Genomic DNA, 56,289 nt, shown 5'->3' on the forward strand with positions numbered 1-56,289 from the left:
CTTGGCTGTGCCGTCGGTGACCACGAAGCGGAACAGCCGGCGCATCATGGCGCTGGTCTGCGGCGAGATGACCTGTTCGCCCGGAACCTCGGCGCCCGGCTCGCGCTTCAGGATGGTCGGGTGGCGCAGGACGCCGCCGTTGATGGCCGAGGCGGCGGCCGTCACCGTGTGCATCGGGCTGACCGACATGCCGTGGCCGAAGGCGATGGTCATGGTGTTGACCTCGCGCCACGGGTTGGGCACCAGCGGCCAGCCGTTCTCCGGCAGCTCCAGCGTGGTCGGGCGGGTGAGCCCCAGCTTGGTCAAAAAGGCCTTCTGCGCCTGCACGCCCACGGTCAGCGCCATGCGCACCGACCCGAGGTTAGAGGATTCCTGGAACACCTCCGCCACCGTCAGGTTGTGGTGGAACGGGTGATATTCGCGGATCGTGAAGCGGCCGACCTGGATGTTGTGGATAGTGTCGAAGGTGTCGGTGACCCGGATCTTGCCCGAGTCGAGCGACATCGCCGTGTTGAAGATCTTGAAGGTGGAGCCCATCTCGTACACGCCGAGCGTCGCGCGGTTGAACAGCGCGTCCTGGCCGGCCTTGTCGCTCAGCGCGGGCGGATCATGCGGGTCGAAATCGGGCAGCGACACCATCGACAGCACCTCGCCCGAGCGCACGTCGAAGATGATGCCGGCAGCACCAATGGCGCTGAACTCCTGGATGGTCGCCGTCAGCTCCTTCTTCATGATGTGCTGAAGGCGCAGGTCGATGGACAGCTGCAGCGGCTTGTTCGGGTCGTTGACCAGACGCTTGTTGTGCGCCTGCTCGATGCCGCTGAGGCCGTTGTTGTCGACGCCGGTGAAGCCGACGATGTGCGAGGTGAGGTTGGACGCCGGGTAGAAGCGGCGCTCCTCCCGCTCGAAATAGACGCCGGGCAGGCCCAGCTTGAACACGGCGGCCTGCTGCTTGGGCGTCAGGTTGCGCTTGATCCAGATGAAGCGCTTGTCGCCGCTCAGCTTCGCCAGCAGCTCCTTGTAGTCCAGCTCCGGCAGGGCGGACGACAGCTTGCGCGCCACCTCCTCCGGCCGGCTGATCAGCTTGGGGTCGGCGTAGAGCGACTGCGTGGCGAGCGAGGTCGCCAGCAGGTTGCCGTTGCGGTCCACGATGTCGGCGCGGTTGACCGGCGGCGCGTCGATCTCCGCCGCCATGCGCTGGCGCGGTTCGGCGGCGTGGCTCAGCAGCGTCGCGTCCACCAGCTTGATGCCGATGGCCGAAAAGACCAGGGCCACCATGGCGGCGGTGACCATCAACCGGTTCCGGCTCTGCTCCAACGCGACGGACAGCGACGTCCGCGGCTTGGAAGCCGGGGGCGGCACGGCATAGGCGCCGGTGGGATCAAGGCCGGTCGGCGGAACGCTCATCGATTCGCTCCCAGGCGGGCGACCAGGACGCCGATGCTGTCGGTGCCCCTGGGCGGCGACGGCGGCGGCGGGGGAGCGGCGTGGGCGGAACCGGACACGGCGGCGGACTGCGGCTGCCGGGCGGGCGGCACGGACAGGGTCTTCGGCGCGGCGGCCGGGACGGCGGCCACGGTGGTCGGTGCCGGCAGCGGACGGGCGGCGACGTCCGTCGGCTTGATGCTGATCGGCGCCGGCTTGGCGACCGCAGCCGGCTGCGCGCCGGGCAGGGCAGGGGCCTTGGCAGCGGCCGGGATGATCGCCGACGGCTTGATCGGGGCGGGCTTGGCCGGGGCGGAGGCCGGAATGATGCCGGCCTTGAGGGTGGTCCCGGTGTTGCTGGCCCCGGTGTTGCTGGCGACAGCGGGCGCGGCCGGCTGGCCGGCCGGGGGCGACAGGCGCACCATCGGCGGCAGCGGCGCTGCGGGATCCATCTTCGGCCCGGCCGGCGGAACGACCTCGGCCCCCGCCGGGCGCATCGGCACCACGTCCAGCGCCACGAACTGGCGCGCATCCGTGGGTTGCAGCGCCAGATGCTGGGACGCCAGGGATTCCAGACGCGTCGGGTCGTTCAGGTAGCTCCATTCCGCCTTCAGGATCTGGATGGCTTCCTGTTCTTCCATGATCTTGCGGTTGAGGGAGCCGAGCTGTTCCTCCAGCTCCTGCACCTCATAGCTCGTCTGGAACAGCACGCCGCCGGCGGCGGCGGCCAGGCCGAGCCAGAACAGCGCGGATTTACCCTTCATGCCGCCTCCTTGCCGGGGGCCGGGAATGCCGGCGCCGACGTGCGTTCGGCCGCGCGCAGCCGGGCGGAGCGCGCGCGGGGGTTGTGTCGGGATTCCGTCTCAGTCGGCACGATGGGCTTGCGCGACAGCAGGCGGAAGGATGGGGCACGCGCGTCCACCGCAATGGATGGCGTGTGTCGGGAGGGGGAGGGCGGGGGCGACGAACGCTCCTTCAGGAACGTCTTTACTTCCCGATCCTCCAGCGAATGGAAAGAGACAACGGCGAGGCGCCCGCCGGGCTTCAGGAGCGACTCGGCGGCGGCGAGGCCGCGGCGCAGTTCCCCCAGCTCGTCGTTCACATGGATGCGCAGCGCCTGGAAGGTGCGGGTGGCCGGGTCGATGGCGTCGCCCTTCCCCTTCGGCACCACGGATCGCACGATCTCGGCCAGCTGGCGGGTGCGCTCGATGGGGGCGGTCTTGCGCGCGGCGACGATGGCGCGGGCCACGCGGCGGGCCATGCGCTCTTCGCCGTAATGGAAAATGATGTCGGCCAGCTCGCCCTCGTCCGCCGTGTTCACCACGTCGGCGGCGGTCGGCCCATCCCGTCCCATGCGCATGTCGAGCGGGCCATCGAATCGGAAGGAGAAGCCGCGCTCCGGCTCGTCGATCTGGGGGGAGGAGACGCCGACGTCCAGCGCCACGCCGTCCACCGACTCGACGCCGCGCGCGGCCAGCAGCGACTCCATGTCGCCGAATCGGCCTTCCACGATCTCCAGCCGGCCGGGGTAGGCGGCGGACAGCTTGCGGCCGCGCTCGATCGCCTCGGGGTCGCGGTCGATGCCCCAGACGCGGCAGTCCGCCGACTCCAGGATTGCGCGGCTGTAGCCGCCGGCGCCGAAGGTGCCGTCCACATAGACGCCGCCGTCGCGCGGGGAGAGCGCGTCGACGACCTCGGCCAGCAGCACGGGGATGTGGGGGGAGGCGGGGGTGGGGCCGGGGGCGGGTGTGGTCATGCTCAGCCCTCCCCTGCCCGGCTGGCGGCGCCGCGCGACGCCTTGGCGACGATCTGGCTCAGCGAGATGTCCTTGCGCACGACCTGGTCGCGCAGCGTCTGCTCGTGGGCCTTCAACGCGTTCGGTTCCCAAATCTGGAAGGTCTTGCGGCGGCCGATGAAGGCGGCTTCCTCGCCGATGCCGGCGAATTCCGCCAGCTCCTTGGGCAGGACGATGCGGCCCTCGTTGTCGAGGGAGACGGGGATCAGCTTGCCGAAGATGAAGGTTTCGATCATGTCGCGCTCGTCCGCGTCCAGGTCGGGGGATTCCAGGCTTTCGGACAGCACGTCGAGGTAGTTCTGGTCGGCGCCTTCCAGCGCCTGATGGTTCAGCGAGGGCCAGAGATAGACGGTCGTCGGCTCCGAGCTTTTGGCAAGACTCTGCCGAAACTGCGCCGGGATGGAGCAGCGACCTTTCCTGTCAACTTTGTTGACGTATGTGGACAGGAAAATGGCCATCGGCCCGACGATCTCCCCCCGCTCCCGTTGTGCGGAACCCGCCGTCGCGAGCCCCGTATCCACCCTTTCCGCGAAACCCGCCCGGTCAGGTTACCTTGACTGGGTAGATCCCCCCTCGCGGTGGGCATTCTTGGGATAACATGGGACGGCATGGGCGTCAACGCCCCCGCCAGTATTCAGACAGAGCTGTCAAGACTTATCGCCCGATGTGTTGCAAGGGCGCAAATAGGTGAGCGGAATCGGCGAGGTCCAGCAACATTTCAGCGCCCTATCCGGCGTATCGGCGCGGTGCTAGGGCAAAGTTCCCAGGATGTTCCTAAAATCCCGTGAATGGTTATAGTCATGTAACGCGCCGGACGAGCGAATCGCATACCCCCAACGGTCTAACTTCAGGGGGTAGTCGGGTGGGGGCAGTCATGGGACAGCATGGGATTTCGCCCCACAGTTATCCACCGCCTGTGGATGAAACTGGGGAAAGATGGGCACGATGAGGCGTCACCCCGCGATAAAGGGGTGGCTCCCTACCTCAGACGTGTTGTGGATAAGCGCCAGATGGCCTGTAAGCCGGGTTTTGTCCTCAGGTTTCCCTGATGGATGGCCATTCATCTGGGACGCCGGTTGCCCGGCGCCTCTCGCGACCAACCCGGGCGGCGGCGCGGAAACGCGCTTGGCCCCATACCGTCCCAGAAGGACAGCGGGCCGTGCCGCCCCTATTCGGTCTTGCTCCCGGTGGGGTTTACCGTGCCGCCCCTGTTGCCAGGGGCGCGGTGCGCTCTTACCGCACCCTTTCACCCTTACCGCGGCCCCCGACAAAAGCCGAGGACCGACGGCGGTTTGCTTTCTGTGGCACTTTCCCTAGGGTCGCCCCCGCCGGCCGTTAGCCGGCACCGTGTTCCCGTGGAGCCCGGACTTTCCTCCCCCGACGACGTGTCGAAGGCGGCCATCCGGCCATCTGGCGGGGGTCTATGTATAGGGTCGCGGCGGCTTGCGCAATGCCGGTGGGGGCCGATCCCAAAGCGGCGCCCGAAATAGCGCCCGAATCAGGACGCCTGCTTACAAAGAGGCTTCCGCCGGCGGCTCGCCCTCGGGCAGATCGACGTTGGCGTAAAGCGCCGCCACCGGCGCTTCGAACCCCACGCTGTCGAGTCGCAAGGCGTCCTCCGCCTCCACCAGCAGGTCCACCTGCCAGCGGGTCGCGTCCAGCCGGCGGTGCACCTCCACGAACAGCATGTCCGCGTGGACCAGCACGACCTCCATCACGCTGGGTATGGCCCGGTAGACCGGCAGCTTGACCTTGCGGTCGTGGTCCTCGGTGGAGCGGGACAGGATTTCGACGATCACCACCGGATCCGGCACCGCATACTGCCCTTGCCGGTGCGGCGTGCAGGTCACGGCAAGGTCGGCCTGGAAGTAGTTCCGGAAGCTGTTGGGCTTCAGGATGCCGGCCTCCGACCGGACATGGCAGGGCGGGCGCTTGCGCAAGGTCTCGGTCAGCGCAACGGCGACGTTGACTGCGATGATCTGATGCGCGGCGTAGGTCGGCGCCATGGCGAACGGCACGCCGTCGATCAGCTCATAGCGCGTGTCCGTCCCATCCTCCCAGACGAGGAAGTCGTCCACGGTCATGCGCTTGTAGGCCAGTTCCGACATGCTGCACCCCCGCCGGTGATGGGTTGTGGTCACCACTATATAAGATGTGGCGCGGGGAAGCGAATCGCCGCCTACCGCCCGGTCACCCGTACCAGCGCGCGCAGCCGCCGCACCGTCTCCGAGTCGGCGATGCCCGTCAGCGACTCCGGCCGGAAATGGCGCTGGAAGGACAGCAGTGCGCGCGGGCAGGCCGCGTCGTAGCCATAGCGTCCCAGAAGGTCCGCCACGTCATCCCCGCCGAACGGCCCGTCGTCCTCCGGCCGGACCTCCGGCCAAATCCCGATGCCCTGTGCCGCCAGCCCCGGCCAGTCGAACAGCTCGCCGGGGTCTTCCTTGCGCGCGGGCGCGATGTCGCTGTGGCCGATCACGTTTTCCGGCGCGATCCCATGCCGTCCCATGATGCCCCGGCAGAGATCCACCACCGCCGCCATCTGCTCGGGCGGAAAGGGCCGGTAGCCGAACTCGTGGCCCGGATTGACGATCTCCACGCCGATGGACCGGCTGTTCACGTCGCCGACGCCGCGCCACATCGACACGCCCGCGTGCCAGGCGCGCCGGTCCTCCGGCACATGGGCGTAGACGGTCCCGTCCTCGTCCACCGTGTAGTGCGCGCTGACCTGGGCCACCGGGTCGCACAGCCGCTCCAGCGCGTCCGCCGCCGTCGGCATCCCCGTGTAATGAAGGATGAGCAACTCCGCCCGCGCGCCCTCCGGCCGAGGTCCATGGTTGGGGGAGGGGAGGTCGATAAACGTCGTCACGTCGGATTCGTCACCTTGTCGCCCACCGCCGCCGGGCGTTTCTGCACGATGAAGGCGACGCCGCCCACCGTCAGCAGCCCGCCCAGCACCAGCCGCAGCGTGAAGGGATCGCCCATCAGCAGCACCCCCGCGGCCACGCCGAAGACCGGCACGGTCAGCAGATAGGGCATGGTCTGGTTCACCTGGTACCGGCGCAGCAGAGGGTACCACATCCCATAGGCGCCGATGGTCACCCCCACCGCCATGTAGACGATGGCGCCCCAGCCCCACAGCGTCGCGTTGGCGAGCGCCGCGCCATGTCCGCTCTCCAGCAGCAGCGACAGCACCATCAGCTGCGGGGCTGCGAACAGCGCCATCCAGCCGTTCAGCGCGAAGCCGTCCACGCCAGCGATTGACTTCATCTGCATGCTGGCGGCGGCGAAGGCGACGCTGGCGCCCAGGATCATGAACAGCGGGGTCAGCGACCCGGCCAGCCGAGGCTCGCCCGCGATGACCACCACGCCCGCGAAGGCCGCCGCCATGCCGAAGGCGCGGCGCCAGCCCAGCTTGTCCTTGAACAGCACCGCCGCCAGCAGGGAGGAGAAGGGCACCTGCGCCTGCGCGGCGATGGAGGCCGTGGCCGCGTCGATGCCGTTCAGTCCGCTGAACATCAGCGGGAAATGGACGCTCCCCAGCGTCACCGACAGGGCGGCGATGGGCAGCATCTTGCCGCGCGGCACCCGCGCGAATGGCACCAGCAGCGCCGCGACCAGCAGGAATCGCAGGGCCATGATGAACAGCGGCGGAAACTCCGCGAGGCCCCATTTGGCGACCACGAAGTTCAGCCCCCAGATCGCCATGACCAGCAGGGCGAGCCCCGAGTCGCGTGGCTCATGCCCGGCCGCCTTCCAACTCCTCGCGCAGGGCTTCCAGCTCCAGCCAGCGTTCCTCGGCGGTGGCCAGTTCGGCCTGCTTGGCCTGAAGCTGGTCGGACGTCTTCTGGAACTTGGCGGCGTCGCGGGCGAACAGGTCGGGGTCGGCCAGCGCCGCTTCCAGCTTCGCCACTTCGGTGGTCAACTTGTCCATGCGCGCCGGCAGGTCGTCCAGCTCCCGCTGGTCCTTGTAGCTCAGCTTGCCCTTCGGCTTCGGCGCGGACGCCTGCGCCGCCGGCTTCGCCTTGGCCGGAGCCGCGACCTTTTCCTTCGGCGCCGGGCGCTGCACCAAGTAATCAGAATAGCCGCCCGCGTATTCGGTGATCGTCCCGTCGCCCTCCAAAGCAATCGTGGAGGTCACCAGCCGGTCGAGGAAGTCGCGGTCGTGGCTGACCAGCAGCAGCGTGCCCTGATAGTCGCCCAGCACGTCCTCCAGAAGGTCCAGCGTGTCCATGTCGAGGTCGTTGGTCGGCTCGTCGAGGATCATCATGTTGCTGGGCCGCGCGAACAGCCGGGCGAGCAGCAGCCGGTTGCGCTCCCCGCCCGACAGGGCCTTCACCGGGCTGTCCAGCTGCCGCGTGTCGAACAGGAAATCGCGCATGTAGCCGGCGACGTGGCGCGGTTGGCCGTTCACCATCACGCTGTCGCCGCCGTAGGGGCACAGCACCTGCCGGATCGTCTCCTCCGGATCCAGCCCGACCCGCCGCTGGTCGAAATAGGCGGTTTCCATGTTGGTGCCCAGCCGCACGGTGCCGCTGTCCGGCTCCATCTGGCCGGTCAGGATCTTCAGCAGCGTGGACTTGCCGGCGCCGTTCGGCCCTATCAGCCCCACGCGGTCGCCGCGCAGGATGCGGGTGGAGAAGTCCTTGACGACCGTCTTCCGCCCCTCCGCCGAGTCGAACCCTTTGGAGATGGTCGTGGCCTCGATGACCAGCCGTCCGCCGCGTTCGGCCTCGGCGATGGCCAGCTTGGCCTGCTGGCCACCCTTGATGCGCTCCGCCCGGTCGGTGCGGAGTTGCAGCAGCGCGCGCACGCGGCCCATGTTGCGGGTGCGCCGGGCGGAGATGCCCTCGCGCAGCCACTTCATCTCGCCTTCGATCTTGCGGTCGAGCTTCTGGGCGGCGATTTCCTCCGATTCGAACACCTCGGCCTGCCAGGTCTCGAACTCGGCGAAGCCGCGATCGGTCGCGCGCACCGTGCCGCGGTCCAGCCACAGCGTGCGCCGCGCCAAGCGGTTCAGGAAGGCGCGGTCGTGCGAGATCAGCAGCAGCCCGCCGCGATAGGCCAGCAATTCCTCTTCCAGCCACTCGATGGTCGGCAGGTCCAGGTGGTTGGTCGGCTCGTCCAGCAGCATCACGTCCGGCTCACCGACCAGCGTCCGGGCCAGCGCCGCGCGCCGCGCCTCGCCGCCCGACAGCGTGTTCGGGTCCAGATGGCCGGGCACCTGCAACCGGTCCAGCACCGCGTCGACCCGGTGCGCCTCGTCCCGCTCGTCGGCGGGCAGGCCGGCGGCGACATAGTCGTGCACGGTGGCGCAGCCGGTGAAGTCCGGCTCCTGCGGCAGATAGGCGATGCGAGCGCCGGGCTGGACGAAGACATTCCCGCCGTCCGGCTGGATGATGCCGGCCAGCACCTTCATCAGCGTGGACTTGCCGGAGCCGTTCCGGCCGACCAGGCAGGCCTTGTCGCCCCGCCCGAGGGACAGGTCGATGGATTCGAACAGCGGGCGCCCGCCGAACGTGACGGACACGCCCTGGAGCGCGGTGATCGGAGCGGGAGGAGCCATGACCCAACAACACGGTATGCGGAAGGCTGCTTATATAGCGCGCACTCCCGCTCCCCGCGACACCCGATTGCGCCGGGGCCGCGATGCGCGGGAACGTTGCCCCCTCCCCAACCCTCCCCCTCTTCGAGGTGGAGGGGGCTTTGGCAGAACGGCGGCAGTCCCCTCTCCCGCGCAGCGGGGGAGGGTTAGGGAGGGGGCACCGGGCTCAAGACCGCCCGCGCTCCTTCTCGATCCGATCATACGCCGCGTTGATGGCGGCGACCTTCTGGGTGGCGAGGTCCACGAACTCCTGCGGCAGCCCCTGCGCGATCAGCGTGTCGGGGTGGTGTTCGCGCACCAGCCGGCGGTGGGCGGCCTTGATCTCTGCGTCGGTGGCGGTGCGCGCCACACCCAGCACGCCATAGGGGTCCGCACCGTCGCCGGCACCCGCCACATGGTGCCCGGCCAGGATGCGCTCAAAATCGGCGTCGGCGAAGCCGAAGATGTGGGCCACGCTGCGCAGATACTCGACTTCGGTCTCGTGCAGCTCGTCGTCGGCCTCGGCGATCAGCAGAAGGCTGTCCAGCAGTTCTTCCAGCACCGCGTGCCGGTCCTCGAACAGGGCGGCGATCTGCCGGGCGTAGTCCTCGAACCCGGCGGTGTCGCGGCGGGCGAGGTCGAAGACGCGGCCGACGTTCGGCAGTTCCTCCGGCGGCACGCGGAACAGGCGGTTGAAGGTGTCCACCTCCACCCGCTTCACCACCCCGTCGGCGCGGGCCATCTTGGCGGACAGCGCGATCACGCCGATGGTGAAGGCGATGGACTTGGTGGCGTCCGCCGGGCCGCAAAGGCCCGCAATCCCCTTTTGGATTCCCTTGTCCACGGCGAAGCCGGCGGCCAGCCCGACCAGCCCGCCGATGGGTCCGCCGATGGCGAAGCCCGCCGCCCCGCCCAGGATCTTGCCCCAGATGCTCATGGAATCCGCCTTTTGCCGAGGGCGGGCAGCATAGCCCGCGCCCCCGGCGCCGCCAACTGTTGCCGCGCCGCCACAAGCTTGACGGTATCGTGTCGGCGCCCCAGGTAACCTCTGGCGCGCCGCCATGTTGCAGTGCAGTATGACTTATGGCCGAGCCAACGGCCGAAAAGGCCTAAGCGCTTCCGCAATGCGGGATGCGCAAAAACAAGAGCCGATCCGGGGGCGAACGCTCTGGGCAGTGCGATGCGACCATCGACGACCGTGAGCCCGAGCCATGACTGTTTTCCGCAAGCTCCTTCCCGCCGAACTCGGCCAGTACAGGGCGCACCTGCTGCGGCTGAACGCGGCCGACCGCTACGCGCGCTTCACGGGCACGGTCACCACCGACACCATCAACAAGCATTGCGACGGGCTGGACTGGGGCCGCACGATCCTGCTGGGTGCCTTCATCCAGGGTGAGCTGCGCGCCGCCGTGGAGCTGTGCACCGACCGGCTGATCTGGCCGGACCGCGCCGAGCTCGCGGTCAGCGTGGAAAAGGGCCTTCAGGGAAAGCGCGTCGGCACCACGCTGCTGCGCCGCGCCCTGACGGTGGCCCGCAACCGCTCGATCCGGCAGGTGCACATGATCTGCCTGTCCGACAACGTCCGCATGCGCGCGCTGTCACGCCGCTTCGGCGGCCGGATGGAGCTGGAAGGCGGGGAATTCACCGTCACCTTCGCCCTGCCGCTGCCCGACCAGTTCTCTCTGGCCCAGGAAGCCCTGGAAGACGGCGCCGGCGCCCTGACCGCCGTCCTCGACCACTTCCCCACGATGCTGAAGGCGGCGTAGGGCCGGCCCCATTTCACTGCGCGGAAGACGCGCGGAAGCAGACGCTGGCCGTCATCCCCGCGAAGGCGGGGATCCAGAAAACTTCCCATAAAGTCGCTTCAGTGCCCTGGATCCCCGCCTTCGCGGGGATGACGGAAAAGTAAAAGGCAAGTAATGGGTGAAAAGCCCTCTCCCCAGGGGGGGGAGGGCTTTTCACATTACCAATTCCCAGCCGGGCTCGGTTCACCCTCGTGGTGGGCCAGCCAGCGTTCGGCTTCCAGGGCGGCCATGCAGCCCATGCCGGCGGCGGTGACCGCCTGGCGGTAGACCTTGTCCTTCACGTCGCCGGCGGCGAAGACGCCGGGGATGTCCGTCGCGGTCGAATCCGGCGCGGTGACGATGTAGCCGGACTCGTCCATCCGCACCTTGCCCTTGAAGACGCTGGTCGCCGGCTCGTGCCCGATGGCGACGAAGACGCCGGCCACGGGGATGTCGCGCGTCTCGCCGGTCTTCACGTTCTTGACGCGCACGCCGGTCACGCCGCGCGGGTTGCCCAAGGACCCGTCACCCTCGCCCAGGATCTCGTCCACGGCGCTGTCCCAGACCACCTCGATCTTCGGGTTGCGGAACAGGCGGTCCTGCATGATCCGCTCGGCGCGGAAGCTGTCGCGGCGGTGGATCACCGTCACCTTGGTGGCGTGATTGGTCAGGTACAGCGCCTCTTCAACGGCGGAGTTGCCGCCGCCGATGACCGCGACCTCCTTGCCCCGGAAGAAGAATCCGTCGCAGGTCGCGCAGGCCGACACGCCGAAGCCGCGGTAGGTCTCCTCGCTGGGGATGCCCAGCCAGCGGGCCTGGGCGCCGGTGGCGATGATGACGCTGTCGGCGGTGTAGGTGTCGCCCGAGTCGCCCTTGCACACGAAGGGACGCTTGGTGAAGTCCACGTCCACGATCAGGTCGAAGACCATCTTCGTGCCGACATGCTCCGCCTGCTTCTGCATCTGCTCCATCAGCCAGGGGCCCTGGATGGGATCGGCGAAGCCGGGGAAGTTCTCCACGTCGGTGGTGATCATCAGCTGGCCGCCCGGCTGCATCCCCTGCACCATGAGCGGCTGGAGGTTCGCGCGCGCCGCGTAGATGGCCGCCGTGTAGCCGGCCGGGCCGGCGCCGATGATGAGGACCTTGGTGTGGTGGGTGCTGGGCATCGCTCTGTCCGTCACGATCTCTAGAAGCCGAACATATGGTCGAGGCTGAAGGCGCCGGCTTCATCATCGCCAGCAAGGCAGCCATGATAGCCGAACAGCCGGCAGGTGGTGTCGCGGATCAGCACATAGGCCTGCTCGCCGGCGGCCATGCGCTCGGCCTCGGTGAAGGTCTCGTGCGACCGGAAGAAGCGCGACCCGCCGCAGGGAATGGCGATCCGCCGCCGCGCCACCTCGATCCCGTCGCGCCGCGTCAGGATCAGATGCGTGTCCGACGTGGCGTGCCAGGGGGTGGAGGCCGGGTAGATCAGGTGGCACAGCGTGTCCCACGGCTCCGTCCCCAGCCGCAGGAACAGGCGCGTGGACAGGCCCGGCGGCCGGCCCTGGTAGCTCTGCGGTTCGTCGCGGTAGGTCAGGGCGGTGTTGAAGATGTGGCTGCCGAAGCTGGTCTCCGCGGCGTGGCCGCTGCGCAGATCCTCATAGCGGACCAGCGCGTGCAGCCAGCCGTCGGCGTCCTGGCCCGCCTCGAAGTCGTAGAGCAGTTCCACATGGCCCCAGCCGTCCGGCAGGTCGGCCTTGGACACCAGCCCGGTCACGTCCAGCGCCACGCTGTCCGACCGCTTCAGAGTGCCGAAGTGGTGCCGCGCGACCTCGCGCCCCGACGCGTCGAAGACCACCGCCTGCACGGGCAGGGTCTGCTGGCCGGTGCTCATCGGCGTGGGCAGCAGGACGGTGCGCCAGCGCTCCGCCGGCAGGATCGGCGCCGGCAGGATGTGGCCTTTTCCGAGCAGGCCGCCGGTCAGGACCGGCAGCTTTGGGTCGGGCTTCAGGTCGGTGCGCTCGACGTTCGCGTGGGCGATGCGGCGGCGGCCGTTCGCGGCGATGACCTCGTAGCGCGGGCGCACGAAATGCTTGCCGGCCTGCACCTCGAACTGCTGCGGCCAGCGCGCGTCGGGGAACAGGTCGCGGGTGTCGATGGCGGCGGTGGCGAAGGGCGCGACCTCGCGGTCCAGCCGGCGGATCTCGTCCGACCCCATCCGGTTCAGCCCGACGGCCCCCGCCGGGATCGGCGTGGCGTGGCTGTTCTGCACCCACAGCAGGACGCGCTCGTCTTCCTTCGGGGCGGGCAGGCCGGCGTAGAGTTCCGCCGGCCAGGCGTTGGCGTCGTGGGTGCAGGACAGCTCGGCCGCGTCGTCGCCGTAGGTGTCCAGCGCGTATTTCACCACGTCGTGCCCGGCGGCGCCGACGATGTGAAGGAACAGCGACCCGCAGAAGTCCTTCAACCCGAAGCGGGCGCGCACCATGCGGCTGTCGATCACCACCGTGCCGTTGGCGGGCGGCATCGGCTCCATCCACTCGGCCAGCGTGGCGCCATTCGCGTCGAACAGCCGCGCCCACAGGCGCGTGGCCTTGGCGCCATAGTTGGCCCAGTAGTTGGCCGACACGACGCGGGTGTGCCGGCCGTCCTCGTCGCGGAAGAAGGCGTAGTTGGTCGCCCAGTTGAACTTGGACAGGTAATGGGCGCGGTCGCTCAGCATGTCCTCGGGGATGCGCATGTCGTCCAGCGACAGAACCTGCGCCCCGGCGGGGATCAGGTGCGCGATGTGCCCTTCCAGGCGCTGGCTGTCGAAGGCGGCGATGAAGACGGTACCGGCGCCGCTGGCCGGCAGCTCCGTCACCGGGCGGGCGGCGTGGCCGAACAGCTCCGTGCCGACGGCCTCCACGTCCTGGACATAGACGCCGCACACGGGAACGCCGGAGAGGTCGTAGAACTCCGCCAGCCCGCGCGCGAGCCCCAGCGGATCATACACCGCCACCGGGCCGCCGGCCGCCAGACGCGCCACGAGCGCCGCCGCCTTGGGCGCCGCCAGGGGATGGCCGACCGCCTTGAAGAAGCTGGACCCGCCGGTGACGTTCGAAAAAGTCTCGATCCGAAGAGGCATGTGCGCACGCAATGAGAAAACCGGACCAACGGGTTATAGCCCTTCGACCATAGGCGCAACAGCGAATTGTCCCGCTGTCCCACTCCGTCCACGGCCCATTCCCCCTGGTCCGGCGCTCCCCGGCTTGCGGTCAGCCGGCGCTGACGGCCTTCACGAAGGCCCCGACCTCGCGGTCCAGCGTCTGCACCTGGCCGCTCAGCTCGTTGGACAGGCGCAGCACCTCGTGCGCGGTCCGGCCGCTCTCGTCGGCGGCGCCGGTCACACCGGCGATGGTGGCGGCGACTTCCCGCGTGCCGCTGGACGCCTCCTGGATGTTGCGGCTGATCTCCCGCGTGGCGGAGCCCTGTTCCTCGACGGCGGAGGCGATGGTGGCGGAAATTTCGCTGACGCGCTCGATCACGCCGGCCACGCGCTGGATTTCCTCCACGGCGTCGCCGGTGACGGTCTGGATGTTGGACACCTGGGCGCCGATCTCCTCGGTGGCGCGGGCGGTCTGGGTGGCCAGCGCCTTCACTTCGCTGGCGACGACGGCGAAGCCCTTGCCCGCCTCGCCGGCGCGGGCGGCCTCGATGGTGGCGTTCAGGGCCAGCAGGTTGGTCTGGCTGGCGATCTCGTTGATCAGGTGGACCACGGCGCCGATCTTCTCGACCGCCTCGGCCAGCCCGCTGACCCGGCCGTTGGCGTTGCGCGCCAGGGTGACCGCCTCGCCGGTCACCTTGGCGGATTCGGCGACCTGCCGGCTGATCTCCTGGATGGAGCCGGACAGCTCTTCCGTGGCCGAGGCCACCGTCTGCACGTTGGCGGAGGTCTGCCCGGTCGCCGTCGCGACGGTGTTGGACAGGCTGTTGGTGCGGTCGGCGGCGGTGCTCATGGCCTGGGCGCGGCGTTCCACCTCGGCCGCGGCCTGGGCGACGCTGCGCACGACCTTGCCGACCGACTGTTCGAAGCTGGCGGCCAGATCGCGCATGCCGCGCCGCTTTTCCTCCTCCGCCCGGCGCGCCGCCACCTCCTGGTCGCGCTCCAGGCGGACCTTCTCCTCGGCGTTGCGTTTGAAGACCAGGACGGCCTTGCCCATGGCGCCGATCTCGTCGCCGCGCCCGGCCTCGGCGAAGTCCTGGCTCATGTCGCCGCCGGCCAGCGCCATCATCTTGCTGCTGAGCCGCCGGATGTCGGCGCTGAGCCGCGCGCCCACCAGGGCGAGCAGCGCCACCGTGGGCAGGGCGAAGGCCGCCACCACCAGCCCCAGCTTCCACACCATGGCCCAGAAGGTCTCCCGCAGGTCGTCGATGTAGACGCCCACGCCGATGGCGGCGTTCCACGGCGCGAAGGCGATGGCGTAGGTGACCTTCTCCACCGGCTGTTCGGAACCGGGGCGCGGCCAGTGGTATTCCAGCGTGCCGCCGCCCTTCTGCTGGGCGGCGCGGATGACCTCGCGCGTGATGGGGACGCCGTTGGGGTCCTTCACGTCCAGCATGTTCCGGCCGTCCAGCTTCGGGTTGGCGCCGTGCGCGAGCATCACGCCGTCCATGCTCTGCATGAAGAAATACTCCGCGCCGTGGAAGCGGAGCGCGGCGTTGCGCTTGCGGAACTGGTTGATGGCCTCCTCGCGGGTCATCGCGCCGGCGCGCACCTCGGCCTCGTAGCTTTCGGCGAGGCTGTGCACCGTCTCCGCCAGATGCCGCAGCGAGGCGACCCGGTCCTCGTACATCTGCGCGTAGTTCGCCCGCAGCGCCGCGAAGGCGATGGCCAGGGACGCGGCACCCGCGATGGCGATGAGGCTGAACAGCTTGGCGCGAATGGACAGACCGGCGATGGTCATCGGCAACCCTCTTTCCTGCACGGCAGTATGTGTTTGCGTTCTTTCGACGGAAATTCCATCGGCTGAAAATTCGCACAGGCAATCAAGGCTTTAGCTGCGGCATTTCGCCTTATCCGGTTCGTCTTATATGCGCCGGCCGGATGTGCGTTTCTGCTCTGGCGGGTACGGTTTCACGGAGCCTTTCGCCTCCCATTCCGTCATCCCCGCGAAGGCGGGGATCCAGAAAACTTCGCACATAAGAGCCTGAAAAGGCTGGATCCCCGCCTTCGCGGGGATGACGAATGGGGCCATGATGGCTTCGCGGCGAAATAATTCACCGGACACGCTGTGTACTGTCCCGCAGAACCAAACAAAAAGGGCCGCCCCGGCGGGACGGCCCTTTTCCTGTGGAACGGAAGGCTCAGTAGCTCTTCTGCTCGATGCCCAGGGTGTTCTTGGCCCAGGCGCCGATGCGGTGGCGCCACTGTTCGTGCCAGATGTAAACGCTGTTCTTGACCCAGTTCATCTGCACCGCGCGGCGCTGGCCCTCGAACGGGTAGTGGCCGTGCCAGGAGGTGTCGGTGCGGCGGAAGCACATCAGCGTGCCCTCTTCCGGCGGCACCTCGGCGGCGTAGTCCTCCAGGTCCGGGGAGCGCAGGACGCGCAGCCGGCCGCCCGAGGCCTCCCACGGCGGGTTCATGTAGATCAGCACGGTGACGATCTTGCTGGCCGAATCCGGGTGGATCTTGCCGTCGGTCGCCCGGCACATGCCGCGCGCCGTGAACATCGTCGGGTATTTGGACAGGTCGACCCCGAACTTCTCGGAGAAGGCCTTGCAGACCTCCTTGCCCTTCAGCTCCTTGATCAGCTCGTCGAAGGCCGGGCCCTGCGGGAAGACGCCGAGCGGGATGGAGCCGGGCTTGTCCACCTTGGGATAGTCGCGGTGCAGGGCCTCCAGATGCTCCTTCTTCACGAAGCCGGGGACGCACAGGAAGTCGAACGGGTCGCGCTGCAGCGGGGTGGCCCGGAACTTGTCCAGATCGAGCATGGACATGGGTCGGTCTCCAGACGGATGGATCAGGCGATGGGGGCGTCGGGGAAGGCCAGTTCCTGGCGGGCGCGCCATTCGGGGCCGACGTAGTTCACGATGATCGACTTGCGCACGCCGTTGATCGGGCGCTTGGCGAAGCCGTGCCAGGTGTTGGTGCCGGGGATGAAGATCAGCCCCTCGTTGAAGGCGTAGGGCGCGCGGGCGACGATGGTCTTCGTCTCGTCCAGCACGTCGGTGCCCCAGCCCTCGCAGTCCGGCCCCTTCGAGAGGTAGACCAGCATCGTGTACTTCTTGACGCCGATGTCGGTGTGCGGCTCCAGCCAGAAGCCTTCGGTGTCCTGGCAGTATTCGATGCGCAGCGACGTGCCGGACAGGTCCACGTTGCAGGTGCGCTGGATGGCGTCGGTGACGTCCTTGCTCTGGAACGCCTCGGCCACCGCCTTGCAGACCGGGTACTTGGCCTGGTTCTCGGCGCCGAAATAGGTGCGCGACGCGTTGTTCGTCTCGCGCTTGCCGTAGGTTTCCAGAACGGCCGGCGGACCCCAGGGCAGCTCGGCGATGCCGTCGGCCGCCTCTTCCGTCAGCGCCTGGGAGAGGAGCCAGTGGTTGTACGGCTCGGTGCACAGCCGGCTGTTGTCCAGGCAACGGATGAAGCTCTGGCGCACGGCGCTGGACGAAGTCATGGGGACGGATTCCCTGGTGTTAAAGCGGTCATCTGCCCACGGTTATGGCACGATCATCGACCGAAAGGAACGGCAACGCGCCCCGTCCGGGGTAGGGAAACTGGTGATACCAGCGCCCTGCGATGACGTGTCGCGCCCCTTAAAGTAGATCGTGCCCAGTGGTTTACGCCCAACAGGTCACGCTGCGTGCGGCTGCCGGTGGGCGAGCAGGCGGTGCCGAAGCTCCTCCGCGACCTGCCGGGTCTCGTCCTGGGACGGGTAGGTCCAGCGGTCCAGCTCCCCCGTGAAGGGGCGGGTGATGCCGTCCTTGTACAGCCCGTCGTGGAAGGCGCGGAACTTGGGCGACCCGCCCTCCAGCTCGATCACGTAGACCGGCTTGCCGGTGGAGCAGGCCTCCGACGTCATGGAGACGCTGTCGCAGGTCACCACCACCGCGTCGGCCAGCCCCAGATAGGCGAAATAGGGGTTCTCGCCGGTGCCGTCCCACACGTCGGCCGGCAGGCCCTCCAGGCGCGCGCGCAGGATGGCCTCGTTGTCGGCGCCGGTGCGGCGGGACGGGGTGACCATCAGCCCGGCGCCGTGCGTGCGGCACAGGCCGGCCAGCTTGTCCGCCACCTCGCCCATGATGGTCGGGGTCAGGGAGAAAACGCCGTTGTTGCCGCCGATCAGCACGGCGATGCGCGGGTGCGGCAGGTGGGCGAGGCGGGGGGCGTGGCGCTCCGCCGCGGCGGCCAGGATCTCCGGCGTCACGCGGTGCAGCGCGCCGCGGGTAACCAGGACGTTCGGGCCGCGCAGCCGGTCGTGGCGTGGCACCACCACCAGGTCGAAATGGCGCGGGTTGATCTGCGGATCCTGGATCTGGACGGTGAAGGTCCGCCCCCGTGACAACTTGCGGACGGCCAGCGACGGGGCGATGGCCTGCCGCCCGGTGCCGATCAGCAGGTCGGGCCAGGGCGGCCGGATCGGGTCGCCCTCGGGGCTGGCGGCGAAGCGGTTGCCCACCCGCAGGTAGGGGCTCAGCTGGCGCCAGGGGCTGCGCAGCTGGACCCGCTTGACCACGGGCGTCAGGCCCAGGGCCTCGGCAAGGCCCAGGCATTGGTTCTCCATGCCGGGCTTTCCGTCGGTCACGACCCAGCAGGTCAGGGGTCCGGGAAAAGAAGAATGCATCGTCTTGCGGATTGTTTCGGGGTGCGGCTGGTCGTCGCGCGTTCGGTCCGTGAGGGCCAGAAGGCCGCGGAATGGTGAATTTTTCGCTTACGAAGCTTCGGGTTTCTTGCTTGGCGTTGGGAGCCTCGCCGTGTAATATCCTTTCCTCGAATCATCCCCGGAGCGACCGAGTAAACCATGCGGCGGGTCAAACTCGACCGAATTGACCGGCGTATTCTGCGCGACCTGCAGAATGACGGCCGGATGACCAATGTTGAGCTCGCGCGGCGTGCCGGCATCTCAGCCCCTCCGTGTCTGCGGCGCGTCCGCGCCCTGGAGGAGGCGGGCTTCATCCGCGGCTACCACGCCGACATCAACCCCGACGCGCTCGGGTTCGGTGTCACCGTGTTCGCCCAGGTGGGGCTGTCGAGCCAGGCCGAAGCGGACCTAAAGAAATTCGAGGAGCTCGTCAACAGCTGGCCCATGGTGCGCGAGTGCAACATGCTGGCCGGCGAGTATGATTTCCTGCTGAAGATCGTCGCGGAGGACTGGGACGACTACCAGCGCTTCCTGACGACGAAGCTGACCGCCGCCCCCAACGTGGCGCACGTCAAGTCGGCCCTGTCCATCCGCACGTCCAAGCACACGCCGGGCGTTCCGATCGACGTCGACTCGCCCGACATCCCCGACTCGCTGGAGGATGACGAGGACGAAGAGGACGCGGCGACCGAACCCGTCGCCCGCCGGTAAGCCGGCCGCTCCGGCCCCTTTCCCGCCGGCCCCTTTCCTGCCGGCCCCTTTCCCACCGGGACGGGGGCTGGCGGGGCGTGCATGGCACACCGTCTTCCCGCGCGGATCCCGCTTCGGCCGCGCGGTCTGGTTTCCCCGGACGGAGGTGGTACACTCCCCACCGCCGCTTTCCGGTTCCGGGAGACGATGATGGCTTTTTCCTTCCGCCGCACCGCTTTGCTCGGCGCCGCCCTGTTCGGTGTCGGGGGCGCCGCGTTGCTGCCGCCGGCGGCCCCCTCCGCCCGCGCCGCGACCGTCGCCGGGCTGCACGCGGAGGAGATCGTCCGCTTCCCCTCCCAGGACGCCGACCTCACCGGCGGCGCGCCGACCGCCCTGACCGGACGCTTCCTGCGGCCGGCGGGCAACGGCCCCTATGCCACTGTGGTGCTGCTGCACGGCTGCAGCGGGCTCTACAACAAGAACGGGCGCGTCTCCGCCCGGCATCTCGACTGGGCGCTGACCCTGCGGGAGCAAGGCTACGCCGTGCTGATGGTGGACAGCTACGGCCCGCGCGACGTCGATCAGGTCTGCACCAGCCGCGAGCGCACCGTCCGCGCGACGGTGGAGCGCAAGCGCGACGCCTGGGGCGCGCTGGCCTATCTCCAGGCCCGCAAGGACGTGGACGCGGAGCGGCTCGCCGTCATGGGCTGGTCGCAGGGGGCGGGCACGGTTCTGTCCTTGGTCGGGCCGGGCGGCAAGGGCACCGGCTTCCGCGCCGCCATCGCCCTCTATCCCGGCTGCCGCTCGCCGCTGAAGGACAGCGCCTGGAAGCCGGAGGAGCCGCTTCTCCTGCTGCTCGGCGGCAAGGACGAATGGACCCCGCCGGAACCCTGCCTGGAGCTGGCGAAGCGCGACCCGGCGAAGGAGCGGATGGAGGTGGTCGTCTACCCCAACGCCCACCACGGCTTCGACCTGCCGGCCTCCCCCCTGCGCAAGCGCACCAACCTCGCCACCGCCCCGGACGGCGAAGCCACCGTCGGCACCGACGAAGCCGCCCGCAAGGACGCCATCACGCGCGTCACGAGCTTCCTGGAGCAGCGTTTGAGGGGGTAGGGGAGAAGAACCCCTCAAGCCCGATGTGAAAGGTGTTTTTCCGTCATCCCCGCGAAGGCGGGGATCCAGAAAACTCCGCACAACGTCGCTTCAGTGCCCTGGATCCCCGCCTTCGCGGGGATGACGGATAGTTGTCGTCTTTCCGGCGTCAGGAGTCGGCCAAAAAACAAACCGCCCGACACCGGGGTCCGGCATCGGGCGGCTTGGGGTCGCGTGCTGGTTCGGCTCCCCGCGGTGGGGGCGGGGCCGTGGGCAGACTTACTTGAAGCCGACGGTGACGATCTCGTAGAGCTTGGAGCCGCCGGGGGTCGACACCTCGACGCTGTCGCCGACCGACTTGCCGATCAGGGCGCGGGCCAGCGGGGCCTGGATGGACAGCAGGCCGTTCTTGATGTCGCTCTCGTCCTGGCCGACGATCTGGTAGGTGATCTCCTCGTCGGTGTCCTCGTCCGCCAGGGTCACCGTGGCGCCGAACTTCACCGTGCTGCCGGACAGCCTGGCCGGGTCGATGACCTCGGCGCGGCTGATCTTGTCTTCCAGCTCGGCGACGCGGCCTTCGATGAAGCTCTGACGCTCGCGCGCGGCGGCGTATTCGGCGTTTTCCGACAGGTCCCCGTGCTCACGCGCCTCGGCGATCGCCTTGATGACGGCAGGCCGCTCCACGGCCTTGAGGTGCTTCAACTCCTCTTGCAGGCGGTTGTAGCCCGCCTCGGTCATTGGAAATTTTTCCATAGTTCGTTCAATCCATCACGATGCCGACGCCGCGCCCGGGAAAGCTTACGGCGCGGGGGAGGAGGTCCGCCGCGCCGTACACCATCCCTAATACGAACCGCTAAGGTACGACTGCAACGGCGCAACTTCAAGGCTGCCGTTCCGGAGTGCGGCAATCGCTTCCACAGCCGCGCGGGCTCCCGCCATCGTGGTGTAGTACGGCAGGTTGTAGGTCAGCGCGGTGCGGCGCAGGCTGAAGCTGTCGGCCAGAGCCTGGGCACCCTCCGTCGTGTTGATGACCAGATGGACTTCGCCGTTGATCATCGCGTCGACGATGTGCGGCTGGCCCTCGACCACCTTGTTGATCGGCTCGGCCGGGACGCCTTCCTGCTTCATCGCCGCGGCCGTGCCGGTGGTCGCCAGCACGCGGAAGCCCATGGCGTGCAGCTTCTTGCCGATCTGCACCGCCGACGGCTTGTCGCGCTCCTTCACCGAGATGAAGACCGTGCCCTGCACCGGCAGGGTGACGCCGGCGCCCAGCTGCGACTTGGCGAAGGCCAGCGCGAAGTTGTGGTCCAGCCCCATCACCTCGCCGGTGGACTTCATCTCCGGACCCAGCACGATGTCCACGCCGGGGAAGCGCGCGAAGGGGAAGACGGCTTCCTTCACGGCGGTGTGCGGCGGGGTCGGGCCGTTCAGCTTGAAGTCGGCCAGCTTCTCGCCGGCCATGACGCGGGCGGCGATCTTGGCGATGGCGGTGCCGGTGGCCTTGGCGACGAAGGGCACCGTGCGGGACGCGCGCGGGTTCACCTCCAGGATGTAGACCGTGCCGTCCTTCACCGCGAACTGCACGTTCATCAGGCCGACGACGTTCAGGGCGCGGGCCAGCGCCTCGCCCTGGCGGCCGATCTCGTCGATGGTCTCCTTGGGCAGCGAGTAGGGCGGCAGGGCGCAGGCCGAGTCGCCGGAATGGATGCCGGCCTCCTCGATGTGCTCCATGATGCCGGCGATGTAGACCTGACCGGCGGCGTCGGCCACCACGTCCACGTCCACCTCGATGGCGTCCTGCAGGTAGCTGTCGATCAGCACCGGGTTCTTGCCCGACACCTTCACGGCGGTGCCCATGTAGCGCTGGAGCCCGGCCATGTCGTGGACGATCTCCATGGCGCGGCCGCCCAGCACGTAGGACGGGCGGATCACGACCGGGAAGCCGATCTGCTCCGCCACCTTCTCCGCCTCTTCCAGCGACCGGGCGAGGCCGTTGGCGGGCTGCTTCAGGTTCAGCTGGTGCAGCAGCTTCTGGAAGCGCTCACGGTCCTCGGCGAGGTCGATGGCGTCCGGCGAGGTGCCCAGGATCGGGATGCCGGCCTTTTCCAGCGCGCCGGCCAGCTTCAGCGGGGTCTGGCCGCCGAACTGCACGATGCAGCCCAGCACGTTGCCCTTGCGCTGCTCGACGCGGACCAGCTCGATCACGTCCTCGGCGGTCAGCGGCTCGAAATACAGGCGGTCGGCGGTGTCGTAGTCGGTGGAGACCGTCTCCGGGTTGCAGTTGACCATGATGGTCTCGATGCCGGCCTCGCGCAGCGCGTAGACGGCGTGGACGCAGCAATAGTCGAACTCGATGCCCTGGCCGATGCGGTTCGGACCGCCGCCCAGGATGACCACCTTCTTCTTATCGGTCGGGTCCGATTCGCACTCCGCCTCGCCCGTGCCGTCCGCCTCGTAGGTGGAGTACATGTAGGGCGTGCGCGAGGCGAACTCGGCGGCACAGGTGTCGATGCGCTTGAAGACCGGGGTCACGTCGGCGGCGCGGCGGGCCTCCGCCACCTCGTCCTCGGTCTTGCCCGACAGCTCGGCCAGACGCGCGTCGGAGAAGCCCATCTGCTTCAGGTTCAGCCAGCCGTTCTTGTCGGCCGGCAGGCCGTTGGCGCGGACTTCGGCCTCCTTGTCGACCAGGGCCTTGATCTGCTCCAGGAACCACGGGTCGTACTTGGAGACCTGCTGCACCTCGGCGATGGAGAAGCCGTGGCGGAAGGCCTGGGCGATGACCAGCAGGCGGTCCGGCGTCGGCTTGGCCAGCGCGCCGCGGATGGCGGTCGGGTCGGGGTTGTCGGACCCGCCGATCTTCAGCTCGTTGAAGCCGGTCAGGCCGGTCTCCATCGAGCGCAGCGCCTTCTGCACCGACTCCTGGAAGGTGCGGCCGATGGACATGGCCTCGCCCACCGACTTCATCGAGGTGGTCAGCAGCGGCTCGGTGCCGGCGAACTTCTCGAAGGTGAAGCGCGGCATCTTCGTGACGACGTAGTCGATCGTCGGCTCGAAGCTGGCCGGGGTGGTGCCGGTGATGTCGTTGGTCAGCTCGTCCAGCGTGTAGCCGACGGCCAGCTTCGCCGCGATCTTGGCGATCGGGAAGCCGGTGGCCTTCGATGCCAGCGCGGAGGAGCGCGACACGCGCGGGTTCATCTCGATGACGATCAGGCGGCCGTTCGCCGGGTTCACCGCGAACTGCACGTTGGAACCGCCGGTCTCCACGCCGATCTCGCGCAGCACCTCGATCGAGGCGTTGCGCATGATCTGGTATTCCTTGTCCGTCAGCGTCAGCGCCGGGGCGACGGTGATCGAATCGCCGGTGTGGACGCCCATCGGGTCGATGTTCTCGATGGCGCAAACGATGATGCAGTTGTCCGACTTGTCGCGGACGACCTCCATCTCGTACTCCTTCCAGCCCAGCACCGACTCCTCGATCAGCACCTCGCCGACCGGGCTGGCGCGCAGGCCGCCGCGCACGATGTCCTCGAACTCCGCGCGGTTGTAGGCGATGCCGCCGCCGGTGCCGGCCAGCGTGAAGCTGGGGCGGATGATGGCGGGCAGGCCGACGAACTCCAGCGCGTCCTGCGCCTCGCGGAAGTTGCGCACCAGGCGCGAGCGCGGCGATTCCAGACCCAGCTTGTCCATGGCGTCGCGGAACAGGATGCGGTCCTCGGCCTTGGCGATGACGTCGCGCTTGGCGCCGATCATCTCCACGCCCAGCCGCTCCAGCGTGCCGTCGTCGGACAGCGCCATGGCGGTGTTCAGCGCGGTCTGGCCGCCCATGGTGGGCAGCAGGGCGTCGGGGCGCTCCTTCTCCAGGATCTTCGCGACCACGGCCGGGGTGATCGGCTCGATGTAGGTGGCGTCGGCAAGGCCCGGATCGGTCATGATGGTGGCCGGGTTGGAGTTGACCAGGATCACCCGGTACCCCTCCTCGCGCAGCGCCTTGCACGCCTGCACCCCGGAGTAATCGAACTCGCAAGCCTGGCCGATGACGATCGGCCCCGCGCCGATGATGCAGATGGATTTGATATCAGTGCGCTTGGGCATGGGTCCGCTTCTCGACGTTCGTGCAGCAAAAGCCCCCTCGCGCCGTGTGGGGAGTGAGGGGGCAGGGTAATATGTCGTTGCGAGGCCCCTTTATAGGGACTAAGGCCGCCTGGGGGAAGGGGTGGGATGATGCATCCGCCACATGGCTGGGACATTGCAACGGGGCCGCGAGGCGGCTCTTGAACGCGCGCCGAAACGGCGTCATCAATCACCTGTTCCCGAACGACCGTCCCGCGGGGGGATTCCCCGCAAGCCCGCCTGCCGATACCCCTGGAGCCCGCTTCCCACGATGACCCACGCCTTCGCCAAGGACAGCCGCGCCTGCGCCGCCTGCGTTTCGTGGGGGGGCGAGCGCGCCTTGTCGGACGACAACACGCTGGTCCATGTGGATCGCTACAGCGCGGAAGGGGAATGCCGCACGGCCACCAGCCAGGACTATCGGAAGGTCACGCGGTCCTACCACACCTGCGGCACCTGGGCGCCCCTGCCCATGCTGAAGAAGCACGGCGGCCGGCCGGAACGCCAGCCCGTGACCGCCGGCGCGGCAACTGCGGTGTCCACCCCGGCCTCCACCGTTCCGGCGCCCGCTCCCGCTCTGATGCCGAAGCCCGCCCCGGTCCCGCCGCCCCCGCCCGAGCCGGCCGTCTGCCGGGCCGAACCGCTGGACATCGACAAGACCCCGCCGGCCGCCGGCCTGCTCTACATCCACTGGCGCCGCGCCCGGCAGCAGCGCGCCATGCCGCTCGCCCGCGAGATCGACACCGCCCAAATCCGCGAGGCCGTGCCGCGCGTCTGCCTGATGGAGCCGGTGGACGGCGGGGCGGACTTCCTCTACCGCGCCTGCGGCCGGGCGGTGCAGCGCCGGCTCGGCCAGAACCCGGTTCCGCGCCTCGTCAGCGCCTGCCACCCGGACCACGCGGCGGAGCGCTTCACCGCCGACCTGCGCGCCTGCCTGGAGTCGGGGGAACCGCGCTGCCTGCTGGTGCGCGACGACCCGATGCTGCCGGGGGTGCGCTTCGTGGAACTCCTGCTGCCGCTGGCCGGCGACGACGGCCACCCGGCCTTCGTGCTGGCCTACCGGCACGTCCCCGGCGGCTGAGGGGGGCGGCATGCCCTGGAGCGGCGCACCGAAGCCCCAACCACCCCGCGCGCCCAGCCAGGCCGACATCGTCGGCGTCTGGCCCTCCGCCGTGTGGATCGCCGTCGGCACGCTGTTCTATTTCGAGAACCCGCAGTCCTTCGCCGGCTGGAAGGGCGCCCTCTATTATGTGGTGGGCACGGCGACGGTGGCGCTGGTCATCGGGCTCATCAGCCTGAACCTGCGCCGCGGCGTGACCAGCATGCTGGCCGAGGTCTTCCCCCGGCGCGACCGCTTCACCGATCTGGTCTCCACCCTGCTGCGCCTGATGCTCGCCGTCGCCGAAGGCATGCTGGTCGCCCTCGTCGCCCGCTGGACCCTCGGCCTGCTGGGGTAGGGGCGCCGCGCATTCCACCCTTTCGCCCAGCCCTCCTTGACCTGCGGCGGCGGATGGTCACACTCCCTTACCGGCATGGCTTCCGCGGGCGCGGTGAGGAGCCTTTCGTTGTCTCACCGATGCCGCGCGATCCGTGCAAAGCGTAGCTTCCAAACAGCTCATAAAAAAGGGAGCGGGTGATGAACCCCCAGGCGGAGCCCCAAGCGCAGGGCCGGTGGCAGTTCTGGATCGACCGTGGCGGCACCTTCACCGACATCGTGGCGAAGCGCCCGGACGGCTCGGTCGTCACGCACAAGCTGCTGTCGGAGAATCCGGAGCGCTACCCCGACGCCGCCATCCAGGGCATCCGCGACCTGCTGGGCCTCGACCCCACGGACCCCATCCCCGCCGATCAGGTCGAGGCGGTGAAGATGGGCACCACCGTCGCCACCAACGCGCTGCTCGAACGAAAGGGCGAGCGCACGCTGCTCCTCATCACCGAAGGTCTGGGCGACCAGCTTCGCATCGGCTATCAGGCGCGGCCCAAGATCTTCGCGCGCCACATCGTGCTGCCGGAACTGCTCTACGACCGCGTGGCCGAGGTGCCGGAGCGGGTGAAGGCCGATGGCACCGTGCTGAAGCCGGTGGACCTGCGCGCCGTCCGCGTCCAACTGGAACAGGCCTTCCAGGACGGCTACCGCGCCTGCGCCGTCGTCCTGATGCACGGCTACCGCCACCCGGAGCATGAACGGCAGGTCGCCTCGCTGGCGCGCTCCGTCGGCTTCACGCAGGTGTCGGTCAGCCATCAGGTCAGCCCGCTGATGAAGATCGTCGGGCGCGGCGACACCACGGTGGTGGACGCCTACCTCTCCCCCATCCTGCGCCGCTATGTGGAGCAGGTGGCGGGCGAGCTGAACGGCGTCCGGCTGATGTTCATGCAGTCCAACGGCGGCCTGACCGACGCGCGCTGGTTCCAGGGCAAGGACGCCATCCTGTCCGGCCCGGCGGGCGGCATCGTCGGGGCGGTGCGCACGGCGCGCATGGCCGGCTTCGACCGGGTGATCGGCTTCGACATGGGCGGCACCTCCACCGACGTCTCGCACTACGCCGGGGAGTATGAGCGCGCCTTCGACACGGTGGTGGCCGGCGTGCGCGTGCGGGCGCCGATGATGCACATCCACACGGTGGCGGCGGGCGGCGGCTCCGTCTGCTTCTTCGACGGCGCGCGCTTCCGCGTGGGTCCGGAGAGCGCCGGGGCCAACCCCGGCCCGGCCTGCTACCGGCGCGGCGGCCCGCTGACCGTGACCGACTGCAACGTCATGGTCGGCAAGCTGCACCCCAACTTCTTCCCGCACGTCTTCGGCCCCGACGCCGACCAGCCGCTGGACGCCGACATCGTCCGGCAGAAGTTCACCGACCTCGCGGCGGAGGTGAACGCCGCCCTCAACACCGCTATGACGCCCAAGCAGGTGGCGGAGGGCTTCCTGAAGATCGCCGTGGACAACATGGCGAACGCCATCAAGAAGATCTCGGTCCAGCGCGGCTACGACGTCACGCAATACACGCTGAACGGCTTCGGCGGGGCGGCGGGCCAGCATGTCTGCCTCGTCGCCGACGCGCTGGGCATGAAGAAGGTGTTCCTGCACCCGCACGCGGGCGTGCTGTCCGCCTACGGCATCGGCCTTGCCGACACGGTGGCGATTCGCGAGCGCGCGGTGGAGGCCCGCCTGGACGAGTCCCTCGTCACCGACCTCGCCGAGACTCTCGCCACGCTCGAATCCGAGGGGCGCGTCGAGTTGACCCGCCAGGGCGTCCCGCACGACCGGCTGAGCGTCCTGCGCAAGGCGCACATCAAGGTGGAGGGCTCCGACAGCCCGCTCGTCGTCGATTTCGGCCCGCTGGACGCCATGAAGGCCGCTTTCGAGGCCGCGCACCGCCAGCGCTACGGCTTCATGATGGAGGGCAAGCCCCTGGTCGTGGAGGCCGTCTCGGTGGAGGCCGTGGGCCGCACCGAAAGCGCCGACGACCTGGACCTGCCCAACGTCACCGGCGCGCTGCCGCGCCGCCTCGCCACGCTGACTATCCACACCGGCGGGCAGGACCGCGAGGCGCCGGTCTACGACCGCGACCAGCTCCAGCCCGGCAACCGCATCGCCGGCCCGGCGGTGGTCAAGGAGAAGATCGCCACCACCGTCATCGAGCCCGGCTGGATCGCCGAGGTCACCCGAAAGAACCACCTCGTCCTGACCCGGCACGAGGAGCTGCCGCAGCGCATGGCCATCGGCACCCGCGCCGACCCGGTGATGCTGGAGGTCTTCAACAACCTCTTCATGTCCATCGCGGAGCAGATGGGCTTCACGCTGGAAAAGACCGCCTATTCCGTGAACATCAAGGAACGGCTGGACTTCTCCTGCGCGCTGTTCGACGCCGACGGCGGGCTGATCGCCAACGCCCCGCACATGCCGGTCCACCTCGGCTCCATGGGCGAGAGCGTGCGCGCGGTCATCGAGGGCCGGCGCGGCGCCATGACCCCCGGCGACGTCTACATGCTGAACGACCCCTACCACGGGGGCACGCACCTGCCGGACATCACCATCATCACCCCGGTCTTCGACGACACCAATACGGACGTGCTGTTCTACGTCGCCTCGCGCGGCCACCACGCCGACGTGGGCGGCATCACCCCCGGCTCCATGCCGCCGGACAGCACGACCATCGACCAGGAAGGCGTCCTGCTCGACAACGTCCTTCTGGTGGAAGGCGGCCAGTTCCGCGAGGACACGGTGGTGGAGCTGTTCACCGCCGGCCCGCACCCGGCGCGCAACATCCAGCAGAACCTGGGCGACCTGAAGGCCCAGATCGCCGCCAACGAGCAGGGCGTGGGTGAGCTTCGCCGCATCGTCGCCCAGTTCGGTCTGGACACGGTGCAGGCCTACATGCGCCTCGTCCAGGACAACGCGGAGGAGCAGGTCCGCCGCGCCATCGACGTGCTGACGGACGGGGAGTTCACCCAGGAACTCGACAACGGCGCGGTCATCAAGGTCCGCATCTCCATCGACAAGGACCACCGCTCCGCCAAGGTGGACTTCACCGGCACCAGCGCGCAGCTGACCAGCAACTTCAACGCGCCCACGGCGGTCTGCCGCGCGGCGGTGCTCTACGTCTTCCGCACGCTGGTGGACGACGAGATCCCGATGAACGAGGGCTGCCTGAAGCCCATCGAGATCGTGATCCCGCCGGGCACCATGCTGTCGCCCAGCTACCCCGCCGCCGTGGTCGCCGGCAACGTGGAGACCAGCCAGAGCATCACCGACGCGCTCTACGGCGCGCTCGGCGTGATGGCCTCGGCCCAGGGCACCATGAACAACACGACCTTCGGCAACCAGCGCTACCAGTATTACGAAACGATCTGCGGCGGCTCCGGCGCCGGCCCCGGCTTCGACGGGACGGACGCGGTGCACACCCACATGACCAACTCCCGCCTGACGGACCCGGAGGTGCTGGAATGGCGCTTCCCCGTCCTGCTGGACAGCTTCCGCATCCGCCGAGGCTCCGGCGGCACGGGGCGCTGGCGCGGCGGCGACGGCGTGGTGCGGCGCCTGAAGTTCCTGGAGCCGATGACCGCGGCCATCCTGTCCAACCACCGCCGCGTCCCCCCCTTCGGCCTGAAGGGCGGCGACCCCGGCCAGATCGGCCGCACCTGGGTCCAGCGCACCGACGGCGCGGTGGAGGAACTCGGTTCCCAGGACAAGACGGAGATGCGCGAAGGCGACATCCTCGTCGTCGAAACCCCCGGCGGCGGCGGCTTCGGCGAGGCGTAACACCCCCAAAAAATCACCCTCTCCCGCCTCCGGCGGGAGAGGGAAGGGGCCCGCGCCAAAGGCGTGGGAAGGGTGAGGGCAAGGTCTGCCCGAGTGCCCTGGGCGCGTCCATATCGGTACGAAGCGTTGTTTTGTCGCGTTGACCGCGCCGCCCGCCGCGACTGATAATTTCCCAATGCGCGAACAAGAACCTCCCTTCGAGGACATTATCCGCAACCTTCAAGCCCTCTTCGAGAGCGAGAAGGAAATCGCCCACGACGCCCACGCCCTGGGCCTGCGTCTCGACCGGTCCGGAGCGGGGCAGGGCGAAACGCGCGAACTCCTCCGCCGCATGGAGGACCTGCTCGGCCGCGTCCTGGACAACCAGTCCGCCCTGCTGACCCAAGTAGAAGCCCTGGCCGCCGAGCGCCGCACCGTGGACCGCCTGGAAGGCCTCGTCCTCCGCCTGATCGCCCGCCTGCCGCTCGCCGGCATGACCGACGGCCCCGAAAGCGGCAAAGCGCCCGAATCGGTGAACTGAGTGCAGCGAAGCGGTTCAGGCTCCCGACATCAGATTAACCTGTGACGAACGGCATGGCGGAAAGCCCTCTCCCCCCTGGGGAGAGGGTTGGGTGAGGGGGCGTTATGCCCGCTAGGGCAAAGGAAACCGACGCTTCGGAAAATCAGGATGACTCAAATCCAAAAAGGACCGCCGTCGATCCGACTGGCCAAGGCTGGCGTTCTTCTGCGTGGCGACCCGCTATGGAAATCGTGATGTCCATTATTTCTTCTCCGTTCATACTTTCTGGACTCTGGTCTGATTGTGCAGCTTTAGCGATAAAAATTATTCCTCCGATTCCTCGGCTATTTTGGACAATTGGGCGGCGATAAGGCCGAAAGCGGCATGGGGCAGATCAAAGCCATATACGTGATCGAAATGACTTAATGTCTTGCTGAGGTATTTGGACGCCAAATAGAGCCAGTTTGGATCGGCCGGCACGGGCGCGATCGCCGCGCCACGATGCCAACGATGGGCCGGATTCTGGCAATGGACCATATTGAACATGCTTACGTGCGCCCAGTTTGAGTGGGTGACGCCGCTGAACGGCTGATAGACATAGTTATAGAAGTCGATGAAACCGGCTTCCTCGGCCATCTTTCGAGTATTGAGTCCAGACCAACTACCGAGATTTACCTCGACGAAAGCCTCCATTCGTTGAGCCGCCAGCCAGTCACTCCAGATTCCAATCAGATGGCGCAGTTCCTCAGCATCGTCGGGATCGGTCGCGGCCTCCAGCGCTCGCTTCTGATGGGCGATTTGTAGCTTGATAGCGCCCTGTCCATCTTCGACAAACCGCTGAGCCCGCGGTCCGGGGTCCTTCAAAATCCAGGCTAGGCTAATGAAAACATCGGCCATTGCTCGCAGCAGAATGGGAGCAATGTGCGGAGTCCAGACGCCTGGTGAGGATGCCATCTCCATAACCAGCGTCGCCTGTCGGCAAAGGAGCGCCGTCACCACCTCGAACGCCTCGACCGCATTCAGGTCCAGCGGCCAGTTTGCTAGCCTCGCGCGCAGATCTGCCCGAACGGCATTCCGGAAGGCAAAGACGAACTGCTCCAGAGGATCTTCGCTATCGGTCGTTTCGTCTTCGAACGTGTCCTGAAACAGACACGGACCAAAGCCGGCGATATGCTCCCAGAACGCCTTGACCCACGGAGAGTCGCCCTCGAAGCTTCTGCCGTCTGGCTGTGCCTTCATGAATAGCATTGAGTTTGCCGCACGAAAGGCGCCAGCGGCATCGCGCGCTTCCTCTGTATCAGGGTAGCGGTGGATGACCTTGAACCGTCTGATTAGGTCGTCGACCAAATGCGCTGCGACATGAATCTTTCCTTGGTCAAGCCCCAACTCGTAGCCGAGCGCCATGGACAGGACAGCCGCGCGACCGTTGCGGTCATAAAACTCGTCGAGCAGTTCGGGCAATCGCGCATTCTGCTCTGGAGCAGCGTCCACGTTCCCCAAGAACGCTAATGGGTGGTTCGGGGCCACCGTCGCCAATGGTGCCAGCGATTGGCGAATTGCCGCCAAGGTTCCTGCATCCAGCGCAGACATCACTGACGCCTTTGCCGTGTCCGAAAGCTCCGTGAAAGCGCTGAACTTGACAAACATTGGGCGTTCAGCCTCGTCCATCGCTGTGCACGCCGCCCTGCCTAAGGCTCGACAATAGCTTCGAGCGGCTTCGTAGCCGCAATGGTCGATCACCAGTCCAATCCAGAGAGCCTCGGGCACAAGTTGGCGGGTCCAGGAATATTGGGATAGCTTACCTCCAAGCTTATGCACGAAGGGTGGCACAAGCTTGCGTTTAGCCGCTATGTGGTCCTGGAGAACTGGTTCGCGCGCCTCGTCAGTCAAAGCCCCCTCCCGTATCTATCTTTCACCGCCAATGGGACTGTAACATACGTTAGCGGATTGCTTGAGAAGATTATTGTGGATGCAGACAGTTTCGCCTTTTTCCTTCTTCCATAACGGCCAACCCGCCCAAAGTCCGAACTTCAGCGACTACTGTGATTCTGCTACATCAACCCGATATCCCGAAGAACCAAAAATCACTCGCTGCAAACGCGGCATGTCCCCAGTATCCTCTTCCCCTGTTCTCGGCTCCCAAAAACTACCTGACCGCTATCGCGCAAACCCCACTCGCACATACCCAAGTGCGAAAAGCGACAGCCTCCGCCCCCTCCACCCACCCCCATGGCCCCTGCCATGCGGTTCGGCCGTCTTGCCAGTCTGCGCGGGGCGCTTTAGCCTCGCTGGTCTTACCAATGACCTGGCCCAATGGCCCCGCATTGGCGAATCGGTGAAAAATCCTCGATTCGGGGCCGTCGAACCAAGAACCCGCAGGGAGTCCGTGTCCATGTCCGTCGTCCCGTCCACCCGCCCCCGCGTCGCCCTCACCGACGAGGCGGCGGCTGCGTTCAAGGCTCTGCTCGGCGACCGGTTCAGCACCTCGGCGGCGGTGCGGGAGCATCACGGCAAGGACGAGTCCTACCACCCGAACTTCCCGCCCGACGGCGTCGCCTTCGCCACCTCCACGGAGGAGGTCAGCGCCATCGTCAAGATCTGCGCGCAGCACAAGCTGCCGATCGTCCCCTTCGGCACCGGCACCTCGCTGGAGGGTGGCGTGGCGGCTCTGGCCGGCGGCATCTGCATCGACGTGTCGGGCATGAAGGAGATCCTGCGCGTCAGCACCGACGACCTCGACGTCACCGTCCAGGCCGGCGTGACGCGCAAGCAGCTGAACGAGCATCTGCGCGACACCGGCCTGTTCTTCCCCATCGACCCCGGCGCCGACGCCTCGCTGGGCGGCATGGCCTCCACCCGCGCCAGCGGCACCAACGCCGTGCGCTATGGCACGATGCGGGAGAATGTGCTGGGCCTGACCGTGGTGCTGGCCGACGGGCGGATCATCAAGACCGGTGGGCGCGCGCGCAAGTCGGCGGCCGGCTACGACCTGACCCGCCTGTTCGTCGGCGCGGAGGGCACGCTGGGCATCATCACCGAGGTCACGCTGCGCCTCTACGGCATCCCGGAGGCGATCTCCGCTGCCGTCTGCCCCTTCGCGGACATCCGGGGCGCGGTGAACACGGTGATCCAGACCATCCAGTCCGGCATCCCCGTCGCCCGCATCGAGCTGCTGGACGAGGTCCAGATGGACGCGGTGAACAAATATTCGAAGCTGGACTACGCCGTCGCCCCGACCCTGTTCTTCGAATTCCACGGCACCGCCGCCGGCGTGCAGGAGCAGGCGGAGATGGTCGCGGCCATCGCGGGTGAGAACGGCGGGACCGAATTCTCCTGGGCGACCCGGCCGGAGGACCGCAGCAAGCTCTGGCAGGCCCGCCACGACGGCTACTACGCCGCGCTGGCGCTGCGCCCCGGCTCCAAGGGCTGGCCGACCGACGTGTGCGTGCCGATCTCGCGGCTGGCCGACTGCATCCTGGAGACCAAGCGCGACATCGCCGAATCCTCCATGCTGGCGCCGATGGTCGGCCATGTCGGCGACGGCAACTTCCACCTCGTCTACGTCATCGACCCCGAAAAGCCGGAGGAGATGGCCGAGGCCAAGCGCCTGAACGACCGCATGGTCGCCCGCGCCCTGGCCATGGGCGGCACCTGCACCGGCGAGCACGGCATCGGCTATGGCAAGATGGAGTTCCTGGAGCAGGAGGCCGGCGAGGCCTACGCCGTCATGGGCGAACTGAAGCGCGCCTTCGACCCGGACAACCTGATGAACCCCGGCAAGGTGGTGCGGGTGTAGGGCGCGCCGTTGCCCCCTCCCTAACCCTCCCCCGCTGCGCGGTGGAGGGGATTAAACTCCCTCTCCTGCGAAGCTTGCGCTGACGCGGCAGGCGGACCTTTGGTCCGCCGAGAGCGGGGGAGGGAAGGAGCCCACGGCAAAGCCGTGGGAAGGGTGGGGGCAAAACCTCCCTTATCCAAAACCCCGCCCAAATTATCCCGAAATTCAAAAGACTTCCCAAGGACGCCCCAAAGAGATCATCCCGCCAATACCACCCTTCCCTTTATACTTTTGCCGGATTGAGGACGGATCGACCGCCCTCCTATCATCCGGAAGAAATAAAAAGGTGGGTGCATTGCCGACCATCGAGCCGCCAACCATTGAACCGCCAGCAATCGAGCCACCTTGGCCCCTGAACGAGCGTGCCCGGCTCGACAGCCTGAAGAGCTACGGCGTGCTCGACACGCCCGCGGAAGAGGTGTTCGACCGGATCACCGGCCTTGCCGCCCGCCATTTCGGCGCACCCATCACGCTGGTCAGCCTGGTCGACGAGACCCGGCAGTGGTTCAAGTCGCGCTACGGGCTGCGCACGCCCAGCACGGGCCGGCGGCTGGCCTTCTGCGCCTACACGATCCTGGAAGAGCGGGTGTTGGTGGTGCCCGACGCGACGATGGACGAGCGCTTCGCCGCCAACGACCTCGTCACCGGGCCGCCGCACATCCGCTTCTACGCCGGCGCGCCGCTGGTGACGGCGGAGGGGCTGATCCTCGGCACGCTCTGCGTGATCGACCGTCGGCCGCGCCATGATTTCGGGCTGGACCAGCGGACGGACCTCGCCGCCTTTGCCCGCCTCGTCATGCACGAGCTGGAGGCCAAGCGCGCCATGGAGGAGGCGGTGCGCGCCCGCGCCGAGGCGCAGCGGGCCGACGCCGCCAAGACACGCTTCCTCGCCGCCGCCAGCCACGACCTGCGCCAGCCCTTCCAGGCGATGGAACTGCTTCTCGGCGTGATGGAGCAGAGGCTGGCGGGCCAGGACGACACGCTGACGCTGCTGGGGCGCGTGCAGGAGGCTTTGCACTCCGGTCAGGCGCTGCTGAACGGCCTGCTCGACATCGCCACGCTGGAGGCCGGGACGGTCGAGCCGACCGTCACTGACTTCCCGATCCGCGAGGTGGTGGAGCGGCTGGTCCGCGAGATGAGTCCGCTGGCCGACCAGCGCGGGGTGGGCCTGCGGGTGCAGGATTGCGGGCTGGAGGTGCGCAGCGATCCCCTGCTGCTGGAGCGCATCCTGCGCAACCTGCTCAGCAACGCCATCGCCCACACGAAGAAGGGCGGCATCCTGATCGGCTGCCGGCGCCACGGCACGCGGCTGCGGGTGGAGGTCTGGGACACCGGCCCCGGCATCCCGCCGGAGCAGCTCGACCTCGTCTTCGAGGAGTTCTACCAGCTCAACAACCCGGAGCGGAACCGCAACAAGGGCCTGGGCCTCGGCCTCGCCATCGTGCGCAAGACGGCGAAGCTGCTGGGCCACCGCGTCGGCGTGCGCTCGGAGGTCGGCAAGGGCACCATGTTCTTCGTCGAGCTTCCGCGCGCCGAAGCCGCCGCTCCTTCGGCCGAGGCCCCAACCGCGCCGGAGGAACCGGACCTGACCGGCCGCACCGTCATGGTGATCGAGGACGAGGAGCAGCAGCGCGGCGCCCTGTCCATGTATCTGCAAAGCCTGGGCTGCCGCGCCATCGCCACCGGCTCGGCGGAGGAGGCCGTCGCCCGCCTGGACGAGCAGGGCGATGCGGCCCCCGACGCGGTGGTCAGCGACTTCCGGCTGGTCGGCCCGACCACCGGGCTGGAGGCCATCGCCGCCGTCCGCCACCGCATCGGCCGGCCCCTGCCGGCGGTGCTGGTGACCGGCGACACCGACCCGGCACGGCTGCGTCAGGCGAAGCGGGCGGGCTGCACGCTGCTGCACAAGCCCTTCCGCCCCGCCGACCTCCACCGCGCCCTCTCCCGAGCCTTGCGCCGCAAGGCGGGGTGAGGCGCAAAGCCAGCCGGTAGGTTGGGTTGAGCGCCAGCGAAACCCAACATCGTCGCCATGCCGCGTGTGTTGGGTTGCGGCTTCGCCTTAACCCAACCTACGGCCCCACCGCACTGCGCCGGTCACCGCACCAGACGCTTCATCAGGCTTGACGTGTCCAGGCGGTTGCCGCCCATGGCCTGCACCTCGGCGTAGAACTGGTCCACCAGCGCGGTCACGGGCACGGTGGCGCCGTTGCGCCGGGCCTCGTCCAGTACGATGCCCAGGTCCTTGCGCATCCAGTCCACGGCGAATCCGAAGTCGAACTTGCCGTCCAGCATGGTCTTGGCGCGGTTGTCCATCTGCCAGGACTGCGCCGCCCCCTTGGAGATCACGTCCACCACCCGGTGCCCGTCCAGCCCGGCCTTCTGCGCGAAGGCCATGCCCTCGGCCAGCGCCTGGACCAGCCCGGCAATGCAGATCTGGTTGACCATCTTGGTCAGCTGCCCGGCGCCCGACGGCCCCATGTGGGTGACGGAGCGGCCGTAGCAGGCCATCACCGGCTGCGCCCGCTCGAAGGCCGCGGAGTCGCCGCCGACCATCACGGTCAGCACGCCGTTCTCCGCCCCGGCTTGCCCGCCGGACACCGGCGCGTCGAGGAAGAACAGGCCGCGCTCCCGCCCCGCCGCCTCCATCTCGCGCGACACGGCGGCGGAGACGGTGGAATGGTCGGCGATGACGGTGCCGGGCTTCATGACGCCCATGGCTTCACCGGCGACCGCACGCACGTCGTCGTCGCCGCCGACGCACAGGAACACCAACTCGGCGTCGCGGGCGGCCTCGGCGGGGCTGGCGGCGCGGCTGCCGCCGAACTTCTCCACCCAGGCGTCGGCCTTGGCGGCGGTGCGGTTGTAGACGGTGACGCGATGCCCGGCCTTGGCGAGGTGCCCGGCCATGGGGAACCCCATGGTGCCCAGCCCCAGGAAGGCGACGGCGCGCGGTTCGGCCGCGTTTCCAGTCATCTCGACCATTCGTTTCGTCTCTCGTTGGTTGCTGCCCTCGGTGCCGCGAACCCTAGAGCGGGAGCGGCCTTCCGGTCAAACGCCCCGGATCGAAGGCCGAATTGCCGGATTATCCTTCTTTCGAAGGAGGTTGTCTTGCCGCGCCCTTGCTCCCGGCGCGCGATGTGTTAAGACGTATCGGGCCGGGTGTGCCGACGCTGCCCGGTTTGCGCGGCGCCTCCGGCGCCAGAGATTATCAGCGCCTTTGGCGCCAGAGACGAGCAGCGCCTTTGGCGCTGGGGACCAAGGGCCAGAACACTAAGGGAAGGACAGCCGCATGACCAACCAGTCGGGTTTCCAGGACGCGCCGCCGGAGGAAGGTTCGGGCTTCTCGGCCGACCAGGAGAGCGCCATCCGCATTCTCGCCAACAGCCTGCACCGCCTGAACGACGCCGTCGTGAAGGCCGTCGAGGCCGGCGTCACGGTGGAACTGATGCGCACCGCCCGCTATCACAACGCGACGGGCAACTGGGGCGACCAGCTCACCCCGGTGATCCGCGGGAAGTAATACCGGCGAGCGAAGTCCTGCCCCCCAAGCCGTCATGGCCGGGCTTGACCCGGCCATCCACGTGCAACCTTGAAGGCTTCCGCGTGGATGCCCGGGCCAAGCCCGGGCATGACGAGGAAGAGTGAGCGGGTGGGTCAGCGCTTCAGCGCGACGTTACAAGCGGCCCTTCCGGTCCCGCTTTCAAAGGCCCCCTCGTCCCGCCGGGCGAGGGGGCCTTTCCATGTCCGCGTCCGTCTTGCTCTCGCGGTGCGGAACCGGCGCCCGGTTCGATGGTTCCTCTCCTTGCACCCGCATCGTCCGACCGCAGGAGGGCAAGCTTATGAACGACGCTCACCCCGAGCCGACGCGCGACCGCGAAGCCATCTGGCGCATGCACAGCCTGTGCGAGCCGACCTTCACCGACCTGACGCACGGCATCTTCCTGGGGGTCGTCTGGTCGGCGCTGCTGTGGGCGCCGATGTTCATCAGCGTGCTTCTCTGACCGTCACGCGGCCTTCGCCGGGCGGAACAGGGCGCGGATGCGGGCGGCGAGCTGGTCGGGGGTGAAGGGCTTCGGCAGGACGGCGGTGTCGGCGCCCAGCCCGGTCAGCGACTCCGGGCTGTAGCCGGAGATCAGCATCACCCGGATGTGCGGCCAGCGTTCGTGCACCCGGCGGGCAAGGTCGATTCCCGACACGCCGTAAGGCATCACCACGTCCGACACGATCGCGTCGAAGCGCGAGTCCGCTTCCAGCAGCTCCAGCGCGGCGGCGCCATGGTCGGCGGTCGCCACCTCGAACCCTTCCTGCGACAGCCCGTCCACGGTGGCCATCAGGACCAGCGCGTTGTCCTCCACCACCAGCACGCGCAGGGTCTTCTCCGCGCCGGGGGCGGCGCTTTCCGGCGCCGGGGCGTCCTCGGTCCGGGGCTTGGCGGTGAGGGGCAGGGTGATGCGGACGGTGGTGCCCTGACCGGGCGCGCTGTCGATGGCGGCGCTGCCGCCGGACTGCCGGGCGAAGCCGTAGACCATCGACAGGCCCAGCCCCGTGCCCTTGCCGGTGCTCTTGGTGGTGAAGAAGGGCTCGAAGGCGCGGGCGGCGACTTCGGGCGGCATGCCGGCGCCGGTGTCGGCAACCTCCAGCCGGACGGTGCCGTTGGCCTCCGGCCGTGCGGCGATCCGGATGCGCCCGCCCTGCGGCATGGCGTCCCGCGCGTTGACCACGAGGTTCAGCACGGCAAGCTCGACCTGCACCGGGTCGACCTCCACCCGCATGGGCTCCGCCGCCAAATCCCAGTCCAGCGCGATGTCCGCGCGGATGGAGCGTTCCAGAAGGTCGGCCATGCCGCGCAGGGACTCGCCCAGGTCGATGACCTTCGGGTCCACCGCCTCCTGCCGGGAGAAGGCCAGCAGCTGGCTGGTCAGCGTCTTCGCCCGTTCCAGCGCGCTCCGCGCCCCGTCCATGTAGCGGGCGCTGGGCTCCGGCAGGGTGCGGGCCATCAGGTGCAGGTTGGTCAGCGCCGCGGTCAGCAGGTTGTTGAAGTCGTGGGCGACGCCGCCGGTCAGCTGACCCAGCGCCTCCAGCTTCTGCGACTGGCGCAGCGCGGCCTCCAGGCTTTCGCGGGTGCGCACCTCCTCGGCCCAGCGGCGCACCGCGGCGACCTCGCTGCGCGCGCGCCGCATGGCGAGCCAGGTGATGCCGGCCAGGGCCAGCGTCGCGGGGATGGCGAAGGCGGCGTAGAGCAGCATGTTGCGCCGCCAGGCGGCGACGATCTCGGTCTGCGGCACGCCGTAGACGACGTAGAGCGGATAAGGTGCCACCCGCTTGAAGACCAGCAGCCGCTCAATCCCGTCGAACTGGCTGACGTTGCGGTAGAAGCCCTCCGTCCGTCCGCCCTCCACCGCGCGCAGCAGCCCTCCCCGCCAGATCATGCGTGGACCGCCGTCGCCCTGCGGCACCGGGAAGCGGCTCAGCACCACGCCGTCCTCCCGCACGATGGCGATGGATTCCTTTCCGCCGGACACGACGCGCTTGTAGAAATCGTTGAAGTAATCGGTGTCGAGTCCCGCGACCAGCACGCCGCCGAACGCCCCGTCCGGGCCGCCGGGGGTGGTGCGCCGCCGGCTGACGTTGAACTGCCGCGTGCCCGTGGAGTTGCCGATGATGGGCTCGCCGATGAAGATCCCGGTGTCGCGTTCCTTCAGCACCCGGAAATATTCGCGGTCGGCGATGGAACGCGGATTCCGCGGCAGGCTCTCGCTCAGCGCGCGCACGCGCCCCTCCGCGTCGGCCATGCCGAGCACGGCGAGCTGGGGCAACTCGTCGGACAGGGTCTTCAGATAGATGGACAGCGCCTCCGATCGGGCGATCTCGTCCCACTCCATGCCGCGCGTCCGTTCGTCCACGCGGTCCAGCACCTGCTCGACCGTGTCGAACACCTTCAGCATGTGCTCGTGCAGCACCTGCAGGGTCTTGTGCATGTTGCGCTCGGTCTGGGCCACCACCGCCTGATAGTCGCGCCACGCGATGCCGGCGAAGAGGAGCGTGGGCACGAGCACCGACGCCGCGAGCAGAACCCGCAGCAACCGCAGCATGCGCACCGACTGGTCGGCCAGGGACTCGAGGAAACGGAAGGGCATGACCCGATGAAGCGTGGCCTTGGCGGAACTGGGGCATCCGGGCGGACCGCCCCCATCATGGGTAGCTATGCCGACGCATCCCGTCCACCGCAACCTGAACTTTCCGGCGGGGCTATGGCTTTCGCTCTAGTGGCGCCAGGACTTTGGATTTGGTTGTTATTCGATCACTTGAAACAAACGCCGATTGTGCGAGGTCCGGCGGCAGACGGGGCAGAGCCCGTCGGCGCCCAGGTGGGTGTTGGGCTGGGTGTTGGGCTGGGTCTTGGGCCGGGCCTCGGGAAGTCGGGTGGTCACGCCGCAGGACGGGCAGCGGCGGGGGTGCAGGGCGACGATGATCTGGCGGCGCGGCGCCAGCCGTTCCAGGATCAGCGCGCCGGGCCGGCACACGTCCACGCACAGCCGGCAGCCGGTGCAGTCCTCCGCGATGATGCGAAAGGCCGGCGGGTCCTCGGTCAGGCGGATGGCCCCGGTGGGGCAGAGCCGCGCGCAGCTTCCGCAGCCCTCGCAGACGCTGGAGTCGATGGAGGGGACCCAGGGCCAGGGCTGGGTGTCGGCCAGACGCGCCGCCGCCGGTTCCGGCAGCAGGCGTCCCGGCGGCCGGATGGAGTCGGCCTGAGCCTCCACCGCCGCCACGGGCACGGTGGGGCGGCGGCTGGACAGCCGGAACAGGCCGCGCCGGCTCACCGCGTTCGGCGACTCCGCTTCCGTGCCGCCTGTTATTTCGTCCGGCACCGTGTCGAAGGTCAGGTAGGCCCGCCAAGGCGTCGCCGAACGGCGCGTCAGGACCAGCGGCGGCAGGCCGCGCCCGTCCAGCAGGGCGTTCAGCTCCTCCACCGCGCGCTCCAGCCGGACGGCGGTGGAACTGCCGGTGGGGCAGGCGGCGCAGGTCCCCCGCGCGATCACCATGCGCCGCACGCCATCCCGGTACAGCGCGGCGAGGTCGCTCAGGCTCAGCACGTTCAGGCAGGGCAACACGCCCTCCACCCCGTCACGGCCATTCCCGTCTTGCCCGTTGCGCAAACCGGTCTGGGAGCAGGCGGCGAAGGCCACCGGCCGCCCGGCCTCCAGCCGGCGGGCGGCCCGGTGGCCGTGGCTGATGACCGACTGCGGGCAGGCCGGCGCGCACAGGCCGCAGCCGTCGCAGGACTGCGCGTCCAGCGACACCCCATCCTCGTCCACGATCCAGGCCCCGCGCGGGCAGGCGTCGGCGCAGCCCCGGCAGCTCGCCACCAGCGCCTTGTTGTGCACGCATCGTTCCGCCGCGATGGTCGGCAGGGCGCCCGGGTGGCGGTTGCCGATGGGATGGTCGGGCAGGGATGCGTTCAACACCATGGCTTCCCCTTCGGATGGCCCTTCGGACAGCCCTTCGGGCAGAGTGGTTTCATCCGCAAATATCGCTCACCCCGCGCGTCTCCGCACAGTCCCGCTTTCGGCTGCCCTGTCCTTCGGCCGAACGGGCATCCGAAGCCGGCCGGGGCAGCGCGAAGGCTTGCGCCAGCAGGTCGCGCAGCACGTCCAGATACGCCCCCGTGAGCAATGATACGCCTGCGAAGTATGCCGTGCGGCAACGTGCCGCGACCCGCCCGCAGAAGGCGGGGGCCCAGCGCAGCGGGTGCTGGTCCAGGAAGGCGGCGGCGTCCTCCATCCGGCCGCGCTCCAGCAGCTCGGCCAGGAAATGCAGCTCCAGCACCAGATGGTCGGCGTCGCGCGGGTCGTCGGTGACCACGCCGAAGCGGCGGTGCCACGCCTGCACCTGGAACATGGCGTCCTGCCGGCGCAGCGGCTCGTCATGCACCCAGACCGACTCCATGGGGCAGGCGCGGTAAGCGTTGGTCAGGTAAATCGCCGCGAAGTCGGCGGCCAGCTCGTCCAGCGCGGCGGCGTCGATCGGGCTGGGCAGGTCGCCGACCACCTCCCCGATCAGGGCCATGGCCTGCACGGCGTCCCCCCGGTCGAGCGTCAGGCCGAAAAGGTCCTGGAGGGGCCGCTCGCGCAGCTCCTCCAGGAGTTCGGCGGTCGGTTCCCGGTCGTGCAGACGCGCCAGCCGCCGCAGGTCGGCCGCCGCCGCCCGCCCGAACTGGCCGACCACCGGAGACGCCTCGGCGATGGCAATGCTTCCGTCCATGGCTGTTCCCTATGCTCCCATAAATCCCCTCGCCCGCCCCCGGCGGGAGAGGGAGGGGCCCATGGCGAAGCCATGGGAGGGTGAGGGCAAGGTGTCCGTCGGCCCGCGAAACCTTGCCCTCACCCTCCCGCCTTCGGCGGGTCCCTCCCTCTCCCAGCGGGGCTGGGCGAGGGTTACAAATCACCCCTCAACCTTCCCCTTCGGATGCGCCACGAAGGCGATCGACGGGTTGGTCAGTTCCGGGTTCGCCATGTTGCGCACCTGCCGCACGACGCGTTCGCCCGGACCCACCGCCTTGGTCGGGTGGGACCCGTCGCGGATCTTGTCGATGGGGCCGACGTCCAGCACGCGCATCATGCAGCCCATCACGCAGTAGGGTTTCCGCCCCGCGTCGATCTCGTCGACGCACAGGTTGCACTTCATGACGGTGTTGCTGATCGGGTCGAACTGCGGCGCGCCGAAGGGGCAGGCGGCCTCGCAGCGGCGGCAGCCGATGCACAGGCTGCTGTCGATGTCGACGATGCCGTCCTTCTGGCGCTTGAAGATCGCGCCGGTCGGGCAGGTCGGCAGGCAGGCCGGCTCCGCGCAGTGGTTGCAGGACATGTTCACCTTGTAGGCGAACACCTCCGGGAACTTGCCGCCCTCCACATACATGACGCGGCGGAAGCGCGGTCCCGGCGGCAGGCCGTTCTTGTCCTTGCAGGCGATCTCGCAGGCGCGGCAGCCGATGCAGTCCACGTTGTTGTGCACGAAACCCAGCTGCATGTCCGGCTTGACCGGCGTGTAGCCCTCCCGCTTGCGCGTGGCGACCGCCACCTGGACGCGGGCCTTCTTCTCGTCTTCCATCTCTTGCGGCCCCCCTTACGTGCTGCGGCGGAACACATGCGCCCGCGAGGTGGCGAGCTGGTCCCACCCCGGCCGGTGGTTCAGGTTCGTCTTGCGCAGGCCCACTAGGATCGTGTTGTAGGCGAAGCCGCCCGCCGGGCTGGGCTCGTCGAGCGTCAGCACGTCCGGGTTGCCGGCGCGGTCCACACCCTCGGTGTCCAGGTCCAGCCACGCGCCCTCGTGCACCACGACGACGCCGGGCATCACGCGCTCGGTCACATAGGCCGGCAGCACCATGCGGCCGCGCGCGTTGTAGACCTCCACCGTGTCGCCGGTCTGGATGCCCAGCGCCTTGGCGTCGGCGGCGTTGACGGTGACCTCCTGCTCGTAGGTCTCGCGCAGCCAGGGAATGTTGTTGAAGATCGAGTGCGTGCGCCAGCGCGGGTGCGGCGTGATCAGGTGGAACGGGTGCTCGGCCAGCTTGTCCTTGTGGTTCAGGCTCTCGAACGGCTCCGTCCATTTCGGGATCGCCGGGATGGGATAGCCCCAGGCCGTGCGCGTCCAGTCCGTCACCTGCGCCAGCTGGGTGGACAGGATCTCGATCTTGCCGCTCGGCGTCTGGAAGGGGATGCCCTTCTCGATCTGGTCCTGGAAGGCGACGTGCGGGCGCGGCAGCTTGAACTTGTGGGAGCCGCGCTTCTTGAACTCCTCCCACGAGATGTCGGCGCCCTGGTGGTGCTGCACCTTCTCCCACCACGCAGCCAGATAGGCCTCGTCTACCGCGTCGTCGTGGTGGAAATACTCGCGGCTGGCGCGGGGGTTGTAGCGCTCGCCGAAGCCCAGCCGGTAGGCAAGCTCCGTGTAGATCTGGAAGTCGGTCTTCGATTCGCCCAGCGGCTGGATGACCTTCGGGCGGTGGATGTAGTAGTGGCCCTTGTACCAGGGCAGCGCCACGTCATGCCGCTCGAAATGGGTCGCCACCGGGAACAGCACGTCGGCGTAGAGGCCGGACGGCGTGATGGTGGCGTCGTTGCAGACGACGAGGTCCAGCTTCTTCATGGCCTCGATCTGCTTGTTGATGTTGGGCAGCTGGTTGAACCAGTTCGACCCCTGCCAGAAGATGCCCCGCACGTTGGGGATCACCCCGTCCAGGTTGTCGCTGCGCGGCCAGAGCCCGATCTCCTCCCGTTTCAGGTTCGGGTAGTTCAGCACCAGATGCGCCCAGCGGTCCGACTTGATGGAGGCGTACCAGACATTCGCGAACTCGTCGTACGGGTAGGCGACGCCCTCCGCGTGCCACGCCTTGCCCACGCCCTCCGCGCAGCCGCCCAGCTTGCCGATGTTGCCGGTGATCGCCTGCAAGGCGGCGGCCATGCGGTTGTACTGCTCGCCGTTCGAATTGCGGCCCGGCGCCCAGGACGCCTTCAGCGCCGCCGGCTTGGTGCGGGCGTAGAGGTCGGCCAGCTTCACGATGTCGCTGGCCGGCACGCCGCAGATGGCGCTGGCCCACTCCGGCGTCTTCGGCTGCCCGTCGCGGGTGCCCAGGATGTAGTCCTTGAAGCTCTCCTGCCCCTGCGCCCAGCCGGGCATCGTCCCCGGATCGACGCCCTGGCAGAAGCGGTTGATGAAGTCCTGGTCCTGCAGGTTGTTCGTGAAGATGTGGAAGGCCATGCCCGCCATCATCGCCGCGTCCGTCGCCGGCCGGATCGGGATCCACCACGCGTCATAGGCCGACGCGCTGTCCGAATATTGCGGGTCGATCAGCACGAACCGGCAGCCGCGCTGCTTGGCGAGCCGCATGTAGTAGAAGGTGTTGCCGCCGTGGAAGGTGTAGGCCGGGTTCCACCCCCACATGATGATCAGCTTGGAATGGGCGAAGGTGTCGTCCTCATTCCCGTCCTCGATGGTGCCGAAGGTCATGCGGCTGGAGAAGGTGGTCGCCTGATAGGACGGCACCGACCAGCTCGACGTGCGGCAGCCGAACATGCCGAGGAACCGGCCCAGCAGCCCCTCGATCTGGTCGGACTTGTGCAGCACCCCGTAGGACGCGCCGGCGTAGCTCTGGTCCAGCAGCGCCTGCGGCCCGTGTTCCTGCTTGATGCGCAGCATCTTCTCCGCGACGAAGTCCAGCGCCGCGTCCCAGGAGGCGCGCTTGAACTTGCCCTCGCCGCGCTCGCCCACCCGGATCATCGGGTAGAGCAGCCGCTCCGCCGAATAGAGCCGCGAGCGGTAGGAACGCCCGCGCAGGCAGGCGCGCAGCTGCGGAACCTCCTCCGTGTCGTAGCCGTAGCCGCCCTGCGGTCCCTGGAACCGGCCGTCGTCGGTGGACAGGCGGACGATCACGTCGCCCTTCTTGTGCGCCACCAGCATGTGGCGGCTGCCGCAGTTGTGGGCGCAGCTCGTCGGGACGGTCACCAGCTCGTCGTCGGTGGGGTAGGGGCTGTAGGCGAAGGCCTTGGCCTCCTCCGGTGCCACCGCGCGGAACAGGCTGGCCGAGGCGGCGGCGCCCGCCGCGCCCTGCATGAATTCGCGCCGCGAGACGTTCAGCGCGTTCCCCAAAATGCTCTTGGCGTCCATGGTGTCTCTCACGGTTTGGGCAGCGCGTAGCGCGGGTCGGAGGCGGTCGGGCGGCCCTTCGCCCAGTCGGGCGTGTCCTCCGGCATGCCGGGCCAGGCGTGGCGCGGGTAGGGGAAGCTGATCCGGTACCAGGCGCGCCCGCCGTGGCAGCCGTAGCAGGTGTCCGCACTCTCCGTCGCCGCCTTCTCGATCTCCGCGGCCTTCAGGAAGCTGACCTTGTGCCGTTCGGTGCGGAAGCCGCCCTCGGGGTTGTGGCAGGACAGGCAGCCGTTGGGCGCGTCCTCCGACTCCATCGTCTCCCGCACCTCGTGCCAGGGGCCGGACAGGCCTTCCATGTTCTGCCAGGGGAACTGGCCGTGGCACATCAGGCAGGTGGTCTCCGGGTTCGTCTGCTTGCGCAGCGTGTAGCCGGCGTTGGTCGGGGTCGGCGGCACCGGCGCTTCCTCGCGCGGGTTGGAGCCCTGATGGCAGAACGTGCAGGACAGGTTCATCACCCGCTGCGCCATGGGCGAGGTCAGATGCCGGCGGTGGAAGCTGTCCTGCGCGCCCACGTAGGTGTCCAGCGTCTGGTACCAGGCCAGCGCGTCATCCGCCTTCACCCCGGCGGGAGAGGCGGCGCGCACGCTCGGCTCCAGCACCTCCTGGTGGCAGGCGAGGCACTGCTCGTTGGTGGCGGTGTCGATGGCCGGCTTGAAGTGCAGCGGGTTCCACAGCGCCTTGCCATAGTCCGGCTCCCCCGACGCGCTCAGCACCGCGGCGGGATAGGCCGGCTTGGCGGGAGCCGCAGTAGCGGGCACCGGCGCGGGAGCCACCTCGGCCGGAGGCGCCGCCGTGGCCACCACAGGGGCGGGAGCGGCCACGAGCGGCGGCGCCTCCGGCTTCGGCGGGGTCGGCGGCACGGCGCGCGCCGCCTCCAGCAGCAGCCGGGCGGTGGTCGAGGTCGCCTCCGGCACCGGGGTCGACGCGCCGGCGGCCGGCGTGGCGCCTTGCGCGGTTTCCTTGGGCGCCTTGGCGGCGGGGTCGGTCTTCTTCGCCGGGAAGGCCAGCTGAACCAGCCCGAACACCAGGAAGAATCCCAGGAAATAGGCAACGGGGTGAATGTTTTTCGGGTTTCTGGACGTCATGCGGCCGGCCCTTCGGCGGTTCTGAGCCTTCGCCGGACGCGGGCGCGTTCCGGCCTTTCCTGACGGGAACGGCGCGCCGGAGCCCTTTCCGGCCCCGGCGCACCGTTCCCGCGCGGCGGGCTTACGGCTTGCCCTGCATGCCGCTCATCCCGGACATCCCGCCCATGCCGGACATGCCACCCATGCCGGACATGCCAGACATCCCCGACATGCCGCCCATGCCGGACATTCCGCCCATCCCGCTCATGCCCGACATGCCACCCATACCGGACATCCCGCCCATGCCGGACATCCCCGACATGCCACCCATACCGGACATTCCGCCCATGCCGGACATCCCCGACATGCCGCCCATCCCGCTCATGCCCGACATGCCACCCATACCGGACATGCCACCCATACCAGACATCCCCGACATGCCACCCATGCCGGACATCCCCGACATGCCGCCCATGCCGGACATTCCGCCCATCCCGCTCATGCCCGACATGCCACCCATACCGGACATCCCGCCCATACCGGACATTCCGCCCATGCCGGACATCCCCGACATGCCGCCCATACCGGACATCCCACCCATGCCGCTCATCCCGGCCATGCCCTGGGCGAGGGCGGCGGAGGCGGTGGCGAGGCTGCCGACGAGGGCCGCGGCGATCAGGACGGAACGCACTTGCTTGTTCATTGAATCCTCCATTGGGGTGTGTGTTCGCATTGCCGGGCCGGGGTTCCGCCGGCTCGGATGGTGTCTGCGCTGTTTGTCGTTCTGATTGGGTGGGCGGCCCCACCGAAGGCTTGGCGTGCGGCCTTGCGGCCGCCTCAGTGGTGCCAGTTCCGCAGGTCGTAGCGGCCGGTCATGCCGGGCTGGCTGAAGGGCGTGTACCAGCCGCCCTGGTCGTCGAGGAACTTCAGGCTGGCGGGGTAGGGGGCGTCCACGCCGGTCAGCGCCTTCTGGTACCAGCGGGCGTCCTTCGCGACGGCGCTCAGGCTCGGCGCATCGGCCGGCCGCATCGACGGGGCCGTGCCCGCCACGAAGCCGGGAGCCGGCGTTCCGCCGGTCGTCGTGACCTCAGCCGCCAGAGCCGGCGTGGCATACGCCAGTAATAAAGCGCTGAAAGCAGCCGCTTTTCGCATGGTTTCCTCGCCCGGTGAATGCTTGCTTAGAGTTCTTATTGTTTGGAGTTTTCCGCAGAACTGTATACCACAGCGTCTGTGCGGTTATTACCACTCGCCCGTCCTTTCGGTCAACTTGGCGCAATCGGCGTTTGCATTGCAGCATTGCTTAACGCCGCCTTAAAAGTGCAAAGTCTTTTAGGCAAAATTGCGCGAGACCGCCGCGCCCGCCCGCCTTAAACACTTGACCGGCTTGTGATTTTGCTCTGCACCCAAAGCTTGTTTTCGCCCCGGCGCGGCCATTCGCCTGTGGCCGGAACGCGCGGAACCGGCGAAAATGTCGCAGCAGAAACCATCGGTCATACGCAGGAGATCACCCCGCCATGCCCCTGAAGCCCATCGAGCACGCCGACGCCGGCCCCGCCGTCCGCGCCGTCTTCGACGACATCAAGGCGACCCGCAACGTCCCCGACGTGAACAACTTCTGGAAGATGGTCGCCCACCATCCGGAGACGCTGAAGCGCACCTGGGAAAGCCTGAAGGAGGTGATGGCGCCCGGCGCGCTCGACCCGCTGGTGAAGGAGATGATCTTCGTGGCGGTCAGCGTGACCAACGGCTGCGCCTACTGCATCCGCTCGCACGAGGCGGCGGCGCGCAAGGCCGGCATGACCGACGCCCAGTTCGGGGAGCTGATGGCGGTGATCGGCATGGCGAACGAAACGAATCGCCTCGCCAACGGCTATCAGGTGGAGATCGACGAGGCGCTGAAGTAACGCCCGGACGTCAAACCCCCTCTCCCGCCCCCGGCAAGAGAGGGGGAAATCTCCTCACCGGGGGGCTGGCACCCCTCAGGCGAAGTCGCTCATCGCTTCTTCCAGGGACGGGTAGATTCCCTCCGCCAGCGACCCGTCCACCCGCCGTGGCGTCGGCAGGATGGCGACCGCGTCCAGCGCTTCCCGCAGGGTCAGCCCGTTCACCTCGACGAAGCCCCCGGCGTCGCCGTAGCGCCCGGCGGTCCATTCCGGTCGGGCCGGGTCGCACACAGACCCGCTGGCGCAGGAGACCATCACATGCGTGCCGTCGTTCCAGCGCCGGTTCCAGCCCACCACGCCGCCCCCGATGTCGCGGGGGTGGAACCCCTCCGCCAGCAGCGTCTCGCGCACGGTGGCGGGCACCCCCAGCGGGGCGGGATCGACCTCCTGCCCGACCGGCCCGCCGGCCCCATGCGGCCTTTTGCTGATCGCCTCTTCCACAGAACCCCTCCCAAAGACGTGGAACCTGCAAACGGCAACAGGGCAGGGCGGGGAACATGCCATGGGCGGGGGATGGAATGCCGAAACGGGATGCCGAAACGACAAAGGGCCGGCACGTTTCCGTGTCGGCCCTTCGCGTATTGGTCGGAGAGAGAGGATTCGAACCTCCGGCCCCTGCCTCCCGAAAGCAGTGCTCTACCAGGCTGAGCTACTCTCCGGTCCTGTCGGCGCCGCCGTTGCCCCGTAACCGGTCGCTGGCTGCGTCGAGGCCGCGTATATAGCCGCTCGATCCGGGGGCCGCAACGCCAAAATCACCCCCGGCACGAACTTTTTTCGCACACCTCAGAAGTCGCGCTCGATGACGAAGTCCAGCACGTCCAGCAGGGCGCGCTTGACCGGGCTGTCGGCGAACAGGCCCAGCGCGTCGCGGGCGATGGCGCCGTAATGGCGGGCGCGCTCGACCGTGTCCTTCAGGGCGTTGTGCTTGGCCATCAGCTCCTGCGCGCGTTCCAGGTCGCCGTCCTTCTGGTCCAGCTCCTCCATGGTGCGGCGCCAGAAGGTCCGCTCCTCGTCGGTGCCGCGGCGGAAGGCCAGCACGACCGGCAGGGTGATCTTGCCCTCGCGGAAGTCGTCGCCCACCGTCTTGCCCAGCTTGGCCTGGAGCGCCGAATAGTCCAGCACGTCGTCGACCAGCTGGAAGGCGATGCCCAGGTTCATGCCGTAGTCGTAGAGCGCCGTCTCCTCCACCAGCGGGCGGGACGCCACGACCGCGCCGACGCGGCAGGCGGCGGCGAACAGCTCCGCCGTCTTGGCCTTGATGACCTCCAGATAGGCCTGCTCGCTGGTTTCCGTGTCGTTGGTGGTGCGCAGCTGCAGCACCTCGCCCTCGGCGATGACGGCGGACGCCTTGGACAGGATGCGCAGCACGTCCAGCGACCCGACCTCGACCATCAGCTCGAACGCGCGGGAGAACAGGAAGTCGCCGACCAGCACGCTGGCCTTGTTCCCGAACACCGCGTTGGCCGAGGCGAGGCCGCGCCGCAGGTCGCTTTCGTCCACCACGTCGTCGTGCAGCAGCGTGGCGGTGTGGATGAACTCCACCACCGCGGCCAGCATCTTGTGGTCATCGCCCTTGTAGCCGCACAGTTCGGCGGCGGCGAGGGTCAGGACGGGGCGCAGCCGCTTGCCGCCGGCGGCGATGATGTAGCCGGCAAGCTGCGGGATCAGCTCCACGGATGAATGCATCCGCTGGACGATGATATCGTTGACCGCGCTGAGGTCATCGGCCACCAGGGCGGTCAAATCGTCGAGCGGGGTGGACTTGCGCCGTTTCGGCTCGAGGTTGGTCACGACCGCCAAGGTCGACTCCAATGATGATTGACGTGACGAATTCCGGCAGGGAGCATAACGGCATAGCCTCTTCGGTCAAGTCCGCACGGCGATTCAACGTCGAGAAGTGATGAAGGAACTGCTGCGCACCACCGATCCGGTCCGTCTCAGCTGGCTGCTGGCCCTGTTGGCGGATGGCGGGATCGAAGCCGTCGTGCTGGACACCCACACCAGCATCCTGGAGGGATCCATCGGCGCCATCCCCCGCCGCCTGATGGTGCCGGAGGAGGATTTCCCCCAGGCCTGCCGCCTGCTGCGCGACGCGGGGGAGGAGTTGGGCGCGTGAGCGAACCCGCGGAAGACACCCTGCTGAACGGCCGCGTGCGCCTGCTCCAGCCCGGCGCCGGCTACCGCGCCGCCATCGACCCGGTGCTGCTGGCCGCCTTCACCGCCGCCGGCCCCGGCGACCGCGTGCTGGACGTCGGCACCGGCACGGGGGCGGCGGCGCTGTGCCTGGCGGCCCGAGTCCCCGACGCGCTCGTCACCGGGCTGGAGCAGCGCGCCGAGGCCGCCGCCTTCGCCCGGCGCAACACCGCCCTGAACGGGCTGTCCGGGCGCGTCGCCATCCTCGACGGCGATCTGCTGTCGCCGCCGCCGGACCTTGTGCCCGGCGGGTTCGACCGCGTGATGATGAACCCGCCCTATCTCCGCGCCGGGGCGGCCAGCGTCCCGCCCGACCCCTGGAAGGCCGCCGCCAACGTGGAGGGTGCCGCCGGGCTGACGGACTGGGTGCGCTTCGCCGCGGCCATGCTGACGCCGCGCGGGACGTTGACCATGGTCCACCGCGCCGACCGCGTGGACGAGATCCTGTCCGCCCTTCACGGCGCCCGATTCGGCTCGCTGACCCTGGTCCCCCTGTGGCCGAAGCCCGGGGAGGACGCCCGGCGCATCCTCCTGTCCGCCCGGAAGGGCGGCCGTTCCCCGGCCCGCCTCACCGCCGGCCTCGTCCTGCACGGCCCGGACGGCGCCTACACCCCGGATGCCCAGGCGATCCTGCGCGACATGGCGCCCCTGACACTTTGACGCCGGCGCTTTAACTCCGGCGTCAGCGGCACTATTTCAACCGGCGATGAGCATGCAAGATTTCCTCGCCAAACTCCCCTTCGGCCCCTGGCGCGACGCCGGGCCGATCGTGTCCGTCCTCCGGCTGTCCGGCATCATCGGGCAGGTCGGGCCGCTGCGTCAGGGCCTGACGCTCGCCGGCACCGCCGGCCTGATCGAGCGCGCCTTCGCCCTGAAGAATCAGGCCGCCGTGGCGCTGGTCGTCAACTCGCCCGGCGGGTCGCCGGTGCAGTCGGCGCTGATCGCCAAGCGCATCCGCGACCTCGCCACGGAGAAGAACACCCCTGTCTTCGCCTTCTGCGAGGACGCGGCGGCGTCGGGCGGCTATTGGCTGGCCTGTGCGGCGGACGAGATCTGGGCCGACGAAAGCTCCATCGTCGGGTCGATCGGCGTGGTGTCCTCGGGCTTCGGCGCGCACGAGTTCATCCAGCGCTACGGCATCGAGCGGCGGCTCTACACGGCGGGCGACAAGAAGGTGCTGCTCGACCCCTTCACGCCGGAGCGCGAGGACGGCGTGGCCCACCTGAAGGCCATTCAGACCGACATCCACGACGCCTTCAAGGAGATGGTCCGCACCCGGCGCGGCGCCCGTCTGGTCGGCCCGGACGAGGAGCTGTTCTCCGGCGCCTTCTGGGCCGGCCGCCGCGCGCTGGAGCTGGGGCTGATCGACGGCATCGGCGACCTGCGCACCATCATGCGCGGCCGCTTCGGCGAGAAGGTCCGCCTGCGCGTGGTGCAGGAGGACCGCCGCTGGTTCCGCCGCATCGGCTTCCGCGTCGAGTCGGCGCCCTCCGACCGCCCCTCCGACCGCCCCTCCGACCTTGTGGGCCGGATCGCGGCGGAACTGCCGTCCGCCGCCCTCGCCGCCGTGGAGGAACGCGCCCTCTGGTCCCGCCTCGGTCTTTGACCGACCGGCAAGACACGTAGGTTGGGTTGAGCGGACGCGAAACCCAACACAGGTCGCCATGGGCGCGGTGTTGGGTTGCGGCTTCGCCTTAACCCAACCTACGGATCTACTGCGTGACCTCGCGCAGGCGCTCAGACGGAGGAGGCACCGGTTGGCCGGCGCGTTGGGCGGAGTCGATCCAGGCGACGATCGCCTCGCGCGCGGCCGTCGTGGCGTCGGCCGGGGTGGCCCCGCCGGCGGTGCAGCCGGGAAGGTCCGGCACCTCGGCCACGTAGCCGGTGCCCTGCTCGGGCGCCAGGGGGCGGACGATGACCGGGTAGGCGCTGGCGTTCATGCTCGTTGCGTCTCCTCTTTCTTCGCTTTCTCTCATATGGTGCGCGCTCCGACGCGGACGACAAGGATTCTTTATGCTCAGCGCCCTCATCTTTTTGGCCGGTGGAGCCGCCGGAGGCCTCCTGCTGGGCATGCTGGGCGTGGGCACGGCGCTCGTGGCGGTACCGCTGCTGACGCTGGTGCTGCCCGGATTGGGCGTCCCGGCGCCGGAGGCTCCCCTGACGGCGCTGGCGACCTCCATGGCGGTGGTGGCGGCGACCTCCATCTCCTCCGTGCTGTCGCACCACCGGCTGGGCAACGTGGACTGGGCGGTCTTCCGCACCACCATCCTGGCGAGCCTGGCCGGCGTGGCGCTGGGCAGCGCGGTCGCGGCGCATCTGCCGGCCCAGGCGCTCCGCGCCGTGGTCGCGGCCTTCCTGCTCTACACCGCGTGGCGGATGCTGCGTGCGCCGGCCCCGAAGCCCGGCGCGCCGGTGGCGGAGGCCTCGCCCGCCGCCTACCGCGTCGGCGGCGCCCTGATCGGCGTGGCGGGCAGCTTCATCGGGGCGGGCGGCGGTGTGCTGATGGTGCCCTTCCTGAACGGGCGCGGCCACCCGATGGTGCGCGCGGCGGCCACCTCCACCGCCATCGGCCTGCCGGTGACGGTGCTGGGCGCCATCCTCTACATCGCGCTCGGCCTGCGCGAGGGCGTGCATCTGCCGGGGCAGGTCGGCTACCTGCACGTCCTCGCCTTCCTGGAGATCAGCGTCGCCAGCGTGCTGGCCGCTCCCCTCGGCGCCCGGCTGGCGTCGCGCGTGCCGGCGGGGGTGCTGAAGCGCGTCTTCGCGGTGGCGCTGGTGCCGCTTGCCCTCAAGATCGGGTTGGGGTGAAAATCGCCTCTTGGGATGAAAATCGGTTGCCGAGCGGGGCGAGGAAGCGAGACCCATGGGCCACCTGATCCTGCACGACCTGGACGACGACCTCCTGAACCGCCTGCGGACGCGCGCCGCCACCCACGGGCGCTCCCTGGAGGAGGAGCACCGCGCCATCCTGGAAGAGGCGCTGAAGGCTTCGCGCGAAGAACCCTGGACGCCGACCACGTCGGCCCCGGATGAAGGCGATTTCTGGGAGCGTGCCGCCCGCCGCCGGGAGCGCCTGCGTGGACGGGACATCCCCAACACGACCCAGATGATTCGCGAGATGCGCGATCAACGGGCTGGGCTGATCCCGGATGATCGGGAATAACCAAAGTTCTTTCCCTCTCCCCTCCGGGGAGAGGGTTAGGGTGAGGGGGGTGCCCCTCTGCCGGACCTTCCGCCAAGCACAACCCCCTCACCGGCCCTCCGGGCCACCCTCTCCCCGGAGGGGAGAGGGTTATAGGCGCCCAATGCTATTGCGCTGCGGCGGTTCACGGCGACCCTTGACCACCCCACCCCGCACGCCCTAATCCTCCCCCCATGTTCAGTCTCTCGAAGCTCCTGTTCCTGGCGCTGGTGATCGGCGCGGTGTGGTTCGGCTGGCGCTGGTACAACCGTATCGGCGAGGTCGGGGCCGAGCGCCTGCGCGAACGGGAGCGGCGCCGGTCCGGGGCGGCCGGCGGGGCGCGGAGCCCCCAAGGCTCCACCCAGTCCTCCTCCCAGGCCTCCTCCCGCGACGCCATGGCCGAGGACATGGAGAAGTGCCCGGAATGCGGCGCCTACGTTGCGCCGCGCTCGGCGGTGTCCTGCGGGCGGCCGGGCTGTCCCTACGGCCGGTAGAGCCGAAAAACCGCCCGGCACGCGCTTGATTCCGTTGATACCGCCGCGTATCGTGCGGCGCGCTTTGTCAACTCCAATCATAAGTGACCGCCGATGGCCTCCCAGAGCGGGTCTTCCCAAGACAGCCGCGGCCTGTCCTTTCAGGCCCTGATCCTCAAGCTCCACCAGTTCTGGTCGGAGCAGGGCTGCGTCATCCTGCAGCCCTACGACATGGAGGTGGGTGCCGGCACCTTCCACCCGGCGACGACGCTGCGGGCGCTCGGCCCCCAGCCGTGGAAGGCGGCCTACGTGCAGCCCTCCCGCCGGCCCAAGGACGGCCGCTACGGCGAGAATCCGAACCGGCTCCAGCACTATTACCAGTATCAGGTGATCCTGAAGCCCTCGCCTGCCAACGCGCAGGAGCTGTATCTGGAAAGCCTGAAGGTGCTGGGCATCGACCCGGGCCTGCACGACATCCGCTTCGTCGAGGACGACTGGGAAAGCCCGACGCTCGGCGCCTGGGGCCTCGGCTGGGAGGTCTGGTGCGACGGCATGGAGGTCACGCAGTACACCTATTTCCAGCAGGTCGGCGGCATCGAGTGCGACCCGGTCGCGGTCGAGCTGACCTACGGGCTGGAGCGGCTGGCCATGTATGTGCAGGGCGTTGAGAACGTCTACGACCTGGACTTCAACGGCCAGGGCGTGAAGTACGGCGACGTGTTCAAGCGCGCCGAGGTCGAGTATTCGGCCCACAACTTCGAACACGCCAACACCGACATGCTGCTCCAGCATTTCAAGGACGCCGAGGCCGAGTGCCAGTCCCTGATCGCCAAGGGCGTGGCCCTGCCGGCCTACGACCAGTGCATCAAGGCGTCCCATCTCTTCAACCTGCTGGACGCGCGCGGCGTCATCAGCGTCGTGGAGCGCGCCGCCTACATCGGCCGCGTGCGCGCGCTGGCGAAGGCCTGCTGCGAGGCGTGGACCGCCGGGGGGGCCAAGTAACATGCCCGAACTTCTGATCGAATTCTTCTCCGAGGAAATCCCGGCCCGCATGCAGGCGCGCGCGGCGGACGACCTCAAGCGCCTCGTGACCGATCGTCTGGCCGCCAACGGCCTGACCTTCACCGAGGCCCAGGCCCACTCCACCCCGCGCCGCCTCGCGCTGGTCATCGACGGCTTGGCCGAGCGCACCGCCGACGTCCGCGAGGAAAAGAAGGGGCCGCGCGTCGGCTCGCCGGAGCAGGCGGTCGCCGGCTTCCTGAAGTCCGCCGGCCTGACCAGCCTGGACCAGTGCGAGCAGCGCGACACCGGAAAGGGCGTCTTCTACTTCGCCGTGGCGGAGAAGAAGGGCCGCGCCACCGCCGAGGTGCTGGCGGAGATCATCCCGGCGGTCATGGCGGACTTCCCCTGGCCGAAGTCCATGCGCTGGGGCACCGGCACGGCGCGCTGGGTGCGACCGCTGCACTCGATCGTGGCGATCTTCAACAACGAGGTGATCCCCGGCGAATTCCTGCCCGGCGGCAATCAGCCTGCGATTCTCTTCGGTCGCACGACCTATGGTCATCGTTTCCTGGCGCCTGCAGCGCTGGGGGTTCGCGACTTCGCGAGCTACAAAAATGCGCTCCGCGCCGCCCACGTCATTCTCGACCGTGAGGAGCGCAAGGCCAAGATCAAGGCCGACGCCGAGGCGCTGGCCGCGAAGGAGGGCCTGACCCTCTCCCCCGACGACGGGCTGCTGGAAGAGGTCGCCGGCCTCGTCGAATGGCCGGTGGCTCTGGTCGGCACCATCGACGAGAAATTCATGGACGTGCCGTCGGAGGTCCTCATCACCTCCATGCGCA

50 protein-coding genes, 1 tRNA gene, 1 other RNA gene and 1 pseudogene (2 of these 53 running past the window's edge) are annotated in these 56,289 nt (G+C 68.6%); 20 read left to right on the forward strand and 33 right to left on the reverse strand.

The window, feature by feature from the left end; all coding sequences use genetic code 11:
* From ACSVC7_RS03480 to ACSVC7_RS03525, 10 genes are all read right to left on the reverse strand, one after another.
* Positions 1-1,407: the 5' portion of a peptidoglycan D,D-transpeptidase FtsI family protein gene (locus tag ACSVC7_RS03480; protein WP_448202561.1), read on the reverse strand. 411 nt of this gene lie to the left of the window's left edge; 1,407 of the gene's 1,818 nt are visible here — the first part of the coding sequence; its start codon is at positions 1,405-1,407; its stop codon lies off the left edge, out of view.
* Complete coding sequence (ftsL, locus tag ACSVC7_RS03485; protein ID WP_448202560.1) at positions 1,404-2,189, reverse strand: cell division protein FtsL; 786 nt, start codon at positions 2,187-2,189, stop codon at positions 1,404-1,406. Before ftsL ends, ACSVC7_RS03480 begins: the two co-directional genes overlap by 4 nt.
* Entirely contained in the window at positions 2,186-3,181 is a 996-nt protein-coding gene (rsmH, locus tag ACSVC7_RS03490) for a 16S rRNA (cytosine(1402)-N(4))-methyltransferase RsmH (RefSeq protein ID WP_448202559.1), read from the reverse strand. Before rsmH ends, ftsL begins: the two co-directional genes overlap by 4 nt.
* Before the next feature lie 2 nt (positions 3,182-3,183).
* Positions 3,184-3,678, reverse strand: a complete 495-nt coding sequence (locus tag ACSVC7_RS03495; RefSeq protein ID WP_448202558.1) for a division/cell wall cluster transcriptional repressor MraZ — start codon at positions 3,676-3,678, stop codon at positions 3,184-3,186.
* 544 nt (positions 3,679-4,222) lie between these two features.
* Positions 4,223-4,634, reverse strand: an RNA gene (gene rnpB / locus ACSVC7_RS03500) — RNase P RNA component class A.
* 97 nt (positions 4,635-4,731) lie between these two features.
* Entirely contained in the window at positions 4,732-5,328 is a 597-nt protein-coding gene (locus tag ACSVC7_RS03505; protein ID WP_448202557.1) for a Uma2 family endonuclease, read from the reverse strand.
* 71 nt (positions 5,329-5,399) lie between these two features.
* The gene (locus ACSVC7_RS03510; RefSeq protein ID WP_448202556.1) at positions 5,400-6,086 is read right to left on the reverse strand and encodes an N-acetylmuramoyl-L-alanine amidase; all 687 of its coding nucleotides are present in this window, start codon (positions 6,084-6,086) and stop codon (positions 5,400-5,402) included.
* Positions 6,083-6,931: a DMT family transporter gene (locus ACSVC7_RS03515; protein WP_448202828.1), complete on the reverse strand. Its 849-nt coding sequence runs from the start codon at positions 6,929-6,931 to the stop codon at positions 6,083-6,085. Before ACSVC7_RS03515 ends, ACSVC7_RS03510 begins: the two co-directional genes overlap by 4 nt.
* Before the next feature lie 25 nt (positions 6,932-6,956).
* Positions 6,957-8,783, reverse strand: a complete 1,827-nt coding sequence (locus tag ACSVC7_RS03520; protein WP_448202555.1) for an ATP-binding cassette domain-containing protein — start codon at positions 8,781-8,783, stop codon at positions 6,957-6,959.
* Positions 8,784-8,988: 205 nt separating this feature from the next.
* Positions 8,989-9,738, reverse strand: a complete 750-nt coding sequence (locus ACSVC7_RS03525) for a TerB family tellurite resistance protein (RefSeq protein WP_448202554.1) — start codon at positions 9,736-9,738, stop codon at positions 8,989-8,991.
* 274 nt (positions 9,739-10,012) lie between these two features.
* On the opposite strand from ACSVC7_RS03525, the gene ACSVC7_RS03530 reads away from it, so the two are divergent.
* Positions 10,013-10,567 carry a GNAT family N-acetyltransferase gene (locus ACSVC7_RS03530; protein WP_448202553.1) on the forward strand — a complete coding sequence of 185 codons (555 nt, stop codon included), beginning with the start codon at positions 10,013-10,015 and terminating at the stop codon, positions 10,565-10,567.
* 197 nt (positions 10,568-10,764) lie between these two features.
* Here the strand turns inward: ACSVC7_RS03530 and trxB are convergent, their stop codons facing one another.
* From trxB to ACSVC7_RS03560, 6 genes are all read right to left on the reverse strand, one after another.
* Entirely contained in the window at positions 10,765-11,751 is a 987-nt protein-coding gene (trxB, locus tag ACSVC7_RS03535; RefSeq protein WP_448202552.1) for a thioredoxin-disulfide reductase, read from the reverse strand.
* Between the two features lie 20 nt (positions 11,752-11,771).
* Positions 11,772-13,691 (reverse strand): hypothetical protein, encoded by a 1,920-nt coding sequence (locus ACSVC7_RS03540; protein ID WP_448202551.1) that lies wholly within the window; start codon positions 13,689-13,691, stop codon positions 11,772-11,774.
* Positions 13,692-13,821: 130 nt separating this feature from the next.
* Positions 13,822-15,510 carry a methyl-accepting chemotaxis protein gene (locus ACSVC7_RS03545; protein ID WP_448202550.1) on the reverse strand — a complete coding sequence of 563 codons (1,689 nt, stop codon included), beginning with the start codon at positions 15,508-15,510 and terminating at the stop codon, positions 13,822-13,824.
* Positions 15,511-15,910: 400 nt separating this feature from the next.
* Positions 15,911-16,543: a 2OG-Fe(II) oxygenase gene (locus tag ACSVC7_RS03550; RefSeq protein WP_448202549.1), complete on the reverse strand. Its 633-nt coding sequence runs from the start codon at positions 16,541-16,543 to the stop codon at positions 15,911-15,913.
* A gap of 23 nt (positions 16,544-16,566) precedes the next feature.
* Positions 16,567-17,223, reverse strand: coding sequence for a 2OG-Fe(II) oxygenase (locus ACSVC7_RS03555; RefSeq protein WP_448202548.1), 657 nt, complete (start codon positions 17,221-17,223; stop codon positions 16,567-16,569).
* 177 nt (positions 17,224-17,400) lie between these two features.
* Positions 17,401-18,330 (reverse strand): mitochondrial fission ELM1 family protein, encoded by a 930-nt coding sequence (locus ACSVC7_RS03560; RefSeq protein ID WP_448202547.1) that lies wholly within the window; start codon positions 18,328-18,330, stop codon positions 17,401-17,403.
* A 237-nt stretch (positions 18,331-18,567) separates the two neighbouring features.
* Between ACSVC7_RS03560 and ACSVC7_RS03565 the strand changes: the two genes are divergently transcribed.
* Positions 18,568-19,119, forward strand: a complete 552-nt coding sequence (locus ACSVC7_RS03565; RefSeq protein ID WP_448202546.1) for an Lrp/AsnC family transcriptional regulator — start codon at positions 18,568-18,570, stop codon at positions 19,117-19,119.
* Between the two features lie 189 nt (positions 19,120-19,308).
* Positions 19,309-20,211, forward strand: a complete 903-nt coding sequence (locus tag ACSVC7_RS03570) for a dienelactone hydrolase family protein (RefSeq protein WP_448202545.1) — start codon at positions 19,309-19,311, stop codon at positions 20,209-20,211.
* A 258-nt stretch (positions 20,212-20,469) separates the two neighbouring features.
* Here the strand turns inward: ACSVC7_RS03570 and greA are convergent, their stop codons facing one another.
* Positions 20,470-20,943 carry a transcription elongation factor GreA gene (gene greA, locus ACSVC7_RS03575; protein WP_448202544.1) on the reverse strand — a complete coding sequence of 158 codons (474 nt, stop codon included), beginning with the start codon at positions 20,941-20,943 and terminating at the stop codon, positions 20,470-20,472.
* Between the two features lie 87 nt (positions 20,944-21,030).
* On the reverse strand, positions 21,031-24,282 hold the full coding sequence (carB, locus tag ACSVC7_RS03580) for a carbamoyl-phosphate synthase large subunit (protein ID WP_448202543.1): 3,252 nt from the start codon (positions 24,280-24,282) through the stop codon (positions 21,031-21,033).
* Between the two features lie 289 nt (positions 24,283-24,571).
* Here carB and ACSVC7_RS03585 point away from each other — a divergent pair, with 289 nt between their 5' ends.
* The 4 genes from ACSVC7_RS03585 to ACSVC7_RS03600 all read left to right on the forward strand — a co-directional run bounded on the left by ACSVC7_RS03585 (position 24,572) and on the right by ACSVC7_RS03600 (position 30,077).
* A complete protein-coding gene (locus ACSVC7_RS03585) occupies positions 24,572-25,381 on the forward strand; it encodes a PAS domain-containing protein (protein ID WP_448202542.1) in 810 nt (269 codons plus the stop codon).
* 10 nt (positions 25,382-25,391) lie between these two features.
* Positions 25,392-25,757 (forward strand): hypothetical protein, encoded by a 366-nt coding sequence (locus ACSVC7_RS03590; protein WP_448202541.1) that lies wholly within the window; start codon positions 25,392-25,394, stop codon positions 25,755-25,757.
* A gap of 179 nt (positions 25,758-25,936) precedes the next feature.
* On the forward strand, positions 25,937-29,557 hold the full coding sequence (locus ACSVC7_RS03595; protein WP_448202540.1) for a hydantoinase B/oxoprolinase family protein: 3,621 nt from the start codon (positions 25,937-25,939) through the stop codon (positions 29,555-29,557).
* 175 nt (positions 29,558-29,732) lie between these two features.
* Positions 29,733-30,077, forward strand: coding sequence for a hypothetical protein (locus tag ACSVC7_RS03600; RefSeq protein WP_448202539.1), 345 nt, complete (start codon positions 29,733-29,735; stop codon positions 30,075-30,077).
* A gap of 303 nt (positions 30,078-30,380) precedes the next feature.
* Here ACSVC7_RS03600 and ACSVC7_RS03605 read toward each other — a convergent pair whose 3' ends face one another.
* On the reverse strand, positions 30,381-31,946 hold the full coding sequence (locus ACSVC7_RS03605) for a DUF5677 domain-containing protein (protein ID WP_448202538.1): 1,566 nt from the start codon (positions 31,944-31,946) through the stop codon (positions 30,381-30,383).
* A 502-nt stretch (positions 31,947-32,448) separates the two neighbouring features.
* On the opposite strand from ACSVC7_RS03605, the gene ACSVC7_RS03610 reads away from it, so the two are divergent.
* Positions 32,449-33,852 carry an FAD-binding oxidoreductase gene (locus tag ACSVC7_RS03610; protein ID WP_448202537.1) on the forward strand — a complete coding sequence of 468 codons (1,404 nt, stop codon included), beginning with the start codon at positions 32,449-32,451 and terminating at the stop codon, positions 33,850-33,852.
* 325 nt (positions 33,853-34,177) lie between these two features.
* A complete protein-coding gene (locus tag ACSVC7_RS03615) occupies positions 34,178-35,863 on the forward strand; it encodes a hybrid sensor histidine kinase/response regulator (protein WP_448202536.1) in 1,686 nt (561 codons plus the stop codon).
* A gap of 122 nt (positions 35,864-35,985) precedes the next feature.
* Here ACSVC7_RS03615 and ACSVC7_RS03620 read toward each other — a convergent pair whose 3' ends face one another.
* Positions 35,986-36,399, reverse strand: coding sequence for an NAD(P)-dependent oxidoreductase (locus ACSVC7_RS03620; RefSeq protein ID WP_483507988.1), 414 nt, complete (start codon positions 36,397-36,399; stop codon positions 35,986-35,988).
* Positions 36,376-36,876: pseudogene (locus ACSVC7_RS03625) on the reverse strand (NAD(P)-dependent oxidoreductase); the annotation flags it as partial. The pseudogene ACSVC7_RS03625 and the gene ACSVC7_RS03620, both read right to left, overlap by 24 nt.
* A gap of 304 nt (positions 36,877-37,180) precedes the next feature.
* On the opposite strand from ACSVC7_RS03625, the gene ACSVC7_RS03630 reads away from it, so the two are divergent.
* Both ACSVC7_RS03630 and ACSVC7_RS03635 read left to right on the forward strand, forming a co-directional pair.
* Positions 37,181-37,411: an SMc00767 family acetate metabolism repressor gene (locus ACSVC7_RS03630; protein WP_448202534.1), complete on the forward strand. Its 231-nt coding sequence runs from the start codon at positions 37,181-37,183 to the stop codon at positions 37,409-37,411.
* 319 nt (positions 37,412-37,730) lie between these two features.
* Entirely contained in the window at positions 37,731-37,892 is a 162-nt protein-coding gene (locus ACSVC7_RS03635) for a hypothetical protein (protein ID WP_448202533.1), read from the forward strand.
* Positions 37,893-37,895: 3 nt separating this feature from the next.
* Here the strand turns inward: ACSVC7_RS03635 and ACSVC7_RS03640 are convergent, their stop codons facing one another.
* From ACSVC7_RS03640 to ACSVC7_RS03675, 8 genes are all read right to left on the reverse strand, one after another.
* Positions 37,896-40,028, reverse strand: a complete 2,133-nt coding sequence (locus ACSVC7_RS03640; protein ID WP_448202532.1) for a hybrid sensor histidine kinase/response regulator — start codon at positions 40,026-40,028, stop codon at positions 37,896-37,898.
* A 156-nt stretch (positions 40,029-40,184) separates the two neighbouring features.
* Positions 40,185-41,360, reverse strand: coding sequence for a 4Fe-4S binding protein (locus ACSVC7_RS03645; RefSeq protein WP_448202531.1), 1,176 nt, complete (start codon positions 41,358-41,360; stop codon positions 40,185-40,187).
* A gap of 49 nt (positions 41,361-41,409) precedes the next feature.
* Complete coding sequence (locus ACSVC7_RS03650) at positions 41,410-42,153, reverse strand: TorD/DmsD family molecular chaperone (protein WP_448202530.1); 744 nt, start codon at positions 42,151-42,153, stop codon at positions 41,410-41,412.
* 180 nt (positions 42,154-42,333) lie between these two features.
* Positions 42,334-42,999, reverse strand: coding sequence for a 4Fe-4S dicluster domain-containing protein (locus ACSVC7_RS03655; protein ID WP_448202529.1), 666 nt, complete (start codon positions 42,997-42,999; stop codon positions 42,334-42,336).
* Positions 43,000-43,014: 15 nt separating this feature from the next.
* On the reverse strand, positions 43,015-45,555 hold the full coding sequence (locus ACSVC7_RS03660; protein WP_448202528.1) for a molybdopterin-containing oxidoreductase family protein: 2,541 nt from the start codon (positions 45,553-45,555) through the stop codon (positions 43,015-43,017).
* Between the two features lie 8 nt (positions 45,556-45,563).
* Positions 45,564-46,679 (reverse strand): hypothetical protein, encoded by a 1,116-nt coding sequence (locus ACSVC7_RS03665; RefSeq protein ID WP_448202527.1) that lies wholly within the window; start codon positions 46,677-46,679, stop codon positions 45,564-45,566.
* Between the two features lie 121 nt (positions 46,680-46,800).
* On the reverse strand, positions 46,801-47,373 hold the full coding sequence (locus tag ACSVC7_RS03670; RefSeq protein ID WP_448202526.1) for a hypothetical protein: 573 nt from the start codon (positions 47,371-47,373) through the stop codon (positions 46,801-46,803).
* 122 nt (positions 47,374-47,495) lie between these two features.
* Complete coding sequence (locus ACSVC7_RS03675) at positions 47,496-47,810, reverse strand: hypothetical protein (protein WP_448202525.1); 315 nt, start codon at positions 47,808-47,810, stop codon at positions 47,496-47,498.
* 362 nt (positions 47,811-48,172) lie between these two features.
* On the opposite strand from ACSVC7_RS03675, the gene ACSVC7_RS03680 reads away from it, so the two are divergent.
* Complete coding sequence (locus ACSVC7_RS03680) at positions 48,173-48,562, forward strand: carboxymuconolactone decarboxylase family protein (RefSeq protein ID WP_448202524.1); 390 nt, start codon at positions 48,173-48,175, stop codon at positions 48,560-48,562.
* A gap of 75 nt (positions 48,563-48,637) precedes the next feature.
* Here ACSVC7_RS03680 and ACSVC7_RS03685 read toward each other — a convergent pair whose 3' ends face one another.
* The 3 genes from ACSVC7_RS03685 to ACSVC7_RS03695 form a co-directional block, all read right to left on the reverse strand.
* Positions 48,638-49,042, reverse strand: a complete 405-nt coding sequence (locus tag ACSVC7_RS03685; protein ID WP_448202523.1) for a hypothetical protein — start codon at positions 49,040-49,042, stop codon at positions 48,638-48,640.
* A gap of 141 nt (positions 49,043-49,183) precedes the next feature.
* Positions 49,184-49,260: transfer RNA gene (locus ACSVC7_RS03690), tRNA-Pro, on the reverse strand.
* A gap of 124 nt (positions 49,261-49,384) precedes the next feature.
* Positions 49,385-50,401 (reverse strand): polyprenyl synthetase family protein, encoded by a 1,017-nt coding sequence (locus ACSVC7_RS03695; protein ID WP_448202522.1) that lies wholly within the window; start codon positions 50,399-50,401, stop codon positions 49,385-49,387.
* Positions 50,402-50,501: 100 nt separating this feature from the next.
* On the opposite strand from ACSVC7_RS03695, the gene ACSVC7_RS03700 reads away from it, so the two are divergent.
* The 3 genes from ACSVC7_RS03700 to ACSVC7_RS03710 are packed head-to-tail and all read left to right on the forward strand — an operon-like array spanning position 50,502 to position 52,400.
* Positions 50,502-50,717, forward strand: coding sequence for a putative signal transducing protein (locus tag ACSVC7_RS03700; RefSeq protein WP_448202521.1), 216 nt, complete (start codon positions 50,502-50,504; stop codon positions 50,715-50,717).
* Positions 50,714-51,454 (forward strand): tRNA1(Val) (adenine(37)-N6)-methyltransferase, encoded by a 741-nt coding sequence (locus ACSVC7_RS03705; protein WP_448202520.1) that lies wholly within the window; start codon positions 50,714-50,716, stop codon positions 51,452-51,454. Before ACSVC7_RS03700 ends, ACSVC7_RS03705 begins: the two co-directional genes overlap by 4 nt.
* Before the next feature lie 52 nt (positions 51,455-51,506).
* Positions 51,507-52,400, forward strand: a complete 894-nt coding sequence (locus ACSVC7_RS03710) for a S49 family peptidase (RefSeq protein WP_448202519.1) — start codon at positions 51,507-51,509, stop codon at positions 52,398-52,400.
* A gap of 106 nt (positions 52,401-52,506) precedes the next feature.
* On the opposite strand, the gene ACSVC7_RS03715 is transcribed toward ACSVC7_RS03710, so the two are convergent.
* Entirely contained in the window at positions 52,507-52,734 is a 228-nt protein-coding gene (locus ACSVC7_RS03715; RefSeq protein ID WP_448202518.1) for a type II toxin-antitoxin system HicB family antitoxin, read from the reverse strand.
* 73 nt (positions 52,735-52,807) lie between these two features.
* Here ACSVC7_RS03715 and ACSVC7_RS03720 point away from each other — a divergent pair, with 73 nt between their 5' ends.
* From ACSVC7_RS03720 to glyS, 5 genes are all read left to right on the forward strand, one after another.
* Complete coding sequence (locus ACSVC7_RS03720; protein WP_448202517.1) at positions 52,808-53,602, forward strand: sulfite exporter TauE/SafE family protein; 795 nt, start codon at positions 52,808-52,810, stop codon at positions 53,600-53,602.
* 55 nt (positions 53,603-53,657) lie between these two features.
* On the forward strand, positions 53,658-53,957 hold the full coding sequence (locus tag ACSVC7_RS03725; RefSeq protein WP_448202516.1) for a FitA-like ribbon-helix-helix domain-containing protein: 300 nt from the start codon (positions 53,658-53,660) through the stop codon (positions 53,955-53,957).
* A gap of 212 nt (positions 53,958-54,169) precedes the next feature.
* Positions 54,170-54,469: a hypothetical protein gene (locus tag ACSVC7_RS03730; protein WP_448202515.1), complete on the forward strand. Its 300-nt coding sequence runs from the start codon at positions 54,170-54,172 to the stop codon at positions 54,467-54,469.
* A gap of 93 nt (positions 54,470-54,562) precedes the next feature.
* Positions 54,563-55,450, forward strand: a complete 888-nt coding sequence (locus ACSVC7_RS03735) for a glycine--tRNA ligase subunit alpha (protein WP_448202514.1) — start codon at positions 54,563-54,565, stop codon at positions 55,448-55,450.
* A gap of 1 nt (position 55,451) precedes the next feature.
* Positions 55,452-56,289, forward strand: partial view of a glycine--tRNA ligase subunit beta gene (gene glyS, locus ACSVC7_RS03740; RefSeq protein WP_448202513.1) — the 5' portion only. The gene runs 1,250 nt beyond the window's last position; only the first 838 of its 2,088 coding nucleotides appear in the window; the start codon lies at positions 55,452-55,454; its stop codon lies beyond the right edge, outside the window.

It is taken from the genome of Azospirillum mesophilum (assembly GCF_053470405.2).

Excerpts from the sequence above, each read along its gene's own strand:
- ACSVC7_RS03565 (WP_448202546.1), top strand. The coding sequence starts at position 18,568 with ATGCGGCGGGTCAAACTCGACCGAATTGACCGGCGTATTCTGCGCGAC.
- ACSVC7_RS03725 (WP_448202516.1), top strand. The coding sequence starts at position 53,658 with ATGGGCCACCTGATCCTGCACGACCTGGACGACGACCTCCTGAACCGC.
- trxB (WP_448202552.1), bottom strand. The coding sequence starts at position 11,751 with ATGCCCAGCACCCACCACACCAAGGTCCTCATCATCGGCGCCGGCCCG.
- ACSVC7_RS03530 (WP_448202553.1), top strand. The coding sequence starts at position 10,013 with ATGACTGTTTTCCGCAAGCTCCTTCCCGCCGAACTCGGCCAGTACAGG.
- ACSVC7_RS03730 (WP_448202515.1), top strand. The coding sequence starts at position 54,170 with ATGTTCAGTCTCTCGAAGCTCCTGTTCCTGGCGCTGGTGATCGGCGCG.
- ACSVC7_RS03555 (WP_448202548.1), bottom strand. The coding sequence starts at position 17,223 with ATGACTTCGTCCAGCGCCGTGCGCCAGAGCTTCATCCGTTGCCTGGAC.
- ACSVC7_RS03635 (WP_448202533.1), top strand. The coding sequence starts at position 37,731 with ATGAACGACGCTCACCCCGAGCCGACGCGCGACCGCGAAGCCATCTGG.
- ACSVC7_RS03645 (WP_448202531.1), bottom strand. The coding sequence starts at position 41,360 with ATGGTGTTGAACGCATCCCTGCCCGACCATCCCATCGGCAACCGCCAC.
- ACSVC7_RS03710 (WP_448202519.1), top strand. The coding sequence starts at position 51,507 with ATGCAAGATTTCCTCGCCAAACTCCCCTTCGGCCCCTGGCGCGACGCC.
- ACSVC7_RS03630 (WP_448202534.1), top strand. The coding sequence starts at position 37,181 with ATGACCAACCAGTCGGGTTTCCAGGACGCGCCGCCGGAGGAAGGTTCG.
- ACSVC7_RS03495 (WP_448202558.1), bottom strand. The coding sequence starts at position 3,678 with ATGGCCATTTTCCTGTCCACATACGTCAACAAAGTTGACAGGAAAGGT.
- ACSVC7_RS03650 (WP_448202530.1), bottom strand. The coding sequence starts at position 42,153 with ATGGACGGAAGCATTGCCATCGCCGAGGCGTCTCCGGTGGTCGGCCAG.
- ACSVC7_RS03545 (WP_448202550.1), bottom strand. The coding sequence starts at position 15,510 with ATGACCATCGCCGGTCTGTCCATTCGCGCCAAGCTGTTCAGCCTCATC.
- ACSVC7_RS03540 (WP_448202551.1), bottom strand. The coding sequence starts at position 13,691 with ATGCCTCTTCGGATCGAGACTTTTTCGAACGTCACCGGCGGGTCCAGC.
- ACSVC7_RS03595 (WP_448202540.1), top strand. The coding sequence starts at position 25,937 with ATGAACCCCCAGGCGGAGCCCCAAGCGCAGGGCCGGTGGCAGTTCTGG.
- ACSVC7_RS03505 (WP_448202557.1), bottom strand. The coding sequence starts at position 5,328 with ATGTCGGAACTGGCCTACAAGCGCATGACCGTGGACGACTTCCTCGTC.
- ACSVC7_RS03655 (WP_448202529.1), bottom strand. The coding sequence starts at position 42,999 with ATGGAAGACGAGAAGAAGGCCCGCGTCCAGGTGGCGGTCGCCACGCGC.
- ACSVC7_RS03675 (WP_448202525.1), bottom strand. The coding sequence starts at position 47,810 with ATGCGAAAAGCGGCTGCTTTCAGCGCTTTATTACTGGCGTATGCCACG.
- rsmH (WP_448202559.1), bottom strand. The coding sequence starts at position 3,181 with ATGACCACACCCGCCCCCGGCCCCACCCCCGCCTCCCCCCACATCCCC.
- ACSVC7_RS03715 (WP_448202518.1), bottom strand. The coding sequence starts at position 52,734 with ATGAACGCCAGCGCCTACCCGGTCATCGTCCGCCCCCTGGCGCCCGAG.
- ACSVC7_RS03560 (WP_448202547.1), bottom strand. The coding sequence starts at position 18,330 with ATGGAGAACCAATGCCTGGGCCTTGCCGAGGCCCTGGGCCTGACGCCC.
- ACSVC7_RS03720 (WP_448202517.1), top strand. The coding sequence starts at position 52,808 with ATGCTCAGCGCCCTCATCTTTTTGGCCGGTGGAGCCGCCGGAGGCCTC.
- ACSVC7_RS03585 (WP_448202542.1), top strand. The coding sequence starts at position 24,572 with ATGACCCACGCCTTCGCCAAGGACAGCCGCGCCTGCGCCGCCTGCGTT.
- ACSVC7_RS03520 (WP_448202555.1), bottom strand. The coding sequence starts at position 8,783 with ATGGCTCCTCCCGCTCCGATCACCGCGCTCCAGGGCGTGTCCGTCACG.
- ACSVC7_RS03600 (WP_448202539.1), top strand. The coding sequence starts at position 29,733 with ATGCGCGAACAAGAACCTCCCTTCGAGGACATTATCCGCAACCTTCAA.
- greA (WP_448202544.1), bottom strand. The coding sequence starts at position 20,943 with ATGGAAAAATTTCCAATGACCGAGGCGGGCTACAACCGCCTGCAAGAG.
- ACSVC7_RS03590 (WP_448202541.1), top strand. The coding sequence starts at position 25,392 with ATGCCCTGGAGCGGCGCACCGAAGCCCCAACCACCCCGCGCGCCCAGC.
- ACSVC7_RS03550 (WP_448202549.1), bottom strand. The coding sequence starts at position 16,543 with ATGTCCATGCTCGATCTGGACAAGTTCCGGGCCACCCCGCTGCAGCGC.
- ftsL (WP_448202560.1), bottom strand. The coding sequence starts at position 2,189 with ATGAAGGGTAAATCCGCGCTGTTCTGGCTCGGCCTGGCCGCCGCCGCC.
- ACSVC7_RS03660 (WP_448202528.1), bottom strand. The coding sequence starts at position 45,555 with ATGGACGCCAAGAGCATTTTGGGGAACGCGCTGAACGTCTCGCGGCGC.
- ACSVC7_RS03735 (WP_448202514.1), top strand. The coding sequence starts at position 54,563 with ATGGCCTCCCAGAGCGGGTCTTCCCAAGACAGCCGCGGCCTGTCCTTT.
- ACSVC7_RS03620 (WP_483507988.1), bottom strand. The coding sequence starts at position 36,399 with ATGGCCTGCTACGGCCGCTCCGTCACCCACATGGGGCCGTCGGGCGCC.
- ACSVC7_RS03680 (WP_448202524.1), top strand. The coding sequence starts at position 48,173 with ATGCCCCTGAAGCCCATCGAGCACGCCGACGCCGGCCCCGCCGTCCGC.
- ACSVC7_RS03610 (WP_448202537.1), top strand. The coding sequence starts at position 32,449 with ATGTCCGTCGTCCCGTCCACCCGCCCCCGCGTCGCCCTCACCGACGAG.
- ACSVC7_RS03665 (WP_448202527.1), bottom strand. The coding sequence starts at position 46,679 with ATGACGTCCAGAAACCCGAAAAACATTCACCCCGTTGCCTATTTCCTG.
- ACSVC7_RS03700 (WP_448202521.1), top strand. The coding sequence starts at position 50,502 with ATGAAGGAACTGCTGCGCACCACCGATCCGGTCCGTCTCAGCTGGCTG.
- ACSVC7_RS03525 (WP_448202554.1), bottom strand. The coding sequence starts at position 9,738 with ATGAGCATCTGGGGCAAGATCCTGGGCGGGGCGGCGGGCTTCGCCATC.
- ACSVC7_RS03570 (WP_448202545.1), top strand. The coding sequence starts at position 19,309 with ATGGCTTTTTCCTTCCGCCGCACCGCTTTGCTCGGCGCCGCCCTGTTC.
- carB (WP_448202543.1), bottom strand. The coding sequence starts at position 24,282 with ATGCCCAAGCGCACTGATATCAAATCCATCTGCATCATCGGCGCGGGG.
- ACSVC7_RS03670 (WP_448202526.1), bottom strand. The coding sequence starts at position 47,373 with ATGGAGGATTCAATGAACAAGCAAGTGCGTTCCGTCCTGATCGCCGCG.
- ACSVC7_RS03640 (WP_448202532.1), bottom strand. The coding sequence starts at position 40,028 with ATGCCCTTCCGTTTCCTCGAGTCCCTGGCCGACCAGTCGGTGCGCATG.